39 protein-coding genes (2 of these 39 running past the window's edge) are annotated in these 57,671 nt (G+C 68.5%); 23 read left to right on the top strand and 16 right to left on the bottom strand.

Going from position 1 to position 57,671, the window contains the following annotated elements:
- Positions 1-1,756, top strand: partial view of a TonB-dependent receptor plug domain-containing protein gene (locus ST3T6A_RS0107710; RefSeq protein WP_019832338.1) — the 3' portion only. The gene continues 1,088 nt to the left of window position 1, outside the view; the window shows 1,756 of its 2,844 coding nt (coding positions 1,089-2,844); the start codon falls outside the window, past its left edge; its stop codon occupies positions 1,754-1,756.
- Positions 1,757-1,847: 91 nt separating this feature from the next.
- On the top strand, positions 1,848-3,530 hold the full coding sequence (locus ST3T6A_RS19640) for a tetratricopeptide repeat-containing sulfotransferase family protein (RefSeq protein WP_083937399.1): 1,683 nt from the start codon (positions 1,848-1,850) through the stop codon (positions 3,528-3,530).
- Here the strand turns inward: ST3T6A_RS19640 and ST3T6A_RS0107700 are convergent.
- The 5 genes from ST3T6A_RS0107700 to ST3T6A_RS0107680 are packed head-to-tail and all read right to left on the bottom strand — an operon-like array spanning position 3,527 to position 13,794.
- Complete coding sequence (locus ST3T6A_RS0107700) at positions 3,527-4,654, bottom strand: acyltransferase family protein (protein WP_019832336.1); 1,128 nt, start codon at positions 4,652-4,654, stop codon at positions 3,527-3,529. The two genes, ST3T6A_RS19640 and ST3T6A_RS0107700, sit on opposite strands and share 4 nt — an antisense overlap.
- Positions 4,651-6,360 (bottom strand): N-acetylglucosamine-specific PTS transporter subunit IIBC, encoded by a 1,710-nt coding sequence (gene nagE, locus ST3T6A_RS0107695; RefSeq protein WP_019832335.1) that lies wholly within the window; start codon positions 6,358-6,360, stop codon positions 4,651-4,653. Before nagE ends, ST3T6A_RS0107700 begins: the two co-directional genes overlap by 4 nt.
- On the bottom strand, positions 6,357-8,816 hold the full coding sequence (gene ptsP, locus ST3T6A_RS0107690) for a phosphoenolpyruvate--protein phosphotransferase (protein WP_019832334.1): 2,460 nt from the start codon (positions 8,814-8,816) through the stop codon (positions 6,357-6,359). The genes nagE and ptsP overlap by 4 nt, the downstream gene beginning before the upstream one ends.
- Entirely contained in the window at positions 8,813-11,068 is a 2,256-nt protein-coding gene (locus ST3T6A_RS0107685; protein WP_026359521.1) for a family 20 glycosylhydrolase, read from the bottom strand. Before ST3T6A_RS0107685 ends, ptsP begins: the two co-directional genes overlap by 4 nt.
- 35 nt (positions 11,069-11,103) lie before the next feature.
- Complete coding sequence (locus ST3T6A_RS0107680; RefSeq protein WP_162140517.1) at positions 11,104-13,794, bottom strand: TonB-dependent receptor; 2,691 nt, start codon at positions 13,792-13,794, stop codon at positions 11,104-11,106.
- Between the two features lie 296 nt (positions 13,795-14,090).
- On the opposite strand from ST3T6A_RS0107680, the gene ST3T6A_RS0107675 reads away from it, so the two are divergent.
- The 5 genes from ST3T6A_RS0107675 (at position 14,091) to ST3T6A_RS0107655 (ending at position 19,304) form a co-directional block, all read left to right on the top strand.
- Positions 14,091-14,822 (top strand): GntR family transcriptional regulator, encoded by a 732-nt coding sequence (locus ST3T6A_RS0107675; RefSeq protein WP_019832331.1) that lies wholly within the window; start codon positions 14,091-14,093, stop codon positions 14,820-14,822.
- A 30-nt stretch (positions 14,823-14,852) separates the two neighbouring features.
- On the top strand, positions 14,853-15,902 hold the full coding sequence (locus ST3T6A_RS0107670) for an SIS domain-containing protein (protein WP_019832330.1): 1,050 nt from the start codon (positions 14,853-14,855) through the stop codon (positions 15,900-15,902).
- Complete coding sequence (nagA, locus tag ST3T6A_RS0107665; protein WP_019832329.1) at positions 15,902-17,035, top strand: N-acetylglucosamine-6-phosphate deacetylase; 1,134 nt, start codon at positions 15,902-15,904, stop codon at positions 17,033-17,035. Before ST3T6A_RS0107670 ends, nagA begins: the two co-directional genes overlap by 1 nt.
- Before the next feature lie 23 nt (positions 17,036-17,058).
- On the top strand, positions 17,059-18,054 hold the full coding sequence (locus tag ST3T6A_RS0107660) for a cupin-like domain-containing protein (protein WP_019832328.1): 996 nt from the start codon (positions 17,059-17,061) through the stop codon (positions 18,052-18,054).
- A 62-nt stretch (positions 18,055-18,116) separates the two neighbouring features.
- The gene (locus ST3T6A_RS0107655; RefSeq protein ID WP_019832327.1) at positions 18,117-19,304 is read left to right on the top strand and encodes a bifunctional alpha/beta hydrolase/OsmC family protein; all 1,188 of its coding nucleotides are present in this window, start codon (positions 18,117-18,119) and stop codon (positions 19,302-19,304) included.
- 39 nt (positions 19,305-19,343) lie between these two features.
- Here the strand turns inward: ST3T6A_RS0107655 and ST3T6A_RS0107650 are convergent, their stop codons facing one another.
- On the bottom strand, positions 19,344-19,565 hold the full coding sequence (locus ST3T6A_RS0107650; RefSeq protein ID WP_019832326.1) for a response regulator transcription factor: 222 nt from the start codon (positions 19,563-19,565) through the stop codon (positions 19,344-19,346).
- Between the two features lie 504 nt (positions 19,566-20,069).
- Here ST3T6A_RS0107650 and ST3T6A_RS0107645 point away from each other — a divergent pair.
- Together ST3T6A_RS0107645 and ST3T6A_RS19635 are read left to right on the top strand one after the other, a co-directional pair.
- A complete protein-coding gene (locus ST3T6A_RS0107645) occupies positions 20,070-20,318 on the top strand; it encodes a response regulator transcription factor (protein WP_019832325.1) in 249 nt (82 codons plus the stop codon).
- Between the two features lie 12 nt (positions 20,319-20,330).
- Positions 20,331-21,881 carry an undecaprenyl-phosphate glucose phosphotransferase gene (locus tag ST3T6A_RS19635; protein ID WP_019832324.1) on the top strand — a complete coding sequence of 517 codons (1,551 nt, stop codon included), beginning with the start codon at positions 20,331-20,333 and terminating at the stop codon, positions 21,879-21,881.
- Positions 21,882-21,885: 4 nt separating this feature from the next.
- Here the strand turns inward: ST3T6A_RS19635 and ST3T6A_RS0107635 are convergent, their stop codons facing one another.
- From ST3T6A_RS0107635 to ST3T6A_RS0107605, 7 genes are read right to left on the bottom strand one after another with little or no spacing between them, the layout of a single operon-like run.
- Entirely contained in the window at positions 21,886-22,863 is a 978-nt protein-coding gene (locus ST3T6A_RS0107635) for a glycosyltransferase family 2 protein (RefSeq protein WP_019832323.1), read from the bottom strand.
- Positions 22,860-28,061 (bottom strand): type I polyketide synthase, encoded by a 5,202-nt coding sequence (locus ST3T6A_RS19630; RefSeq protein ID WP_019832322.1) that lies wholly within the window; start codon positions 28,059-28,061, stop codon positions 22,860-22,862. Before ST3T6A_RS19630 ends, ST3T6A_RS0107635 begins: the two co-directional genes overlap by 4 nt.
- A gap of 4 nt (positions 28,062-28,065) precedes the next feature.
- Positions 28,066-31,617: an amino acid adenylation domain-containing protein gene (locus ST3T6A_RS0107625; RefSeq protein ID WP_019832321.1), complete on the bottom strand. Its 3,552-nt coding sequence runs from the start codon at positions 31,615-31,617 to the stop codon at positions 28,066-28,068.
- Positions 31,617-31,925, bottom strand: coding sequence for a hypothetical protein (locus ST3T6A_RS0107620; protein WP_157602575.1), 309 nt, complete (start codon positions 31,923-31,925; stop codon positions 31,617-31,619). Before ST3T6A_RS0107620 ends, ST3T6A_RS0107625 begins: the two co-directional genes overlap by 1 nt.
- Positions 31,926-31,970: 45 nt before the next feature.
- Positions 31,971-32,912 (bottom strand): glycosyltransferase family 2 protein, encoded by a 942-nt coding sequence (locus ST3T6A_RS0107615; protein ID WP_019832319.1) that lies wholly within the window; start codon positions 32,910-32,912, stop codon positions 31,971-31,973.
- Positions 32,912-34,078 (bottom strand): glycosyltransferase family 2 protein, encoded by a 1,167-nt coding sequence (locus tag ST3T6A_RS0107610; protein WP_019832318.1) that lies wholly within the window; start codon positions 34,076-34,078, stop codon positions 32,912-32,914. Before ST3T6A_RS0107610 ends, ST3T6A_RS0107615 begins: the two co-directional genes overlap by 1 nt.
- The gene (locus ST3T6A_RS0107605; RefSeq protein WP_026359519.1) at positions 34,075-35,379 is read right to left on the bottom strand and encodes a glycosyltransferase; all 1,305 of its coding nucleotides are present in this window, start codon (positions 35,377-35,379) and stop codon (positions 34,075-34,077) included. Before ST3T6A_RS0107605 ends, ST3T6A_RS0107610 begins: the two co-directional genes overlap by 4 nt.
- Positions 35,380-35,560: 181 nt before the next feature.
- Here ST3T6A_RS0107605 and ST3T6A_RS19625 point away from each other — a divergent pair, with 181 nt between their 5' ends.
- From ST3T6A_RS19625 to ST3T6A_RS0107590, 3 genes are all read left to right on the top strand, one after another.
- Positions 35,561-36,904 carry a glycosyltransferase family 4 protein gene (locus tag ST3T6A_RS19625; RefSeq protein WP_019832316.1) on the top strand — a complete coding sequence of 448 codons (1,344 nt, stop codon included), beginning with the start codon at positions 35,561-35,563 and terminating at the stop codon, positions 36,902-36,904.
- Between the two features lie 13 nt (positions 36,905-36,917).
- Positions 36,918-38,042, top strand: a complete 1,125-nt coding sequence (locus ST3T6A_RS0107595; RefSeq protein ID WP_019832315.1) for a glycosyltransferase — start codon at positions 36,918-36,920, stop codon at positions 38,040-38,042.
- Positions 38,043-38,104: 62 nt separating this feature from the next.
- Positions 38,105-39,505: an oligosaccharide flippase family protein gene (locus ST3T6A_RS0107590; protein WP_019832314.1), complete on the top strand. Its 1,401-nt coding sequence runs from the start codon at positions 38,105-38,107 to the stop codon at positions 39,503-39,505.
- A 3-nt stretch (positions 39,506-39,508) separates the two neighbouring features.
- Here ST3T6A_RS0107590 and ST3T6A_RS19620 read toward each other — a convergent pair whose 3' ends face one another.
- Positions 39,509-41,029, bottom strand: a complete 1,521-nt coding sequence (locus ST3T6A_RS19620) for an O-antigen ligase family protein (RefSeq protein ID WP_019832313.1) — start codon at positions 41,027-41,029, stop codon at positions 39,509-39,511.
- Between the two features lie 223 nt (positions 41,030-41,252).
- Here ST3T6A_RS19620 and ST3T6A_RS19615 point away from each other — a divergent pair, with 223 nt between their 5' ends.
- On the top strand, positions 41,253-43,016 hold the full coding sequence (locus ST3T6A_RS19615; RefSeq protein ID WP_019832312.1) for a hypothetical protein: 1,764 nt from the start codon (positions 41,253-41,255) through the stop codon (positions 43,014-43,016).
- Here ST3T6A_RS19615 and ST3T6A_RS0107575 read toward each other — a convergent pair.
- Positions 42,982-43,755 carry a WecB/TagA/CpsF family glycosyltransferase gene (locus ST3T6A_RS0107575; protein ID WP_051103420.1) on the bottom strand — a complete coding sequence of 258 codons (774 nt, stop codon included), beginning with the start codon at positions 43,753-43,755 and terminating at the stop codon, positions 42,982-42,984. The genes ST3T6A_RS19615 and ST3T6A_RS0107575 overlap by 35 nt on opposite strands.
- Before the next feature lie 220 nt (positions 43,756-43,975).
- On the opposite strand from ST3T6A_RS0107575, the gene ST3T6A_RS19610 reads away from it, so the two are divergent.
- The 7 genes from ST3T6A_RS19610 (at position 43,976) to ST3T6A_RS0107540 (ending at position 51,157) form a co-directional block, all read left to right on the top strand.
- Positions 43,976-44,674, top strand: a complete 699-nt coding sequence (locus ST3T6A_RS19610; RefSeq protein WP_019832310.1) for a polysaccharide biosynthesis/export family protein — start codon at positions 43,976-43,978, stop codon at positions 44,672-44,674.
- Positions 44,675-44,761: 87 nt separating this feature from the next.
- Positions 44,762-45,862 (top strand): hypothetical protein, encoded by a 1,101-nt coding sequence (locus ST3T6A_RS0107565; protein WP_157602572.1) that lies wholly within the window; start codon positions 44,762-44,764, stop codon positions 45,860-45,862.
- Positions 45,855-47,318: a GumC family protein gene (locus ST3T6A_RS19605; RefSeq protein WP_162140516.1), complete on the top strand. Its 1,464-nt coding sequence runs from the start codon at positions 45,855-45,857 to the stop codon at positions 47,316-47,318. The genes ST3T6A_RS0107565 and ST3T6A_RS19605 overlap by 8 nt, the downstream gene beginning before the upstream one ends.
- Position 47,319: 1 nt before the next feature.
- Positions 47,320-48,126: a CpsD/CapB family tyrosine-protein kinase gene (locus tag ST3T6A_RS19600; RefSeq protein WP_051103413.1), complete on the top strand. Its 807-nt coding sequence runs from the start codon at positions 47,320-47,322 to the stop codon at positions 48,124-48,126.
- Positions 48,127-48,139: 13 nt separating this feature from the next.
- The gene (gene rfbA / locus ST3T6A_RS0107550; protein WP_019832306.1) at positions 48,140-49,036 is read left to right on the top strand and encodes a glucose-1-phosphate thymidylyltransferase RfbA; all 897 of its coding nucleotides are present in this window, start codon (positions 48,140-48,142) and stop codon (positions 49,034-49,036) included.
- 13 nt (positions 49,037-49,049) lie between these two features.
- Positions 49,050-50,144 carry a dTDP-glucose 4,6-dehydratase gene (gene rfbB, locus ST3T6A_RS0107545; protein WP_019832305.1) on the top strand — a complete coding sequence of 365 codons (1,095 nt, stop codon included), beginning with the start codon at positions 49,050-49,052 and terminating at the stop codon, positions 50,142-50,144.
- A 122-nt stretch (positions 50,145-50,266) separates the two neighbouring features.
- Positions 50,267-51,157 (top strand): hypothetical protein, encoded by an 891-nt coding sequence (locus tag ST3T6A_RS0107540; RefSeq protein WP_019832304.1) that lies wholly within the window; start codon positions 50,267-50,269, stop codon positions 51,155-51,157.
- Here ST3T6A_RS0107540 and ST3T6A_RS19595 read toward each other — a convergent pair.
- Positions 51,154-53,175, bottom strand: a complete 2,022-nt coding sequence (locus tag ST3T6A_RS19595; protein ID WP_019832303.1) for a hypothetical protein — start codon at positions 53,173-53,175, stop codon at positions 51,154-51,156. The genes ST3T6A_RS0107540 and ST3T6A_RS19595 overlap by 4 nt on opposite strands.
- A 201-nt stretch (positions 53,176-53,376) precedes the next feature.
- Here ST3T6A_RS19595 and ST3T6A_RS0107530 point away from each other — a divergent pair, with 201 nt between their 5' ends.
- The 3 genes in view from ST3T6A_RS0107530 to ST3T6A_RS0107520 are tightly spaced (at most 39 nt apart) and all read left to right on the top strand, a layout consistent with a single transcriptional unit that may run on beyond the window.
- The gene (locus ST3T6A_RS0107530; RefSeq protein WP_019832302.1) at positions 53,377-54,492 is read left to right on the top strand and encodes an acyltransferase family protein; all 1,116 of its coding nucleotides are present in this window, start codon (positions 53,377-53,379) and stop codon (positions 54,490-54,492) included.
- A 39-nt stretch (positions 54,493-54,531) separates the two neighbouring features.
- The gene (locus ST3T6A_RS20790) at positions 54,532-57,165 is read left to right on the top strand and encodes a class I SAM-dependent methyltransferase (RefSeq protein WP_019832301.1); all 2,634 of its coding nucleotides are present in this window, start codon (positions 54,532-54,534) and stop codon (positions 57,163-57,165) included.
- A 9-nt stretch (positions 57,166-57,174) separates the two neighbouring features.
- Positions 57,175-57,671, top strand: partial view of a glycosyltransferase family 4 protein gene (locus tag ST3T6A_RS0107520; RefSeq protein ID WP_019832300.1) — the 5' portion only. The gene runs 1,561 nt beyond the window's last position; the window shows 497 of its 2,058 coding nt (coding positions 1-497); its start codon is at positions 57,175-57,177; the stop codon falls past the right edge of the window.

Genomic DNA, 57,671 nt, shown 5'->3' with positions numbered 1-57,671 from the left:
GGATTCGGGCAACGGCAACCTGCTCGACAACATCACGATCGACGGCAGCAACCCGTACAACCCGTTCGGCACGCTGAGCGCCGCGCCGGGGGCGAGCAACTACAGCTTCGTCGCCCGCCGCCTCGTCGAGGGCGGCCCGCGCCATTACGACCAGCGCGTCGACAGCTATTACGGCACCGCGACGCTGAGCGGGAAATTCCAGTTCCTGTCGCATGACTGGTTCTGGGATGTGAACGGCATCTACGGCACCAGCCGCGCGCAGCAGTCGGTCAGCGGCAACGTCAACGCCGCGAAGGTGCAGCAGGCCCTCGGCCCGATCGCGGACTGCACCGATCCTTGCGTACCGCTCAACGTCTTCGGCGGCGCCGGCACGATCACGCCGGAGATGTACAACTTCATCGCCTTCACCCAGCATGACCGCTCGATGCAGCGCCTGTGGGACGGCACGGTCAACCTCACCGGCTCGCTGTTCGATCTTCCGGCGGGCCCGGTCGGCATCGCGCTCGGCTATGAGCATCGCGACCAGAAGGGCTCCTTCACGCCCGACCCGATCATCCAGGCGGGCCTCGGCGCCGACATCCCCGCCGCCGCCAGCGCCGGCCATATCAAGGCCGACGAAGTCTATGGCGAGCTGTCGGTCCCCGTCCTCAAGGACAAGCCCTTCTTCGAGATGCTGAACGCCTCGTTCGCGGCGCGCTATTCGCACTATTCGAGCAGCGGCTCGAAGGCGACGGTGAAGGCGGGCGCGGACTGGAAGCCGGTGCAGGATCTGCTGCTGCGCGGCACCTATGCGCAGGGCTTCCGGGCTCCGTCGATCGCGGAATCCTTCGGCTCGCCCTCGCGCTTCGACGATCCGGCGACCGATCCCTGCAACGGCGTGCAGACCGGCGTGTCGCCGGCCAATCTGGTGGCCAACTGCACCGCCAACGGCGTCACGCCGAACGGCAATTACGGCCAGAACAACGAGCAGTTGCCGGTCTACACCAGCGGCAACCCCGCTCTGAAGCCGGAAACCTCGCGGAGCTGGGTGGGCGGCGCCGTCTATTCGGCATCGTGGGCGAGCGCCTGGGCGCGAACGCTCACGCTGGAAGCGAGCTACTACCATATCAAGGTGAAGAACGCGATCGGCGCGGTCGATACCACCTCGCTGCTGGAGGCCTGCGAGGTCAACGGCGATCCGCTGAGCTGCTCGAAGATCCACCGCAGCGCCACCGGGCAGATCATCCGCATCGACGGCATCCTTCAGAACCTCTCCAGCCTGAAGACCGACGGGCTCGACATCAACTTCAACTATCGCTCGCCCGAAACGCCTTATGGCAGCTTCGGCTTCAACTGGCAGAACACCTTCACCTTCAGCTTCGATCAGATCCAGCCGACCACGGACGGCAACGTCGTCATCAAGCGCGTCGGCACGGAATCGGGCAGCCAGGCCTATCCGCGCTACAAGTCGACCGCGACGACCGACTGGACGCTGGGCCGCTTCACCGCGGCGCTGACGGGCCGCTATCTGAGCGGCGTGACCGAGAGCGGCGGCTCCAATCCCGGCCATACGCTCGGCCGCCGTCTCTACGGCGACCTGCTGCTGAGCTGGGATACGAAACTGGCGCATGACTCCGTCACCTTCTCGGTGGGCGTCAACAACATCGCCGGCACCGCGCCGCCGGCCTGCTACAGCTGCCAGCTCAGCAACTATGATCCGGCGGTGTATGATCTGCCGGGCCAGTTCTTCTATGCCCGCGTCGGCCTGAAGCTCTGACCCTGAGGGCCAGCCGCCGGCTTCGACCGGCGGCTGGCCGCTTTTCCCGACAGCCCTCGCGGCGGCGCCGATTTTCGCTATCGTGCGAGCCATGGCTGCGATGAAGATACAACAGGCCCGTGAGGCCATGCGGGCAGGCCGCCTCGATACCGCCGTCGCGACGGCGCGCGACGTGCTCTCCGCCGAGCCGGCATCCGTCGATGCCCTCGAAATCCTCTCCCTCGCCGCCCGGCAGAGGGGCGACACCGCAACCGCCGAACGCGAGCTGCGCCGGATCATCGCGATCGCGCCGGACGCCGGCTGGGCACGCGACGATCTCGCCCGCCTGCTGCTCGAAGCGGGCCGCTCGGCCGAAGCCGAAGCCGAAGCCCGCGCAACGGTGGCAGTGGCTCCCGCGAACGCCGACGCTCATGCGATGCTCGGCGCCTTCCTGTCCGGGCGGGAGGCGCTGGTCGAGGGCGCATGGCATCTCCGCACTGCCATCGCGCTCGCCGGGCGGCATCCGCAATTGCTGCTCAACCTCGCGCGCAACCTGATGCGGCAGGGCGCGCTGGAGGAAGCCTCGGCCCTGGCCGCCGAAGTGTCCCACGCCCAGCCCAACCTGCTCGCGGCCGCCGTGCTGACGGTCGAGATCGCAGAGCAGGCCGGTGACCTCGATGCCGCCCACCGCGCCATCGAACAGGCGAGCCGCCTCGCCACGCGAGAGGGGCGCGACGTGCTGCTGCTACGCGCTACGCTCCTGTCTCGCGACGCGCGCTGGACGGAAGCGTTGGCCCTGCTCGACCGGCAGCCGGCGATGAGCGGCGCCGCGCTGTTGCTCCGAGGCCGGTTGCGCGACCGGGCCGGACGCTACGAAGAAGCCTGGCGCGACTTCACCGCCGGCAAGGCGACACTCTCCGCCGCGTCGGGCCGGCGTTACGATGCGCAAGGCGTGGAGGCGCACTTCGCCCGGCTGGCCGCGATGCACCTCCCCGAAACGCCGCGCGTCGGGCGGCGCGATGGGCCGCAACCGCTCTTCATCCTCGGAATGCCGCGCTCAGGCACGACCATGACCGAGCAACTCCTCGCCAGCCATTCCCGTATCACGGCCGGAGGCGAACTGCCCTTCACCGCCGAGTTGCGCGACTTCGCCGGCCGGATGCTGGGCGACGGCCAGCCCTTCCCCCACGGCATGGGCAAGATCGCCGCGGCGGACCATCACCACGTCCCCGCCCTGCTCCGCGACTTCTATCTCGCCCGCGCGGATGTTTACAGCCTGAGGCAGGCCGGCCCGGCCTTCTTCACCGACAAGATGCCGCTCAACGAGATCTATTTGCCGCTGCTCCAACTCGCCTTCCAGGAGGCGCCGATGGTGGCGGTGCGGCGGCACCCGCTCGACATCCTCGTCTCGGTGATGGCGCACGACCTGACGCACGGCTTCGATTGCGGCTACCGGCTGGAGGATGCCGCGCACCAACTCGCCGCCGTATCCGCGTTGACGGGGGGCTATCGCGAGCGGCTGGGCCTCCCGCCCCACATCTTCGCCTATGAGCGTTTCATCGCCGATCAGGCGGGCGAGACGGAGCGGTTGATGGCCCATGTCGATCTGCCCGTGGAGCCCGCGCAGGCGAGTTTCCACGAGAGTCGCCGCCATGCGCCCACGCCCAGCTATGCGCAGGTCCGCGAGCCGCTGCACGATCGCTCGATCGGGCGATGGAAGAATTATCGGGCGCAGCTCACGCCGATCCTCCCCATCGTCGAGGCGGCGATGGAGGTCGGCGGCTACGAGACCTAGATCTTCAGATACCAGCCGCGCCGGTCCATCGCCGCGATCGGCCACCAGACCAGCGCCGTGAAGATCAGCACCGGCGCCAGCGCGGCGATCTGCGTGCCCGTCACGGGCGCAAGCTGGCGGAAGGGCCATTGCAGCGCATCCGACAGCAGGATGATCGACGCCACCTCGTGCAGCGCATAGGCGGCGATGGCGTTGCGCCCGAAGCTGCCGAGCAGACCGCCCCTGATCTCCGGCGCATCCCGCCGATCGCGGAAGCGATGGAGGCCTGCCAGCAGCAGCAGGGCGATGCCGGAAGTGAGCAGCACGAAGCTGCTCGTCCACAGATTCTTGGCGATCGGGAAGACCAGCCCCCAGACAAGCCCGCCCGCGATCATCGCCAAGGCCGCCAGCGCCATCCGCTTCGATGCCTCGCCCGTCGGCAGGGCGCGCCGCAGATAATCGCCCACCAGCGTGCCGATCAGCGCCTCCGCGATGGTCGGGATCGTGCTGAGCAGCCCTTCCGGGTCATAGCCGTCCGGCCCCTTCACGAAGCGCAGCGTGCCGAGCGCGGCGCGATCCGCCCAGGATGCGAAATTATGCCCCTGCACCCAGATGTCGGTCGGCAGCCCGTCGGGCGAAGGGATCAGGCAGAGCGGCCAGTAGAGCAACAACAGCACGCCCGCGATCCACGCCCGCATCCGTGGCGTCGTGATCGGATAGAGCAAAGCCGTCACGGCATAGACGATGCCGATCCGCTGCAACACGCCCGGCAGGCGCGGGTGATATTTGGCGCTCGTGTAGAGCCAGAACATGTTGGAGAGGAACAGCCCGAGCAGGATCAGCCGCCCGGCGCGCAGCAGGACGCGCTTCGTCTCCGGCGCCGTCCCGCGCGACGAGATCGCCACCGACACGCCCACCATCAGGATGAAGGCGGGGAAGATGCTGTCCGCGATGGTGAAGCCCGCCCAGTCGGCATGGAGCAGCAGCGGGAAGACCGGCCCGTCGCGCTTCTGCACGCCCGCGGTCGAGTTGACGATGATCATGCCGAGCACGGTCAGCCCGCGCAGCAGGTCGAGCGAGATCAGCCGCCTTCCGGCACGGTCGTGCGGGTGGCGCGGGCCGGTGGCTGTGGGCGCGTCGCTCATGCCGCGAGCGCCCGGCCGATCGGCTCCGCCCCGTCGAGCAGCAGATGGAGCGCGCCGTCCGCTGTCCGCGCCACGCCGCGCAGGCCGAGCCGGCGGAGCGCCGCCTCGTCTATCCGCGCGGGTTCGGCGAGGCGCAGCATCAGGCGGCTGGGATTGGCCGCGACGTCGAGGATATTCCCCCGCCCGCCGAGCGCCTCCAGCCACGGGGCGGCATCGGCTATCGGACCCTCCGCCAAGGAAACCATCCCGGCCGGAGCCGTCTTCGCCAGCCCGCCCGCCGCACCACGCATCTCATCGGCCACCATGTCGGCGATCGGGCCAAGCACCACCTGCAACGCCTCCGCCGAGGGGCGGACGAAGCCCTTGGCGCCCAGCGCCCTCAGCCGCGCCTCATCCGCCTTCGCCTGATCACGGACCACCAGCCTCAACCGCGTGGTGCAGGCGTCGATCGAGACGAGATTGCCCGCCCCGCCCAACGCCTCCACGAAGGCCGCGCCGCGCTCGACGGGCTGCCCAGCGCCCACCGTCGATACCGCCTCTTCCTCGCGACCCGGCGTGCGGATGTCGAAACGTGCGATGGCCCAGCGGAACACGCCATAATAGAGCGCGAAATAGGCCAACCCGATCGGCACCAGCAGCAGCGGCCGCGTCGCCTTGGGGAAGTTCAGCGCATAATCCAGCAGCCCGGCCGAGAAGGTGAAGCCCAGCTTCACGCCCAGCAGGTCCATCACCACCATCGCGAGGCCCGTCAGCAGCATGTGCAGGCCGTAGAGCACGGGCGCCAGGAACATGAAGCTGAACTCGATCGGCTCGGTCACGCCGGTCAGGAAGGCGGTCAGCGCCATGGAGAGCAGCAGGCCGCCCACGGCCTTGCGCCGCTCGGGCAGCGCCGCGCGGTACATGGCGAGGCAGGCAGCGGGCAGGCCGAACATCATCACCGGGAAGAAGCCCGACATGAAGGCCCCCGCCGTCGGATCGCCCGCGAAGAAGCGGTTGAGATCGCCGGTCGCGCCGTGGAAATCCCCGACGATGAACCAGGCGACATTGTTGAGGATGTGATGCAGCCCGGTGACGATCAGCAGCCGGTTGAGCACGCCATAGAGGAACAGCCCGAACACGCCCGAATGGATCACGCCGTAGCTCAATGCATCCATGCCGCCCGCGATGGCCGCATAGGCGAAGCCGACGACGGCGGCGAGCACCAGCCCCGCCAGCCCGCACACAATCGGCACGAAGCGTCGTCCGCCGAAGAAGGACAGATAATCCGGCAGCTTGATGCCCGACCAGCGATTATACGCGCTCCCCGCGATGACGCCGGAGAGGATGCCGATCGGCACCGACAGCTTGGCGACGGCCTTGGTGCGGAAGGCCTCCGTGGCGAGCGCCAGCGCATCGGCGGGGAGCCCCGCGCCCGTCTGCGGCGGCACAGTCAGCAGCGTCGCGGCGCCCCGGCTGGCGACGAGGAAGCACACGATCCCGGCGAGCCCCGCCGCGCCGTTGCCGTCCCGCGCAAAACCCACCGCGATGCCGACCGCGAAGAGCAGGCCGAGATTGTCGAACACCGCCCCGCCCGCTGCCGCGACGAAAGGGATGTTGAACAGATCGGGCTGGCCAAGGCGGAGCAGCAGGCCCGCGATCGGCAGCACGGCGATCGGCAGCATCAGCGCACGGCCGAGCACCTGGAGCGACTGGACTGAAACCTTCATGCCCCCATCTCCTCCACGAACCGGCGGGCGAGCGCCCGCACCGCGTCGGCTCCGTCCGCCGCCATCGCCTGATGGGCGAGGTCGCGGGCGGTCACACGGCTGATCCGCCGCACATGTTCCTTTGTCTCGGCAATGGCCGAGGGCGGCACGGAGAGTTCGGTGACGCCAAGCCCGATCAGGATCGGCACGGCCGGCGGATCGGCCGCCATGCCGCCGCACACGCCCGTCCAGCGGTCCTGCCTGCGGCCTCCCTCCACGGTGGCGGCGATCAGGCGGAGGACGGCGGGATGCAGCGCATCGAGCTGCGCCGCCACCGCCGGGTTGCCGCGATCCATCGCCAGCGCATATTGGCTGAGATCGTTGCTGCCGATCGAGAAGAAATCCGCCTCCACGGCCAGCGCATCGGCCAGCATCGCGGCGGCGGGCGTCTCGACCATGATGCCGAGCGACGGTGGCCGCTCCGCGATCCCCGCCAGCATCGTCTTCACGCGGCGGACTTCGGCGGGCTCCACCACCATCGGCAGCATGATCCGCACATCGCCCTTCACGCGCGCAAGCGCGCGGAGCTGCGTCTCCATCAGCGCCGGTTTCGCGAACCCGAGACGCAGGCCGCGCAGGCCGAGCGCCGGGTTCTCCTCCGCCGGCATGGGCAGATAGGGCGCCGGCTTGTCCGCGCCGATATCCAGCGTGCGGACGATCAAAGGCTTGCCCCCAAGGGCGTCGGCGATCGCCTGATAGGTGGCGTACTGTTCTTCCTCATCGGGCGGCGAGGGCCGGTCGAGGAAGAGAAATTCGGTCCGCAACAGGCCGCAACCCTCGGCTCCTGCTCTGGCCGCGGCGTGCGCCTCGTCAAGCGAACCGAGATTGGCGACGACCTCGATACGGACATCATCACGGGTGATGGCGAGATCGTGCGCCCGCGTCTCCGCTTCGGCGCGGAAGGTCGCTCGGCGGGCGGCATCGTCGCGCATCCGGGCGAGGTGCTCGGCCGGAGGATCGATGAAGAGCGTCACCGTGCCGGTGTCGAGCAGCAAGGTCGTGCCATCCGCGATCCGCGTGACGTCGTGCCCCAGCGCGGCCAGCATCGGAAGGCCGAGGCCGGCGGCGATGATCGCGACATGCGAGGTCGGCCCGCCGCCGGCGGTGGCGATGCCGGCGAGCTTGCGGCCTGCGAGCGCCATGAGCTGCGAGGGCAGCAATTCCTCCGCGACGAGGATCGCACCGGCCGGCGCCTCGACCGTCGCGGGCGCGCCATGGAGGGCGGCGAGCACGCGGCCCTCCAGATCGCGCAGATCATCGATCCGCTCGGCGAAGCGCCGGTCGCCCGTGCCTTCCAGCAACGCGATGAAGCCGCCGACGGCCTCACGCCAGGCGAAGCCCGCGCTCTGCCCGGCCGCAATGCAGCGCTCCGCCGCCGCGAGCAGCTCGGGATCGGCGAGGAAGGCCCGATGCGCCGCCGCGATCGACGCCGCCACGCTCTCCCCGGCCTCCGGCTCCGCGCGCAGGGTTGCAAGCGCTTCAGCCAGTGCGGTGCGCTCCTGCTCGACACCCTGCCCGCGCTCGACGAGCTCGAAGCGTTGGCGCGCCAATGTCCACGCCGGGCCGCTCGCCAGCCCCGGCGCCGCCGCGACACCGCGCAACTGATCGGGGAGCGGCGCCTCGGCCACCTGCTCCTCGACCGGTGCGGCAATGGCGAGGCCCTCGCCCATACCGCTCTCGATAAGCTCCGCAACGACCTGCGCAGCCCGCTCCGCCTCCGCACCGGTGGTACGCACCTGCAACCGCGCTCCGTGCGGCAGGGCCAGCGCCAGCATCGCAACCGGGCTCAGCGCAGAGGCCGTCCGTCCCTTGTCGGCTACGATCTCCACCACCGCATCGAAGCCGCGCGCGCAATCAGCGATCCGCGCGGCGGGGCGAGCGTGCAGTCCATGACGCAGCGGCAAGATCAACGTGCGCTCCACGGTCGGCCCGACTGCCCCTGTGGTCCGGCCTTCGCCCTCGCGCGGCACGAGATCGAACAGCGGTTCGCCGGCCGCAATCATCCGGCCGACAGCGGGCGCGGCCAAGGCGAACGCCTCGCCATTGGTGACGATGATCGGCGTGACGAGGCTCTTCGCCCGCCGCCCGACCGCATCCAGATCGAAACCGATCAGCGGATCGCCCACCGCGACCCGATCCCCCTCGGCCACATGCGCCGTGAAGCCCTCGCCGCCGAGCGCCACCGTCTCCAGCCCGATATGGATGAGCAACACCGCGCCCTCATCGCTCTCCAGCGTCACGGCGTGGCGCGCGGGGTGAAGCGTCGCGATCCGCCCCGATACCGGCGCGCGGACCAGCCCCTCCACCGGATCGATCGCGACCCCGTCGCCCAGCATCCGTTCGGCGAACACCGGGTCCGGCACGACGTCGAGGCCGGTCAGCCAGCCGGCCAGCGGGCTCGCCACCGCGAGGGTCATCGGTTCAGCGTCAATCGGTCGAGCAGCCACAGCGGGTCCGGTGCTTTCTGGGTGAAGGTCATGCAGAGATCGTGCGTGCCCTGAACGGCCGCGGCAAGCGGGCCGGAGAGTGTCGTCACGCCGTCCGAGCGGGCGGCGGGGGCAAGCGGGATGCTGGCGATGCGCGGGCCGTCGCAGCGATCCTGCCGCACTTCGAGCTCGCCGTCCGGCGTCTCGGGCGCGCGGAATTTCACCGAGGCGATGTCGGCGCCGAGCTGATAGTTGAACGGCACGCTCCCCACCTCGGCGCTGATCGAGCGCACGCCGTCGAGCGGGGCTTGCCGCCAGATCCAGCACGTCTGCATCGCATCGCCCCACAGGATGCGGCGCACGCCGTCAGTCGCGCCGTCATCCTCGATGCGATCCGGCAGCTTGTTGGAGCAGAGGTCCATGGCGGTCGCGGCCCGTGTGAAGGGGCTGGCGGCGTCGAAGCTAAAGCGCCGCGCGGTGCCCAGCGGTGCTCCGTCGAGGAAGGCCTGCGCCGCGATCCGGTTCGCGCCGGTGAAGGCGATCGGCCCGGCATAAAGCGGCGACTTCGCAGTCGGCGCGTTGCCGTCGGTCGTGTAGCGGACCTCCCCCATCGTGGCCGGCTGGACGAGCGTGATCGCGCCACCGTCGAGCTTCGCCTCCACATCGAGCGGCGTCCGGTCATAGGCCCAGCCGAGCTTCTGCCAGCGCGCCAGCTCCGGCTGGAGCCGCCTTATGAAGCCCGCCCAGTCGCGCGTGCCCGCAGGCGACCAGCCCAGCTCCGCCAGCACGGCGGCGCGGGGCCAGATCATGCGGTCGGCATAATCGGTGGTGCGGACCCGCTCGGTCCACAGATTGACCTGCACGCCGAGGATATGCCGCCGCTCATCGGCACTCAGCGAGGACGGCGCGGTGTCGAAATCGTAAAGCCGCTTCCAGCTCACGATCTCGCCGCGTCCGGGCGGCTCGTCGGGGGAATCGCTCTGCCGGTTGTCGAGATAGAAGACCGGCGCGGGCGCAAGCACCGTATCATGCCCGAGATGCGCCGCCTTGAGCGCTCCATCCATGCCGCGCCACGACATCACCATGGCATCCGCGGGCACGCTGCCGTCGAGGATCTCGTCCCAGCCGATCAGGCGGCGGCCATGCTTCTCCAGATAATCGCCCAGCCGGCCGGTGAACCAGCCTTGCAGCGCCTCCTCGTCCTTGAGGCCGAGCGCCTTGATGCGGGCCTGCGCGCGGGGATCGCCCTTCCACTGGCCCTTGGGCGCCTCATCGCCGCCGACATGGATGTAGGTGCCGGGGAACAGCGCCATCACCTCGTCGAGCACATTGTCGATGAAGGTGAAGGTGGAATCCTCCGTGTTGAGCAGATTGGGCAGGATGCCCCAGTCCGAACTCGGCGTCGTGGGCGGATTGGGGGTGGAGCCCAGCTCCGGATAGGCCGCGACCATCGCCGTCGCATGGCCCGGCATGTCGATCTCGGGGACGATCGTGATGTGCCGCGCCGCCGCATAGGCGACGATCCGGCGAATCTCGTCCTTGGTGTAGAAACCGCCATAGCGCACCGGTTGACCCGTCTTCGGATCGCGCCCCGCCGCGCCCGCGGGAGTACGCCATGCGCCCACCTCAGTCAGGCGGGGATAGCGGTCGATCGGGATGCGCCAGCCCTCGTCGTCGGTCAGGTGCCAGTGGAAGACGTTGAGCTTCGCCGCCGCCATCCGGTCGAGCAGTTGCTCGACATAGGCGGCCGGCTGGAAATGCCGCGCGCTGTCCAGCATCACGCCGCGCCAGGCGAAGGCCGGCTTGTCGTCGATACGGACGGCGGAGATGCGGCCGCCCTTCGCCGAAGCGACAAGCTGCCACAGCGTCTCCGCGCCGTAGAAGAGGCCGGCATCGCCGCTCGCCCGGATGGTGATCGCCTTGGGCGTCACTTCCAGCCGATAGGTCTCATCGCCGGCCACGGACGGATCGCGGAGGAAGCGCACCCCGCCCGACGTGCCGGCGCGGAACTTCGCCCCATGCCCCTTCGCGACGAGATCGAGGAAACGCCCCCGCGCCGCCACCGCGCCCTTGTCGGCGGGATCGGCGGAAAGGATGAGCCCCTCGCCTGCAAGCGCGTAGCTCCCCTCCCCCGCCACCACCGAGGCCGGCAGCGGCAGAAGCGGCGGCGTGGAGGCCGCCGCTGCGGCCCCCGTTGCAACCAGTGGAGCCAAGGCAGCGGCGAGACGCCAAGCCACTCGCATTCAAACCTCCCAGCCGTTCGTCGGCCGATCCTGCCTCAGAAGTTCAGCCGGGCGCCAGCATAGAAGGTGCGGCCATTATCGTAATAGGCGCGCGGCACCGCCTTGTTGCCGACGAAATAATAGAGCTTCGAGTTGGTGATGTTCTGCGCATCGAAGCTCAGGTCGACCTGCTTGGTGACGTGGATCAGCACCGATCCGTCGAGCTGGCCGAAATCGTCCTGCCACATCGGCGTCGAGCGATCGATGCCCGAGCGGAACTTGGAGCGGAAGCTGTAGGCCAGCCGCGCCGACACCCACTTGTCCTCGAAATAGCCGGTGACGTTGTAGGTGTGCTTGGAGTTGCCGTCGATCACGCGGCTGAAGCCGTCGGAGGCGACGACCGCGCTCTTCTTCTTCTTCGCGTCCGAATAGGTGTAGTTGGCGATGATGCCGAAGCCCCAGGCGATCGGCTGCTGCCAGTTCACCTCGACGCCCTTGTTGGTGCCGCCGCCGCCGTTCACCGGCGCGGTGACGAGGAAGTTCGCGCCGTCCGGATGCTGCTGCGTCTTGTAGAACTGCGTGGTGGTCTGGCTGGTGATGTAGCTCTTGATGTCGAGATCGAAGAGACCGATCGAGAACAGCGCCTGCGGGGCGTAATACCATTCCGCCGCGAGGTTGAACTGCCAGGCGCGATAGGGCTTCAGATGCGGGTTGCCGCCCGCCGTGCCGGTCAGCCCGAGGTCGTCGAGCGAGAAGGCGCCGGCAAGCTGCGCATAACCCGGCCGCGACATCACCTTGGCGGCGGCGCCGCGCACCAGCAGCTTCTCGTTGATGTTGTAGGTGAGGTTGGCGCTCGGCAGCACGTCCCAATATTTGCTGCCGTCGCGCACGGTGCCGTAGTCACCGAAGATCGAATGGACGTCGAGCGTCTCGGCGTTCGGCGAATATTGCGTCGTGGCGAGATCGGTGTGGACCGCGCGCACGCCGATATTGCCGCGCCAGTCCCGATCGTTGCCGACCTTGGCCATCGCGTAGACGGCGGCGTCCTTCTCCTTCACCGAGAAGCTCTGCGGCGGGTAGAAGCCGAACACCCGGCCGCCATTCTGCGACAGCAGCTCCAGCACCTTGTCGCGGTTGGCGAGCGCATAGGGTGGCGCGCCGGCGATGCCGTCCGAATAGTCTCCGGGCGTCATGTCGCCATCGTAGACCGAACCGAGGCCGATGGTGTTCGTGCCCGAGAAAAGCCCGTTGCCGGCCCACTGATAGGCATCATAGATGAGCGAGCGCTTGTGATCGGTGTAGCGCCCGCCGACCTTGATCGATTTCAGCCAGCCATTGTCGATGGCATATTCGGCATCGGCCTTGGCGTAGAACTCCCTGTCGGGGGAGACGATCTTGCCGCCCCAGCTCCAGTTGTAGAAATTGTCGAGATAGGCGGCCGAGCTGTTGTCGCTCGGCAGATCCGGGAAGCTCAGATTGGCGTGCTTGCCATCGAACGCATAGCTCATGCCCGTTCGCCAGTAGGTTTCCCACGCCTCGGTGTCGGAGGTGGCGCCCTTGCCCTTGGTGTAGCCGATCTCGCCGTCGAGCGTCAGCGCGTCGGTCGGCCGCCACTTGGCGTCGAAATTGGCGACCCAGGTGGAGCTGTAGGCCGTGCGGAAGATGTCGTCCTGCACCTTACCATAGACGGGCGCGCCGTTGGTGGCCGTATTCGCCCAGGTGGCGCCGGTCAGCACATTCTGGCCGCCGATATTCTTGATCGTATAATCGGTGAGCGCGTTGCCCTCGTCCTTGCTGATGTCGTCGAGGCCGGCGCTGGAATTCTGGCCAAGCAGGCGTGATGTCCACGCCATCGAGTTCACATTGGTATTGTTCGCATCCATCCGGGTGTAGAGGCCGGTGGCGGTCAGCTCCAGATTGTCGGTCGGCTTCCACTGCACGGCGATGTCGCCGCCCTTGCGGACGCGCTGCTGCGTGAAATAGGCGTTGCCGATCAGCGTGGGCGCCAGCACCGTCTGGCCGGTGTCGGCGAAATTATCGACCGTCTGGTAACCAAGGAACTCCTGACCGTCGCGGCGGAAGGCGCGCTTCTCGTAGAAGCCGGAGACGAGGACGCCGAACGTCTCGTCCTTGTTCTTCCAGCTCGCGACACCGGAGAATTGCGGCTCCCACTTGGCCGCGAGGTCGTTATAGGCGCCCTGCCCGGAGAGATGGATCGAACCCGCCGGCAGATCGAGCGGCATCCGGCTGTGGACGTTGATCGTGCCGCCGATGGCGCCTTCGGGAAGGTCCGCCTCGGCGCTCTTGTAGACCTCGAGCTGGCCGACGATTTCCGAGGGGAACATCGAGAAGTTGAAGCTGCGCCCGCCGTTCTGCTGGTCGAGCACGAACCAGTCGCCGGTGGCGACGCTATGCCCATCGAGCAGCGTGAGGTTGAGGTTGGGATCGGTGCCGCGGATCGAGACCGACTGGTTCTCGCCGAAGCCGCCGGCATTGGCCGAGCCCGTCACCACGTTCACGCCGGTCAGGCGGCCGAGCGAGTCGGCGACGTTCTTGTCCGGGAACTTGCCGATATCCTGCGCGGTGATGACTTCGGACACCATGTCCGACTTCTTTTTCTGGATAAGCGAAGCCTCGATCGATGCGCGCAGGCCGGTGACGACGATCTCTTCGCTGCCGGGCGTCGCGCTATCCGCGGCAGGAGCCGCCGCGGCGGAATCCGCATTGTCCGCGGCAGCAGACGGCATGGCCGTTGCGAGCGCGAGCAAGCTCGCCGATACCGTCCAAAGAGCTTTGGTTCCCCTGACCATGTTCGTCTCCCCTTCTTGCCGATGGAGACAAGGCCAATTCACGACCACGCCCCCACGATGCCGCCCTGGCCCACGTCAGAATTTGCTTCGATCGCGAGCGTTCGACGTAATAAGGAGACCATCGTCACGAGATTGCAATACCAAAAATGATTCCAATTCGAACTTTTTAGAAATTCGGTATTGTATTGGTATCTAACGTAATGCATGAAAACGAAACTAGGCGGGAGCAAGGCATGTTCGTGGAGCGGGTGGGAATGCTGAAGGGGGGCGACAGCGCGCCGCTCTATCTCCAGCTTCAGCGCGTGCTGCGCGATGCGATCGAGCGGCAGGTGCTCCAGCCCGACGAGGCGCTGCCCCCCGAGCGCGATCTGGCCGATGCCTATGGCGTGTCGCGCGTCACGGTGCGCAAGGCGCTGGACGGGCTGGTCGATGCCAGGCTCCTCACCCGCCGGCAAGGCGCTGGCACCTTCGTCGCCACCCGGGTCGAGAAGAATTTCGCGACCATCTCCTCCTTCACCGAGGACATGGAGAGCCGCGGCCGCCGCCCGTCGAGCGAATGGCTCAGCCGCTCCGAAGGCGTGGTGAGCCCCGAAGAGGCGATGGCGCTGGGGCTCAGTCCCGGCAGCGCGGTCTATCGCTTCTCGCGCATCCGCTTCGCCGATGATGTGTCGATGGCGCTCGAATATACGACGGTGCCGGCCACCTCGCTGCCCTCGCCCGATGCGGTGGGCACCTCGCTTTATGCCGCATTGGGAACGGCGCGGCCGGTGCGCGTGCTGCAACGCCTGCGCGCCGTGCTGTTCACCGCCGAACAGGCCGCCCTCCTGCATATCCCGGAGGGCTCGGCCGGGCTGCTGATCGAACGGCGGGGCTTCGCCGCCGACGGCCGTACCGTGGAATTCACGCGATCCTACTATCGGGGCGATTCCTATGACTTCGTGGCCGAACTCCAGGCCGCGCCCTAAGTGAACGCCTCAGACCACCGGAGTATCGAGTTGTCCGACCCCCTCGCGGCGCGCGCCGAAGCGACATTGATGCATCAGGAAGCTGGCGAGGCCGGAGCCGTCGTCCGCCGCCAGATCGAGCGCAACCGGCCTGCGATGAAGGCGCTGGGCGAGCGGTTGCGCGCGGACAGGCCCACCGTGGTGGCGACGCTGGCGCGCGGCAGTTCGGACAATGCCGCCACCTTCGGCCGCTACCTGATCGAGACCCATGCCGGCGTGCTGACCGGCTCGTCCTCGCCTTCGGTGGCGTCGGTCTATGATGCGGCCCCGGCGATGCAAGGGGCGGTGATGATCGCGCTCTCGCAGTCCGGCCGCAGCCCCGATCTGGTCGCTGCCGCCGAGGCCGCCAAGGCGCAGGGCGCGCTTGTGATCGCGCTGGTGAATGACGAGGCCTCTCCGCTCGCCGCTACAGCCGATGTTTTCCTGCCGCTCTGTGCAGGGCAAGAGAAGAGCGTCGCGGCCACCAAGTCCTTCGTGGCCTCCCTGTCGGCGCTGTTGCACCTCGTCGCGGAATGGACGGGTGATCCTTCGCTGACGGCTGCGCTGGAGGCGCTTCCCGACGCGCTCGACGAAGCATGGACGCTCGACTGGTCGGCGGCGCTGCCGGTGCTGAAGGAGGCCGCGAGCTTCTATGTCGTGGGTCGCGGCCATGGCTTCGGCATCGCGCAGGAGGCGGCGCTCAAGATCAAGGAAACCTGCGGCCTCCATGCCGAGGCGTTCAGCGCCGCCGAGGTCCGCCACGGGCCAATGGCGCTGGTGGAGCATGGCTTCCCGGTGCTGCTGCTCGGCCAGAAGGACGAGTCGCTGGAGAGTGTCACCGCGCTGGCGACCGAGTTCAGCGCACGCGACGCCGCACTGCTGACGGCGGGCCTGCCCGAGGGGACGCCGGGCCTTGCCCTCCCCGCGCTCGATGCCGATCCGCTGATCCAGCCGATCCTGCTGGTCGAGAGCTTCTATCGCTTCGCCAATCTCCTCGCGGTCGCGCGGGGGCGCGATCCGGATCGCCCGCCGCATCTCGCCAAGGTGACCGAGACGCTGTGATGGAGATCGCTCTCGTCAACGCCCGCGTGCTGCTGCCTCAGGGCCTGCGCGACGACCTCGCCGTCACGATCGCGGACGGGCGCATCCGCTCCGTCTCGTCCGAGCCGCCGGAGGGCGCCACGATCGTCGATTGCGGCGGCGACATGCTGCTGCCGGGCTTCATCGACACGCAGGTGAACGGCGGCGGCGGCGTGCTGTTCAACGACGCGCCCACCGTCGAGACCATCGCCACCATGGCGGCCGCGCACCGCCGCTACGGCACGACGGGGATGCTGCCGACGCTCATCAGCGACGACCTCTCGGTGGTGGAAGCCGGCATCGCTGCCGTGGACGCCGCGATCGAGCAGGGCGTGCCGGGCGTGCTCGGCATCCATATCGAGGGGCCGTTCCTGAGCTTCGCGCGGCGCGGCATCCACGACGCCGCGCGCCTGCGCAAGATCGACCGCGAGGCGATCCGCCTGCTCTCGTCCGCGAGGCATGGCCGCACGCTGGTGACGCTCGCGCCCGAATGCGTCGAGCCGGGCGATGTCGCCGCTTTGGCCGAGGCGGGCGTGGTCGTCGCGGCCGGGCATAGCGAGGCGGATTACGACACCGTCCGCCGCGCCATCGGCGAGGGGCTGACCGGCTTCACCCATCTCTTCAACGCGATGTCGCCGCTGGTGAACCGAGCGCCGGGGATGACCGGGGCGGCGCTGGAAGATGACGGCGTCACCGCCGGGCTGATCGTCGATGGGCACCATGTCCACCCGGCCGTCATCCGCATCGCCTTGAAGGCCAAGGGGCATGAGCGGCTGATGCTCGTCACCGACGCGATGGCGTTGACCGGCACCCAGGAGGATCATTTCATCCTGCAAGGCCGCCACATCCGGCGCGACGGCGACCGGCTGGTCGATGCGGCGGGCACGCTTGCCGGCTCGACCCTCACCATGAACGCGGCGGTGCGCAACATGATCGCCGAGACCGGCGTGGACCTGCGCCGCGCGGTGGCGATGGCGTCGTCCACGCCGGCCGCGTTCCTCGGCCTCTCGGAGCGGACCGGCACGATCGCGCCGGGCTTGTCGGCGGACCTCGTGCTGGTCGACAAGGACTGGCAGGTGAAGCGGAGCTGGATCGCGGGCCGGGAGGCGGCCTGACGGCGGCCGCCACAGGAGACGCCATGCGCCCGATACGCGAGATCGACGGCATCGACCGGGAGCGCTTTCGCGAGAAGATCCTGCCCTCCGCAAGGCCTGCGGTGCTGCGCGGGATCGCAGCGGATTGGCCGGCGGTGCGCGCCGCCAACGAGGCGGGCGGCGTCCCGGCCTATGTCGATCGGCTCGGCGGCAGCGCGGCTTGCGAGATGGTCGTCGGCGCGCCGGAGTTCGGCGGTCGCATCTTCTACAACGCCGACATGAGCGGCCTCAACTTCACGCGCGAGCGGGGCACGCTGCGGACACTCCTCGCCCGGCTCGCAGCCGTCGCAAACGAAGAGGCGCCGCCCGCGCTCGCCGTGCAGTCTCTGGCCAGCCGCGAGGCGGTGCCGGCCTTCGCCGCCGAGAACCGACTCGATCTGGTCGATCCGGCGATGGCGCCCCGCCTCTGGATCGGCAACCGAATCGTCGTCGCCACCCATCATGACCTGATGGAGAATATTGCCGTCGTGGTGGCAGGCCGGCGGCGCTTCACCCTCTTCCCGCCGGAGCAGGCGCCCAATCTCTATATCGGCCCGTTCGAGTTCACCCCCAACGGCGCGCCCGTCAGCCTCGCCGATCCCGAGGCGCCGGACCTGACGCGCTTCCCCCGTTTCGCCGCCGCGCTGGAGCAGGCGGAGACCGCCGAACTCGGCCCCGGCGACGCGATCTTCATCCCGTACATGTGGTGGCATCACGTCCGCTCGCTCGATGCCTTCAGCATGCTCGCGAACTATTGGTGGGAGGCGACGCCCAAGGCCCAGCCCGGCCTCGCGCCCATCGACGCGCTCGTTCATGCGAGCCTCGCGATCGGAGATCTGCCCGAGAGCCAGCGCGAGGCATGGCGCGCGCTGTTCGACCATGTCGTGTTCGACCGCGCGCAGGCGCATATCCCAGCCGAGCGGCGTGGCATCCGGGGCGAGCTTTCCGAGGCCGCCAAGGCGCGGCTCCGCAAGCAGATCGGCGCGCTGATGCTGCAATGAATTGCGCCCGCCCCTCGTTCCGGCGATAGGAGCCGCGAGGTCCAGAGCCGGGAGACGCATCGGTGAGCACGCGCAGCTTCGATTTCGACAGCGCATCGGGCTATCGCCTGTCAGGCCGGCTGGAAGCACCGGAGACGACGCCGGTCGGATGGGCGATCTTCGCCCACTGCTTCACCTGCGGGAAGGACAATATCGCGGCCACGCGGATCACCCGCGCGCTCGCCCAGAGGGGCATCGGCGTGCTGCGGTTCGACTTCGCCGGTCTCGGCGCCAGCGGCGGGCAGTTCGCGGACTTCGCTGCCGACGTTCGCGACCTCATCACGGCGGCGGACGCAATGGCCGCCGAGGGCAAGGCTCCGGCGCTCCTGATCGGCCACAGCATGGGGGGCGCCGCGGTGCTGGCCGCCGCGAATGAGCTTCCCACCGTGAAGGCCGTCGCCACCATCGGCGCGCCGGGGCATCTCCGGCATGTACTGCACCAGTTCGGCCCCGAGCAGATCGACAAGATCGAGCGGGAGCAGCAGGCCGACGTCCGGCTTGCCGGGCGCCCCTTCTCCGTGGGGCTCGGTTTTCTGGAGCAGTTGCGCCAGTTCGACCTGCCCGGCTGCATCGCCGAGCTGGGCCGCCCTCTGCTTGTCCTCCATGCCCCGCTCGACGAGACGGTGGGCATCGAGAATGCGCAGCAGATCTTCGGCGCTGCGAAGCACCCCAAGAGCTTCATCTCGCTCGACGATGCCGACCATCTGCTCACCCGGCGCAGCGACGCGGACTTCGCCGCCGGCGTGATCGCCGCCTGGGCGGCGCGTTACCTCCCGCCAATCCAGGCCGATGCGCCGGCCGAGGCGGTCGTCTCGGGCGCGGACGCGCGGACCACGGGCGCCGGCAAGTTCCAGCTCTCGGTGCGCGTCGGCCCGCTCACCATCATCGCCGACGAGCCGGAGAGTCTCGGCGGCATGGGCAGCGGCCCCAACCCCTATGATCTGCTGAGCGCCGGCCTCGCCGCCTGCACGTCGATGACCGTGAAGCTGGTCGCCGACCACAAGGGCTTCCCGCTGGAGCATGTCCGCACGCGCGTCGAGCACGAGAAGATCGAGGGCGCGACCCCGGCGGACCTGTTCACGCGCACTATCTCGTTCGAAGGCCATCTCGACGCCGAGCAGGAAGCGAAGCTGCTCGACATCGCCAACCGCTGCCCCGTCCACAAGACGCTCTCGGGCGGATCACGGGTGGAGACGAAGTACGAGCCCTGAGGGGAATCCCCCTCCTGCCGATCGCCCGGCTTCGCCTCGCTAAGGCAGAATGCCGTTGGAAAGGGCGAAGGCGATCATGTGGGATCGGTTCTTGGTGCGCGTCTTCAGGCGGATATGATCGATGTGCCGATCGACCGTTCTCGGGGCGATCTCGAGCATTCTTCCGATTTCCTTCGCCGAAAGCCCGCTCGACACGAGTCGAAGCACCTCGGTTTCCCGCGGCGTGAGCCAGTCGTTCGTAAAATCATGCTCGTCGGGCATCGGCCCCTCCGTCCAGACAGGACCCTCGGCCTAAAGCTACACTACACGCATGACGCGACAGGATACCCATTCAGTCGATCGCACTCGATCGCGCTGACAATTTCTCCCTATCATGCCGGTTATCATCGGCCAATCGACCATATCCTTCTCCCTGTCGCCTTTTCGGGACAGTTTTCACCGGATGTCGGAGAGTTTTACACTTCCCATCCGGATCGCGACTCTACCCTCCCATCCCCTCGAAATGCCCGTTGGGACTACCCCCTCCAAGCCTGGCCAAAATGGCACAGGTGCCGGAACGAAGGACTTTCCTTTCGCATCTGCGTCGTGCTTAGTTTGGCTTGTCAGTAGGGCACCTTTCTCTGTTGAGGCGCTGAAATTTCGCGCTGCGAGAAGGATTTACCTGTGCTCCAGGGTAGCGGTCGTGCGTAGCGCCGGGGCGAATCCCTTGTCGGGATGATGTTTTGCAACAGTTTCGGGAACGAATCGTTCCCATGGGGGCAAACGATGCACAGCACTGATTTTCATCTCACCAGTCGTGAACTGGCGGTCGTCCATCTTGTCGCGCGGGGGCTGTCCGCGGTGGAGGTCGCCAAGGAATTGCAGATCGCGCGCTGCACGGTCGAGCGGCATGTCGAGAATGTCCGCCTGAAGACGCGCACCCGCAATCGGGTCCACATGATCGCTTATGTGATCAAGCAGGGGATGCTCTGGCACGACGAGACGGAGCGGACGCCCGAACTCGTGGCCCATTGAGAGTGTCCCGCGATGGACTCCCCGTCTGCCGCGCCCGATGTGCTGGACCGATCGGAAGCGGACGAAATCCCGCCTTCTGATCGGGCCGGGCACAGGCTCGCCATCGAGGCGGCGCCGCAGATCCACGCCGGTTTCCTCTCGCGCCACCGGACACGATTGCCGCTCATGCTGGCATCGTTCGTCACGCGGGTGCTGGACGGGCTGGCGATCATCCTGGCCGGCTGGGTGCTGATCCACTGGCAGATGGATGCGCAGATCGCGGGCCATGCACGCGAAGCGTTCCGCATGGCCGTGTTCGGCGCGGCATTCTTCATCGTGCTGGGCGAGATCAGCGGCGCCTATCAGCATGACGCCATCCTGTCGCGACGGCGCTGCTGGTCGCCTCTGATGAGCGCCGCGACCGCCACGACGCTCTTCCTGCTCGCCTTCGACCTCGCGACCGGACCCGCCGCCGGGGATCATCGCCGCGCGATCCTGGTCGGCTGCGGACTGGGGGCCGGGGCGGTCGTCTGCGCGCGCCTCGCCCTGCTGTCGGTGCTGGCGCACCTGCGCCGGGCGGGCATCTTCAACAAGCGCACCGCGATTTTCGGCACGGGCAAGCAGGCGGTCGATCTCGCCCGCTATGTCATGAGCCACGACATGCTGGCCGTCTCGCTCGTCGGCTTCTTCGACGACCGGGCGCAGCTACGCGCCGCGCAGGAGGCGCTGCCCCTCGCCCATCTCGGCGGAATGCCCGAGCTGATGCGCTCGATCCGCGCCGGCCTGATCGACAAGGTGATCATCGCCATGCCGTGGGCGGCCGAATCCCGCCTCCAGTCGATCATGGAAGCGCTGGGGACGACGCCGGTCGAAATCCGCCTCGCGCCTGAATGGGCCGCCTATGCCTGGGGCGGGCGGCCGATGATCCTGCTCGGCGGGCTGCCCGTCCTGACGCTTCTGGAAACGCCGCTGTCCGGCTGGAAGCTGTTCGTGAAGGCGGTGGAGGACCGGGTGCTGTCGCTGATCGCGGTGATCCTGCTCTCCCCCGTGCTGCTGGCGGCGGCGATCGCGATCAAGCTCGATTCGCCCGGCCCCGTCCTCTTCCGGCAGATGCGGGAGGGCTATAACTGCCAGCCTTTCCCGATCCTCAAATTCCGCACCATGTATGCCGATCGATGCCACAAGGGCGGCGACATGGTGCAGACGACACGCTGCGATCCGCGCGTGACGCGGGTGGGCGCTTTCCTGCGCCGGACGAGCATCGACGAGCTGCCGCAGCTCTTCAACGTGCTGTCGGGCGCGATGTCGCTGGTCGGCCCGCGTCCGCACGCTGCCTCCACCCGCGCCGGCGGCAAGCTCTTCGCGGAGATCCGCGCCTCCTACGCCACGCGCCACAATGTGAAGCCGGGGCTGACCGGCTGGGCGCAGGTCTGCGGCTGGCGCGGCGAGACGACGTCGGAGGAGATGCTGATCCAGCGCCTCCAGCACGATCTCTATTATGTCGAGCACTGTTCGCTGCTGTTCGATCTCTATATATTGGCGCGGACGGTGGTGATCGTCCTCTTCCAGCGCTCGGCCTATTGAAGGCTCAGGCGCGGAACAGCGCCGAATTGCGCAGGAAATCCCCCAGCATTTGGGGCGGATCGGGGTTCCGGCGGAGCATCGCCAGCCGCCGCATTTGCCACAGCATATGCATCCCCGCCCAACCGAGATCGGCCGCGATGGCATAGGCGCGCCCGTGGTTCTTCAGGAAATAGCGGCGGCGCGACTCGAACCAGTAGCGCGGAATGCGCCTCGGCTCCGTGGTTTCGGCGGTCACGCCCGTGCTCTGGCCGGAGATGTGCAACACCACCGCCTGGGGAACGTACCAGCATTCCCAGCCGGCCCGCCGCGCCTGAAGGCAGAAGTCGGTCTCCTCGTAATAGAGGAAATAGCCTTCATCCATCAGCCCGGCATCGTCGAACACCGCGCGGCGGATGACCATGCTGGCGCCGGATACCCAGTCCACCTGCGCCGCCTCCCGCCCCATGGTGCGGCCGATCGCGTGCGACGACAGAAGCCGCGAGACGAGGCCGAATCGCGCTCCGCGCTCTGTCTCACCGAGAATGGTCGGGAAACGGAAGGCATAGGGCCATGGCGTGCCGTCCGCGGACTGGAGCGCGCTGCCGGCGATCCCGGCCTCCGGATGATCGCGCATGAAGGTGGCAAGCACCCGTGCCGCACCATGGCGGACGACCGTATCCGGGTTCACGAGCCAGACGAGATCGGGCGGATTGCGACCCGCCAGCGCACGCCGGATCGCGTGGTTATTGCCGCTGGCGAAGCCGCCATTGACCGGCGAGGCGACCAGTTCCGCCCAATCGCCCCAGCCCTCCATCCGGATCGCCGAGTCGATCAGCGGGACCGAATCGTCACCCGAGGCATTGTCGACCACCACCACCCGCAGGCCCGACATCTCGCGGACCTCGTTTTCCAGACTGGCGAGGCATTCGACCACGAGCGGCCCCGTCCGATAGTTCACGATGATGGCGAGCATCGTCGGGAGCGGCGGATCGGTCTGGATCATCGCAACATCTCCGCTGGGACGAGCGAGGGCCGGATGATCGCCGAGGCCGGGCGTCCCCTGCCCGGCCCCGCGCCGTCGCCCGGTGCCCAGCGCGCCAGACTGTCATCGAGTCGCTGCTGGAGAAGGCGGGCCAGCGTCTCCACATGGGGCTCCTGAAGCAGGCTCACATGGCCGCCGGGAACCGGGACCAGCTCCACCTCATCCGCCACGCGCTTGCCCCAGCCGAGGATGCAGTCGGTGTAGATTTCGGCGAAGGGGATGTCTTCCGGCGTGCCATCACCGCTGGTCGCCCGGAACAGCGCCACATCGCCACCCGCGAACAGGCCCTGCGGCCGATGCGCCTCATGCGCCAGCTCGTAGAGTTGCATGAAGGACAGGCCGGCTGCCCCCGTCTCCGCGCCGCGCATATCGTCGACGAGCTGGAGGCGTTGCCGCCGTTCCAGCCGCGAACGCACCTGCCAGACGCAATAGTTGCAGACCTTGCGAAGCAGCGCCGGGATCACGCCCAGCCCACCCGCATTCGAGAGCAGCTCCCTCACCCGCTCCAGCCGTGATCGCGTGGCATAGAGGCGACGCTTGCCAGCATCGACGTCCGCCGCATCCATGATGCCGACGAACGCCACCGTCTCGCCCTTGTCCTGAAGCCGGCGCGCCATCTCCAGCGCGAGAACGCCGCCGGCGCACAGCCCCGCCAGCAGATAAGGCCCGTGCGGACGCAGCTTCTGGATGCGTCCGACATAATCGGCGGCCATCTCGTCAACGCGGGTGTGTGCGAAGCCTCCGTCCGGCCGCCGCTTCGGCTCGATGCCATAGACGGCGTGGCCGGCGTGCAGCCGCAGCGCGAGGCCGCGATAGAGCAGCGTCTCGCCGAGGCCGTCATGCACGAGGAACAGCGGCGGGCGGTCGCCACCAGCCCGGATGGTGACAAGTCCGGCGGCCGCAGGAGCGGTGATGGCCTCGTGCGCCAAGGGCGCGCTGTTCGGATCGAGGATCGCCGCGAGTCGCTGGACGGTGGGATTCTCGAACAGGGCGGACAGCGGCAGCGTCCGGCCGGTCAACTCGCGCAGGCGGCTGGCCAACTGCACGGCCTGCGACGAGCGCCCGCCCAGATCGAAGAAGCTGTCCGTCCGCAACACAGGCTCGATGCCGAGCATCTCGGTCCACAGACCGGCGATCAGGCGCTCCGCCTCTGTCGCCGGCAGGGCGGCGGCGCTGCCTTCCGGCAGGCTTCGTCCGGACGGGACAGACGGCTGATGCGTCGCCCTCATCCGCTCGATTTCCGCCTCCAGCGGCCGGGGCGAGACGATCACATGCGCGGCATCCGGTCCGCTCAGGATTCTCTCCAGCGCGCGGAAGCCTTGCTCCGGCAGCATTCCGCTCGAGCCCTCCGCGACCGTCTCCCACGGGCTCCAGCCGATCGAGACGACACGCGTCCGCTCATCGGCGCGGCGCGCCTGCGCATAGGCATCGAGAAAGGCGCCGGCGGCGGCCTGATCGGCCTGCCCCACCGCCCCCGCAATCGCGCTGACCGAGGAGAAGAGGGCAAGGAAATCCGGCTGTGCGGCGCCGAGCGCCTCTTCCAGCACCGATGGCATCCGGACGGTTCGCGCGACCTCCGCATGTCCGAACGAGACCGGATCGTCATCGACCAGACCCGCAGCGTGGAAGACGCCATCGATGGCCCCGAAGCACGCCCGCACCTGCCGGATCGCGCGGCGCATGGCGCCCACATCGGCCATGTCAGCGGCGATGGCCAGCACTTCGCCGCCAGCCTCCTCGATCGCGAGCAGGTCGCGGAGGCGACGGCCCGGCGGATCATCCGCGGACAGGCGGGCAAGCTCCGCCTCCCAGCTTTCACGCGGCGGAACGGCGGTGCGCCCGATCAGCGCCAGCCGTGCGCGCTGCGTCTCGGCGAGATGGCGAGCGAGCGCGAGTCCGGGTCCTCCCATACCGCCGGTGATCAGATAGACGCCGCGGGGCCGAAGCCGGCTTGTCCCGCCGGTTCCGCGCGGTGCGGGCTGGAAGCCCTGCGTCCAGCGCTCCCCTACGCGATAGGCGATCGCCTCCGCCACATCGGGGGATGCCAGCTCCGCGATCAGTGCATCCGCGATCCGCGACCGGCCCGCATCGCTCCATTGCTGGACGGCCAGATCGATGCTGCGCACATGAAGATGAGGATATTCCTGCCGGATGACGCGGCATGGCCCCAGCACGGTCGCCTTGGCCGGCGACAGCACGGCTTCGTCGCAGACACGCTGGACGCCGTCCGACACCAGAGCGATCTGCACGGGCGCCGCGAACTCATGGGCGGCAAGCGCCTGTGTCAGGAAACGCAGGCTGTCGAAGCCCCGCCTCTGGATCTGCTCGCCGTCGGATGCCCGCCAACCTCGCCAGAAGCCGGTCGTCAGCCAGAGATGATAGATCTGGCCGGGCAGCCGCCCCCTCGCCGCCAGCGCCTTCAGCAATGCGGCATAGTCACCCGGCTTGCGCGGATCGATGGTGAAGCGATCGGCGGCCTCGTGACGATAGTGACGGCCGGGGCGCACCAGAATCGCCGCCCGCCCCGCCGCGCGCAGATGCCGGGCGATGGCGGCGCCGATGCCCAAGGCATCCTCGAAGATCAGGGCGGCCGCCGTGCTGGCCTGCGCCGCAGGGAGCGCCGTGCGCCGCCAGTGCGGCTCATAGAACCAGTCGGCCATGTCGGCGCGCTTGTCCGCCGATCCATCCTCGGCCCGTACCGGTTGCACAGCGGGCTCGATCCAATGGCGCTGCCGCTCGAACCGATAGGTCGGCAACGGCAGGCGGAGACGCTTTTCGTCGATCCAGTAGCGACCCCAGTTGACCTCCACCCCCAGCGCCCAGAGCCGCCCCAGCGTGCCGAGCAGGAAGGCCGTGTCGGCGGCCTCTTCCTCGGGCTGGCGGAGCGTGCGCAGGGGGGCGATGGCATCCGCGGCGGCACGCCCCGGCCCTACCTCCAGCAGCACCTGATCGGGCGCCTCCCGCAAGCGTGCCAGGCCCTCGTCGAACCGCCCCGCTTCCTCCAGATGGCGAGCCCAGTAACCGGCGCTCACCGCCTCGGCGGGTGTGATCCAGTTGCCGGTGAGGCTCGAAACGAAGGGCAAGGCCGGCGCCTGCATCGGCACGGTGCGCAGCATCGCATGGAACTCGTCCGGGGCGGCGCTTCCTCTTTCGGACAATTCTCCGCGCAGATGGACGATGCGCAAGGCATCCTCGAGACCGAACACCCCGGCCAGATGCGCCGCCGCATATTCGCCCACGTCCCGGCCGATCATGCCGGCCGGCCGTGCGCCCCAGGACATCAGCAGCCGCCCAAGCGCCACCTGCACCGCGAACAGTGCCGGCAACGCGACACTCGGCCGTTCCAGCATGTCGCGGGCAAAATCCCGCCCGTCAGTCGGCGGCAGCAATACCGGACGCAGATCGATGCCGGCGATGCGCTTCATTCGATCGATGCAATCGTTGATCGTCGACCGGAACAGCGGCTCGCTGCGATAGAGGCCCGCCCCCATCGCGACGTAATGGCTCCCCGCCCCATGGAACAGGAAGGCCACCCCGCGGTCCGCCAGCGCGTCCGCGGAGAACAGCTTGGGCGACGCCGGATCGGCCAGCGCGGCGGCTGCCTCCGTCGCGTTTTCGGCCACCACCACCCGCCGCCGGCCCAGCGCCTGCCGCCCGACGCTCATCGTGTAGGCGACATCCGCGAGGTTGAGGCCGGGGTGCGCCGCGAGATGCTCGGCGAGCGCCGCCATGTTGGCATCGAGCACGTCTGCCGAGAGCGCCGAGAGGATGAGCAGTTGATGCGACCGGCTCGGGTCGCCCGGCGCGCGGCGGGGGGCCTCCTCCAGCACGGCGTGCGCGTTGGTGCCCCCCACTCCCAGCGAGTTGACGCCCGCGCGGAGCGGCTGCGCCCCAAGACGCGCCCACGGCCGGAGCGTATGGCCGATCACGAACGGGCTCTCCGCCAGCCCCGACGCGGGATCGGCCTTGGTGAAGTTCCGCGAAGGCGACAACTGCGCATGGTGGAGCGACAGCGCCACCTTGATGAGGCTGGCGACACCGGCCGCCGTATCGGCATGGCCGATGTTCGCCTTCACCGATCCGAGGCCGCAATAGCCGATCTCCGCACTGTCCTTGCGGAAGGCCTGAGTCAGCGCGGCGATCTCGATGGAGTCGCCCACCGGCGTGCCCGTGCCGTGCGCCTCGACATAGCCGACCGTACCGGCGTCCACGTCGGCGATGCTGAGCGCTTCCGTGATGGCATGGGCCTGCCCATCAACGCTGGGGGCGTGATAGCTGACCTTGCCGGAGCCGTCGTTGTTGATCGCGGTGCCCCGGATCACGGCATAGATATGATCGCCGCTCTCCATAGCGTCGCGCAGCCGGCGCAGGACGATGATCCCGGCGCCGCTGCCGATCACAGTGCCCTTCGACGCCGCGTCGAACGGCCGGCAATCGCCATCGGGGGAAAGGATGCCGCCCTCCTCGACCATATAGCCCTGCCGGTGCGGAACGCCGATCGAGACGCCGCCCGCCAGCGCCATGTCGCATTCGTTGCTGAGCAGGCTCTGGATCGCCATGTGCGTCGCCACCAGCGAGGTGGAGCAGGCGGTCTGGATGTTGATGCTCGGCCCCCGAAGGTTCAGCAGATAGGAGACCCGCGTCGTCAGGAAATCCTTGTCGTTGCCCGCATGCTGGAGCTGGAAGGGGCCGACTTCGCGTCGCAGCGCGGGATCGCCGAGCAGATTGGCCGCCATATAGCCATTGTGGCCCGAGCCCGCGAAGACGCCGATGGCGCCGGCGAAGCGTTCGGGCGAGTGGCCGGCATTCTCCAGCGCTTCCCACGCGCATTCGAGGAAATGCCGATGCTGCGGGTCCATCAGCGCCGCGTCGCGCGGGCTGAGGCCGAACAGCGTGGCGTCGAAGCATTCCATGTCGGCCAGCGGGGCGCCCGCCTTCACATAGCGCGGGTCGGCCAGCAGCGCGGGATCGACGCCGGCGGCGATCAGTTCCTCGTCCGAATAGCGGATGATGGAGGTGACCCCGCCGCACAGGTTCGCCCAATAATCGTCGATCGAGCGCGCGCCGGCGAAGCGGCACGCCATGCCGACGATCGCCACCGCCGTATCGCCCCACGGCTCCGAAGGGTCCTGGCCGAAGCCGCTGCCGAAATGCTGCATACTCTCAACTCCCCTCGCCGGCCCCGATCTGGAGGTTCATCCCCCTTCTGCGCTGGAGCGCCGCGCGCCGGCTGGCGGCACGCGCCTCTCCCTGTCGGACGGCCTCATCGTCATGATCCGCTCCGCCCAGATGCGCGCTCAACGCCTCGATGGTGGGGAAGCGGAAGACATCGGTGATCGAAAGCGGCTGGGCGAAGCTGGCCCGAAGCCGCCGATGGACCTGCACGGCGAGCAGCGAGTGCCCGCCGAGATCGAAGAAATTGTCGCGCTTGCCGACACGCGGCAGCTTCAGAACCTCGCGCCAGATGGCGGCGACCTGCGCTTCCACGCCCTCGGCGGGTTCGGCGAAGGCCTCGCCGGGCGTGGCGATGAGTTCCGCCATCGGCTGCGGCAGGGCGTTGCGCGCGATCTTGCCGTTGGGCGTCCTGGGCAGCGTCGCCAGCGGCACCAGATGGGCCGGCACCATGAAGTCCGGCAACCGGGCCTGAAGATACGCCCGCAGCTCCGTCGGGAGGGAGACCGCGCCCGTGTAATAGCCAACCAGCCGCACGTCGCCCGGCCGATCCTCGCGCGCGACGACCACCGCCTGCTCCACGCCGGGGAAATCCGCCAGCGCCACCTCGATCTCGCCCAGTTCGATGCGGTAGCCCCGGATCTTCACCTGATGATCGAGCCGCCCGAGAAATTCGAGCGTTCCATCGGCCAGCCGCCGCGCGAGATCGCCGGTGCGATAGGCCCGCTCGCCCGCGCGGAAGGGATGCGCGATGAAGCGCTCGGCCGTCAGCTCCGGCCGATGAAGATAGCCGCGCACCACGCCCCGGCCGCCGATCACCAGCTCGCCGGGAATGCCCGGCGGCAGCGGTTGCTGGCGGCTGTCGAGGATATAGACCTGCTGGTTGGCGAGCGGCTGGCCGAGCGGCACGCTGGCGTCGGCGCCATCCAGCTCGTGCACGGTGGACCAGATCGTCGTCTCGGTCGGCCCGTACATGTTCATCACCGTGCCGCCGACCAGCCTGCGCAGCTCGCGCGCCAGCGCCGGGGGGAAGGCCTCGCCGCCCACCATCATCCGCCGGAGCCCCGCCAGCCCCGGACGGGCAGCTTCGTCCGCCACCAGCATCTGCGCCATGGAGGGTGTGCATTGCAGATGGGTCACGCGGTGACGCACCATCAGCCCGGCGAGCGTTTCACCGGAGCCCTCGACCTCTCCGTCCCGCCGGCGCGTGCGATCGAACGCCACTTTCTCCTCGGTCGCGATGACGATGTGAAAGCCGTGCGCCAGCGTCCAGCACAGTTCGAGCACGGAGATGTCGAAGCTCAGGCTGGTGACCGAGAGCCAGACGCCCTCCGGCTCGATCTTCGCGTCCATGCCCGCGAAGAAATTGGCGACGTTGCGATGCTCGACCATCACCCCCTTGGGCCGGCCCGTCGAACCCGAGGTGTAGATGACATAGGCCAGATGATGAGGCTGCGCGCCGCCATCCACCGGCTCGGCCGATTGCCGCGCGATGAGCAGCGCGTCCCGATCGATGCAGACGATATGGGCGGGAGTGGCCGGCAGCTCCTGCACGATATCCGATTGGCTCAGGATCACCGGCGCGCCGGCATCCTCGACCATCAGGGCGATCCGGTCGGCCGGATAATCCGGGTCGAGCGAAACATAGGCACCACCCGCCTTGTGGATCGCGACCAGCGCCACCAGCATCTCGACCGAGCGTTCCAGATGGAGGCCGACCAGCACGTCCGGCCCGACGCCCAGCGTCGCGAGATGCCGCGCCAGCTGGTTCGAGCGCGCATCCAGCTCGGCATAGCTGAGCGTCCTGTCCCGGCATGTGACGGCGGGGCGATCCGGCGTCCGCGCCGCCTGCTCGGTGAAGAGCCGATGGATGCAGGCATCCTCGCGCCACGCGGCGGCGGTGCCGTTCCAGCTTTCGACCATCATCTCGAGCAGGGCGTCACCCATCACCGGAAGCTCGGCGAGCGGCCGGTCCGGCGCCGCCAGCGCGGCGGCGAGCAAGGCCTCGAAGCCCTGCTGCATCGCGCGGATGGAAGCGCGGTCGAGCAGCGCCTCGTCGTGAATCCAGCGGGTCGCGCCGCCGTCGCCGCGCACCGCGATGGTGAGTTCCGAGCCGGGCAGCGCCTCGGCCTCTTCCAGGCGATCGACCAGCACGATCGCAACCGGCAGCACCTCTCCCTGCCCCGCCAGCTCCGGGCAACGCGCGGCCAGATCGGCGGCGTGGCCGATATGGCGGTGGAGCTGGCAAATCTGCTCCGCCAGCATCTCGCCCAGCGCAGCCAGCCCCTTGTCGAAGTCCAGCCGGACGGCGAGCGGCACCTGACGCGCGAACCAGTCCTCGGCGCCCTCGAACCGCGCGGCGAACACCGGATCGATGAAGCCCAGATCGAACTCGCCCTTGTCCGCAAGGCGGGCGAGATAGGCCGTGAGCGCCGCCATCACCGGCTCCGCGTCGTCCACCACCGGCAGCGCGAGATCGACAGATCGGAAGGCCCCGCCGGCAGCACGGGCCGCGCGATCGATCTGCGGGAGGAGATAGGGACTGCGCGTGGCCAGACGGCGGCGCCACCAGCGCTCGTGCCGCGCCACCGCGGCATCCAGCTCATCGATCAGACGCGCCTGCTCGTCCGTCATCGCATCCATGCGCCTTCCGGCCATGGCGGCGAGGTCCGCCGGCTGGCTGTCGAGCGTGGTGATCCGCTCGATCACCACGCCGGCCGTCCCGCTCGCCACAGTGAGGCGGCCTTCTCCGGCATCGATGACCGTGCCCGGCTCGGCGCCCGAAACCACGCCGTCGATACGCGCCCTGCGCACCAGATGGAGAACGCCGCCCATGCCGAACTTGGCCATGCCCAGCGGATTGGCATGGCCGCCATGATCGAGCGCGCGAACGAGCCGGACGATCTCTTCCGCGGGCGCACGCCAGTCGATCGTCGCGGCGCGGGACGGGCGATCCGCACGCCCGCGATACCGCCCCAAAATCTCCACCTGGGGCCGGGGACGGAGCGTGCCGTCCGCCAGCCCGTCCAGCAGCACAGCGAAGCTCTCGACCGCGGCGGCGAAGCATTTGGTGTTGGCGGAGAAGGCCGTATCCGTCTCGTCCAGCTCGATGGTCCCCGTGGTGAGGATATCGCCCTGATCGACCTCGCTCGACATCAGGTGCCAGGTCACCCCATGCTGCCGCTCGCCGTCGAGCAACGCCCAGACGGGGGTGTTGACGCCTCCCCACTCCGGCAGCGGGCCGTCATGGAAGTTGATCGCCGCCAGACGCGGCAGCGCCAGCATCTCGGGCGGGAGGATCGCGAGATTGGCGATGCTGAACAGATAGTCGAACGATGGCAGCTCCGCCTGCATCAGCGCGCCGGAAGATTCCAGCACCGGCACGGAGCGCCCGGCCGCCCAGCCGCGGATATCCGCGTTACGGCTGACGATCGCGACGATCTCGTGGCCGCGCTCTTCCAATATCGTCGCGCATTCGATCAGCAGCGTCTCCCCGCCGATCAGCACGCAGCGCCAGCGCGGCGCCTCGTCCGGCCGATCCATCACGACAGCACCACCTTGGTCGAGCGGCGGCGGGCGACATGGCTTCCGAATGCGATGGCGCAACCGAGCAGCGCGATGCCGAGCGCCTTGTCCGCATCGGTGATGGCGGAGCGCGTCTCGGTGCAGCCGGGCTGGCGCGCCCGATCGGGGGACGCTCCATCAGCGGTCGTGCCCGGCTCGTGGTGTCCCACCGCGACGTTGGACGCAGGCGCGCAGCGCGTGGGCGTCGGCTCTTGCGCGCCGGCCGAGCCCAGGAAACAGAAGCAAGTCATGAAACAAGCCCCCGCCCAGAACTTGATGCCCATCATCGATCTCCAGTCAAATTTGGCAAAATCAGGATCAAGACGCGCACGTCACTTGTATTCGATGATCTGACGCCTTCTCATCCAGTAATCGAACTGCCCCTGAAGATGCGGCATCTTCCCCAACGTCACGAACGTCGCATATAAAGACCCCCGGCGACGCCGCATCTTCCACCAGAGCAGCGGCCATAACGGCCACCCCAGCGGCGACGCCCAGAAGATGTTGCTGAGGACTTCACGCAGCGTCCGCGGCTCGCTCCGCCCGCGCAGAGCCAGCGCCTCGGCGGTGGCGTAGCCGCTGCGACGGTTACGCTGCCACCATTGGGCGATGCGGGTCATGCCCGCATCATGGATAGTCATTTCGTAGGGCAGGCGATGGATCGTCCAGCCCCTGACGCGCATCCGGTGGCAGAGATCGGGCTCCTCGCCCGCGATCAGCCGCGCGGTGAAGCCCCCTACCTCACGGAACGCCTCCGCCCGCATCAGCGCGTCTCCGCCGCATGTCGGCGCGATGCCGACCGGCGTATCCCATTCGAGGTCGCAGAGCCGGTTATAGGGGCTGTTGTCGGGATGGCGCTCCCGCCGGCGCCCGCACACCGCCGCCGCCTTCGGCAGGCGTTGCAGTTCGCCCAGCCCCAGCGCCAGCCAGTTGCGCCGCAGCTCGCAATCGCCGTCGACGAACTGGACGAAAGCGAGATCCGGGCAGATCTCGGCCAGTCGCGCGAAGCCGGCGTTGCGGGCGCGGGCGGCGGTGAAGCCCCCGCATGGCTCCAGCTCGACCACCTCGATCCCACGCTCCCGCGCCATCGCGACGCTGTCGTCGCTGGAGCCGGAATCCACGTAGACGATCGTGGCGACGTCCCGCGCCACGCTGTCGAGGCAGCGTTCCAGCCGCACGCCTTCGTTGCGCCCGATGACCACCGCGCCGACCGTCCGGTGGTAATCGGCCTCGGCCATCAGCGGCACGATCGTCGAAGGCGAAGGCACCGGCATCACGCTCTCCCCGTGCGGACCCAGTCACGCTGACGATGCGTGACGAAACGGGCGTAGATCGGCAGTTTCCAGAGGAGATAGCGCGGCAGGTGCAGCAGGCTCGCCGCCGGAAGCAGCGCCCGCCCCCACGCGCGCCACACGGCAGCGAGCGCCACCGCCAGCGCCAGCCCCGCGCTCCCCAGCAAAGCGAGCGGGCCGGCCGCGTCCGTCAGCAGCGCCCACAGGAACAACAGCCCCCCGACGATTCCAGCGCCGGCGAGAAGCAGCATCAGCGGCGGCACGGCAATATCGGCGGCGAGCGCGAGCAGGCCCGGCCGCCCCGAAAGCCCCCGCCCGATCAGGCGCGGCGCGTAGCGGCCGAACGTGGCGAGCGCGCCATGCTCCCAACGGGTGCGCTGGCCGCGGGTCGCCGCCTGCGAGCTGGCCGGGCTGAGGAAGACGGCATGATCCTCGAACCGCACCGGCTGCCCGGCAACGGCGAGGTCCAGACCGAGCTTCAGATCCTCGACCAGCGAGGCCGTTTCCAGCGGCGCGGCATCGAACATCGCCCAGGGGAAGGCCATGCCCGTCCCCTGCAACAGCGCGGGGCCGCCGAGGCGCTCCAGCCCGCGTTGGCGGACGCTGTTCTTGATGAGGAAGGCGAAGGTCGAGATGCGGACCAGCGGCGAGGCATCCTTCGCTACGCGCAGCAGGTAGCGGCCCTGCACCGCCGCCTCCCGGCGCTCGGTCGAGGAGGCGAGCAGCGGCAGCGCGTCGGGATCGGGTATGCAATCCGCGTCCAGCACGATGACCGTCGCGGGCGGGCTCCGGCGCAGCAGCTCGCGCCCGCAGGCGAGCGCATAGGCCTTGCCGCGCCGCGCCGCATCGAAACGCTCGACCAGCTCGGCCCCTGCCCCGCGCGCGACGGCGGCGGTCGCGTCCGCGCAATTGTCCGCGACGACCAGCACCCGGTCGCAGGGGCGAAGCTGGGCGCGGACGGCATCGATCACGGGGGTGATGCCGGAGGCCTCGTCATGCGCGGGGATCAGCACGGCAAAAGGCTTAACCGGGAGATGCGTCTCCGGGGGACTCTTCCCGGCGCGCAGGCCCGCGAGACACTCGGTCGCGAGCACCAGCATCGGAAAGGACGCGCCGATCGACAGCAGCCAGGGCAGCACCGCGATCATGCCAGCGGCCTCAGCAGCGCAGCGAGGCCGGCCGCGTTCTTGTGGACATCATGGTCGCGCAGCACGCGGGCGCGGCCCTCCGCCCCCATCGCGGCGAGCGTCTGGCGGTCCGTCGCGAGTGCGGCGCGCATCGCCTCCGCCAGCGCGGTCGCCGAGCCTGCCGGGATCAGCCAGCCGGCGCGATCGTCGACCAGCTCGGGAATGCCCGCCACCGCCGTCGCGATCGCAGGGCGGCCGAGCGCCAGCGCCTCCATCAGCACGACGGGCAGCCCTTCCGCGAAGCTCGGCAGCACGAAGGCGCGGGCGGCGCGGATCTCCTCGACGATCACGTCCCGCCCCTGCCAGCCGAGCAGGTGGACATGACCCTCGAGGTCTGCCGCGCGGATCTGCGCCTCGATCTCCGGGCGCATCTCGCCATCGCCGATGATGCGGAGCGTGAATGGCCGATCGCGCGCCACCATCGCCGCCGCCTCGATCAGCAGCGGGATGCCCTTCTGAGCGCTCAGCCGGGCGACGCAGACGAGCGTGCGCGACGCCAGCCCGGCGCCGTCGTCCTCCCCCACGTCGCGCAGGAAATGGGCCGCCGTCCCGCAGCGGACGACGTTGATCCGGCCCCAATCCCGAGGCGCCGACCAGCGCAGGAGCTGCCCCCGGCCATAATGACTCACCGCCGCCACGAAGCGCGCGCCGGCGATCTTGCCGTCGAGATGCAGCGACCTGGGCGCGTCGAACTCCTCCGGCCCGTGCACCGTCATGCTGTAGCCGACGCGCCCGAGCAGGCTCGCCAGCCGCGCGACGGCGGCCGGATTGGTGCCGAAATGGACATGGACATGGCGAATCCCCTCCGCCTCCAGCCTCGCCGCCAGACGGCACGCCTCGGCGAGATAGGCGACGGCCCTGACCGGTCCGGCCGAGATCGAGAAGGCTTCCCGCGCGGCGACGGCGAAGCGGCGCGGCGAGCGGATTGCTCGCGCCGCCATCGCACCCAAAAGGCTCCAGCGGCGGCCATCGAGCAACACCTCGGTACGACGCTGCTCAGCCAGATCGAGCGGATCGACCGGCGCTTCCGGCGACGGCCGGACGCTGAACCGCAGCACCGAGACGCCCTGCTGTTCGAGCGCCAGTATCTCGTCGCGGATGAAGCTGTGGCTGATCTTCGGATAGGCGTTGGTGAGATAGGCGATGCGGACGGGCGCCGGCACGTCCTGCCCTGCCGCCCGCAGCCGGGACGGTGCACGCAAGGCGGCCGTGCCGGGGCGCTGCGCCGGGGAAATGGGGTGGGTTTCGGCCGTCGTCGCCATGGCCCGGATGCTGGCCCGATATGCGCGCGGCCGGAATACGGCCTTCCGCGTGGGGCGCACGCCATAGTCCATACGCCCTCCTGAAAAATCAGCACAGGAAGCGTCGAACAGGATGCGTCGGATGGGCGCATCCGCCCCGCCTGCTAGGTTTCCGCCGAAACGATCACGCCGGAGGGCAGCCATGCGCAACAAGGGACAGGACGGCGCGGCGCCGATGCGCATCCTGCTGGTGGCCGAGAACATCTCGCTCCGGCTGAGCGGCGAAACCGTCGTTCCCTATCATTATTTCCGGCAGTTCCTGGACGCCGGCCACGACGTGCGCGTGCTCTGCCATGCCCGTGTGCGCGACGATCTCAGGCGCGATCTGCCCGCCGGCATGTTCGCGCGCGTCCGCTTCGTGGAGGACAGCGGTCTCCAGCGCCTGCTGTTCCGGCTGGGGCAACATCTGCCCTATCGTGTGCAGGATCTCGCGATCAACCAGCTCATCACCTTCGTCACCCAATGGCGGATGCGCGGCCTCGCCCGCACGATGATCGCCGAGCATGGCATCGACGTGGTGTTCCAGCCCGCGCCGATCGCAGCCAAGGCGGTGAGCTTCATGACGGGGCTCGGCCGGCCGGTGGTGATCGGGCCGATGAACGGCGGCATGGAGCTTCCCCCCGCCTTCCGTCACATGGACAGGCCCGTCGCGCGCTGGCTCGTCTCGGCCGCACGGCAGGGATCTCGGCTGCTGCACCGGCTTGCGCCCGGCAAGCTGCGCGCCACCGCGCTCATCGTCTCCAACGAGCGCACCCGCGCCGCGCTTCCGCCCGGCATCCGCGGGCGGATCGTGCAGGAGGCGGAGAGCGGCGTCGATTTCACCCACCTTCCCTGGCGGCCCGAGCATCCCAAGAGCCGGTCGGACCTCGTCTCCTTCGTCTTTTGCAGCCGCTTCGTGGACTGGAAGGGCATCACCTATCTGGTCCGGGCCTTCGCGCCGCTCGCTCGGGAGGGCATCGCCCGGCTCGACCTGATCGGCGATGGCGAGCTGTTCGAGGACATCCGCGAGCAGATCCAACGCGAGGGGCTGGAAAGGCAGATCATCCTCCACGGCCGCGTATCGGTGGAAGGCTATGCCGCGCTGCTCGACAGGAGCGACGTGTTCGTCACGCCCTCGCTCCGCGAATGCGGCGGCCTCGCGATGATGGAGGCGATGGCGGTCGGCCTGCCGATCATCGGCGTCGATTGGGGCGGCGCCGCGCAATATACCAGCCGCACCTGCGCGATGCTCGTCGATCCCGCTTCCGAAGAGGCGCTCGTCGAGGGGCTCACCGACGCGATGCGCACCCTCGCCCATTCCGCCGAGCTGCGTGCCCGCATGGGCCTCGCGGCGCGCCGCCATCTCGAACAGAACGGCATGGGATGGGACGCCAAGGCCGCCCGCATCCTCGCCATCCTGCGCGACGCGATCGAGGCGCCCCGCGCCGGCAAGGCCCCTTCCCGCGCTGCGTCCCCGAAGCTCCAGCCCCGCCCTGCATCCTTCTGAGAGGCCGCCTCCGATGACTGACGATCACGTCGATATCGTCTTCTACACGCGCCAGCTCCACAATGGCGGCGTCGACCGTGTCGTCTTCAACCTGGCCGAAGAATTCGTCCAGCGCGGCATGACCGTCTCGATCGTCGTGGACATCGACAACATCTACTCGCCTTTCCGCGCGCTGCTGCCCAAGGGCGTGCGCTACGAGGTGCTGAACGCGCGGGGACCACTCCCCCGCCTGCTCAAGCTGCGCGCCTATCTGCGCCGTGTCCGGCCACGCGCCGTGCAGTGTGCGAGCTTCGGCTTTCCCAACCTCTACGCCGTGGTGGTGCGCTGGATCTCGGGCCTCCGCTTCCACCTGATGCTCACCGAGCATTGCTTCCCGACGGTCGACCGCGCCGCGCCCAAGCCATGGCAGTCGCGCTACTGGTTCTTCCCGCTCGCCCATCTCCTCTATCCGTTCGCCGACACGCGGGTCGCCGTCTCGCGCGGGACGGCCAACGATCTGGCGCGGGTGATCGATATCGAGCCCGGCAGCATCGACTGCATCTACAATCCCATCGTCAACGACACGCTGTTCGCGCTGGCCCGGCAGGAGGTGGATCATCCCTGGTTCGCCGATCACGACGTGCCGATCGTCATCGCTGTCGGCCGGCTGGAACCGCAGAAGAATTTTTCGCTGCTGATCCGCGCCTTCGCGAAGGTTCGCCAGACGCAGCGCTGCCGCCTCGTCATCCTCGGAGACGGATCAGAGCGGCAGATGCTGGCCGGTCTCGTGCGGTCGCTGGGGATCGACGAGGACGTCTCGATGCCGGGCTTCCTGCCCAATCCCCACGCCTATGTGGCGCGCTCGGCGCTGCTGGTGATGTCGTCGGATTTCGAGAGCCTGTCCAACGTCGTGATCGAGGCGATGGCGGTCGGCACGCCCGTGATCGCGACCGATTGTCCCTCCGGCCCATCCGAGGCGCTCAACAACGGACGCTATGGCACGCTGGTGCCGGTGGGCGATGTCGAGCGGCTGAGCGCGGCGATCCTCAAGGGGTTGCGGCAGCAGCCGCAGCCGGTGGAGCCCGATTGGCTGGATCAGTTCACCACCCGCTATTCCGCCGACCGCTATCTGGCGCTCATGATGCCGGCGACGGCATGACCGGAGCCGCCGCTCCATCCATCCGCGCCGGCCGGGCCACGCCCCGCCGAGGAGTGTAGAGCATGGCAACGGCCCTTCCGGTTCCGATCTGGCGGCGCGCGCTCGGCAGCGGGATCGGCCTCATCGCCATGACCATGTTCGCATCGAACGGGATGCGGATCGTCAGCACCATCGTGCTCACCCGCATCCTCGCGCCGTCGGACTATGGCGTGGTGGGCGTCACCTCGGCGATCCTGATGGTGATGTTCATGATCTCGGACTTCGGCTTCGGGGTCTATATCGTCCAGCATCCGCAGGGCGACGATCCCCACCGGCTGGATGCGATCTGGACGATCCGGCTGTTCCGCTCGATCCTGCTCTTCGGGGCGCTGCTGCTGCTGTCCCAGCCGATCGCGATGCTGCTCGAAAAGCCCGAGATGGGCATCATCATCGCCTCCACCTCCTTCCAATTCCTGCTGGACGGCGGCTCCTCGCTCGCCTCCTACACGGCGGTGCGCGAGCAGAAGCTGGGGCGGCTGAGCACGCTCGACGTCATCGCCTCGGTCGCGCAGACGATGTTCGGCATCATCCTCGCGATCCTGCTGCGCAATTTCTGGGCTATCCTGATCGCCAACCTGCTCGGCGGGCTGCTGCGCGCGGTGCTGAGCTACGCGATGTTCGAGGGATCGCGCCGCCGCTTCTTCTATGATCGGGTGGAGGCCGCCGCGTTGTGGCGCTTCGGCAAGACGGTCGCGAGCGCGCACACGCTCCAGATCATGCTGTCGAACGTGGACAAGTTCGTGCTCTCGCGGCTGTTCCCGCTGGGCACCTTCGGCCTCTATTCGCTCGCCTCGAACCTCGCGGGCGCGCCGTCGATGTTCACCTCGCTCTACCCCAATCGCGTGCTGCTGCCGACCTACGCCGCCACGGCGCGGGAACGGCCGGAACAGCTCGCCGACGAATATTACCGGACCCGCCGGCTGACGATGATCGGCTATCTGCTCGCCATGGGCAGCTTCGTCGGCATGGCGCCCGCCGTCGTGCACCTGCTGTACGACACGCGCTATGGCGATGCGGCGACCTTCCTGCGCATCCTGGCCCTCGCCCCCGCGGTCGCGCTCAACAACTATGCCGCGCGCGAGGTGCTGATCGTGGTGGGGCGGGTGAAGACGCTCTTCTACGCCAATATCGCCCGCATGATCTGGCTCGCCGTGGCCGGCAGCACCGGCTTTGCGATGTTCGGGCCGATGGGGCTGATCGTCACGGTCGGCCTGATCGAGGTGCCGGTGATGTTCTATTGCTGGTTCGCGCTGGCCCAGAGCCGGCTGTTCCGGCTGAACGAGGAGCTGCTGATGCTGGCCGCGCTGGGCGCGGGCATTGGGCTGGGGCTGCTCTGCAACAACCTCTATTTCGCCTTCGCGGCGCACCTCCGCCAGATCCTGCTCGCGGCGATGCCCCATATCGGCCATCACCCGCTGCATTGAGGCTCAGGCGGCGACCGGCGCTCCCCCGAAGCGCACCGCCGGCCGGCGCGGGCTGCGGGCCGGGGTGCGGCTCAGCACGCCTGCCGCGAGCGCCAGCAGCACGACATAGCTGATCTCGTTGCGGCCGTAGCTCGTCGTCGTCAGGCTCGCGACGAGGCCGAGCAGGCCCGCGAAACAGGCGCCCCCGGCCGCCCGGCTCTCGGGCAGCAGGCGAGGACTTCTGACGAACAGGCTGACGAGGATGCAGGGCAGGATCGCGTAATAGATCAGCCCGCCGAACAGCCCGCCGCGCATGAAGATCGTCAGCGGCTGATTGACGAGATCGATGATCCCTTCCCCCTGCCGCAGGAAGAAGAGCGCGCTGTAGATCTGGTCCATATCCATGCCGGTCAGCCAGTGTGCCCGGAACAGCGCCAGCCCTGCCGTCAGAAGCTGGGAACGGTAGCCGACCGTGCCGCTCGCATCCCCGCCCGCGCCGATCGACGCCGCGATCTGCGGGCTGACGTGCGACAGCGCGAAGATCACAGCCACCACCACCGGTCCGAGCACCGCGAGAGCCAGCAGGTGCGCCCAGCGCCGCTCGTAGAGGAAGCAGGCGATCAGCCCGACGCCGATCATGATGTAGCCGACGCGCGCGAAGGTGAAGACGATCCCCACCAGCAGCATGGCCACGAGCCCGAAGAAAGCGATCCGCGAGCCCACCTGCCGCCGGAGCGCCACCAGCATCGTCAGTTGCAGACCGAGAAACAGCGACAGCCCGGTCGATTCCGGCCAGGTCGCCCGCCCCCGGAGCAGTCCGTTGCGCTCCTTGGCATAGCCCGAGATCATCTCCGGATCGGCGTGGATGAAGGCGGGCATCCGGTAATAGAGCAGCCAGTGGCGCAGCGCCTCGAACGCCGCGACGGCCGAGAGGATGCACCCGGCCACGATGCAGGCGAGCATGATCCGGTTGGGCGGTTCGCTGCGATAGCAGGCGCGGCTGATCGCGAAATAGGGGATGCCAAGGTTGAGCGGCACGATCACGCAGGCGCGCAGCCCGTAGGTGAGCTGGTGCCCCCGCGCGTCCATGAAGATCTGCATCGCCAGCATCGCGACGAAGGCGATGTCCCACATCGCGAGGCCGGGGCTGCGCAGCCGCACGCCCGACAGCAGCATCGACAGGATGAAGCCGATCGACAGCAGGTTGACGAAGGTGAACTGAAGGATGGTGAGGCCCGAGATCGCGACCGTATAGGTCAGCATCGGCATCAGCGGCAGGCAGAACATGAAGAGGTTGGCGCGCAGCATGAGCGCGTGCCGGTCCGCCAGCACCAGCCCGCGCATCGTCAGCGCCGGCGCGCAGAGGATCAGGCCGGCCGTGAACAGCGCGAAGATCGCGTAGAAATGCCCGAAGAAGCCGACCGCCGGCAGCATCACCGCCGCGAGGAACTGGTGCGGGCCGATCACCCGCCGGATATCGCCCGGCAGCATCCGCACCCCGCACAGCACGGCGAGGCTGATCAGAAGAAGATAGGCATATTCCATCCGCCATCCCCCCGGCCGGCCGGAACCGCCCCTTCCCGCGCCGATGACGCCCGGAACCTAGCCGTCCCTCGCGGATGAGACAAATAATCACCGCAATAAAATGCCGCGTCTCATCCTGTCATCGACCGGGGGACGGGCCTATAGTCCTTATCGGGGTCAGTGTCGCATTTCGGGCGGGATCGGGCTCTTCTGCCCGCTTTCGGATATTCCGTGGGGACCGGACATGGGGAAGCGTCCATCCATCGCCCTCGGCCTGTCGCTGGTCGCGCTGGCGGGCGGCGTCGCCGCGCTGAGCTTCGCCGGCAAGGCCCCGGCCTGGGATCGGCTGCCCATCCGCCACAGCGAAACTCCGCAGCCCCCCGTCGTCCGGCCGCTCGCCATGCCGATCGGCACCAATCTGGACGCGCTCTCCTATTGGAGCCCGGCGTTCCCCCTCCTCGATCTGATGAAGTCCGCCGGCCCATGGGTGCCGCACAACGATGCGACTTACGACACTGGCGAGCCCGTCGCCCTCGATCCGCAGGGCTGGGTCGAGCGCCTGCCCGATCCCGGCAGCGGCGCGCGCGCCACGTCGGTGCTGGTCAACATCCTCCACGACAATCCGGCGGCGCAGGGCCACACGCGCTATGCCGTGCTCTATGACGGCAAGGGCACGATCGACGCCACCTTCGGCGCGAAGGTGGTGGACCGGTCGGCGGGCAGGATCGACGTGGAGACGGGGGACGATGGCGGCCTGGCGCTCGTCATTACCGCGATCGATCCGGCGGATCATCTCCGCAACATCCGCGTCGTCCGCGCGGACCTGTTGCCGCTCTACCGTTCCGGACAGAGCTTCGATCCCACCTATCTGGAGCGGATCGGCGGCTTCCCGGCGCTGCGCTTCATGGACTGGATGAGCACCAACATCCTCTACGACAAGGCGGGTCACGCGCTCTCGGGCGATGTGGCCATCGCGAACGCGCCGCTTCTCGACTGGCGAGACCGGCCGCGCCCCGAGGATCGGAGCTGGGGCGAAGCCGGACACGGCGTGCCGGTGGAAGCACTGGTCGAGATCGCCAACCGCACCGGCGCCGAGCCGTGGTTCAACATGCCGATCAACGCCAGCGACGATTATGTCCGCGGTTTCGCCACCTATGTGCGCGATCATCTCCGGCCCGGGCTGAAGATGCATGTCGAGCTGTCCAACGAGGTGTGGAACTGGAGCTTCCCCCAGGCCCATTATGCCGAAGCCCGCGCCCACGCGCTGTTCGGGCCGGACGCCAAGTGGCTCGAATGGTACGGGATGCGCGCGGCTCAGATTGGCGTGATCTGGAAGACGGTGTTCGGCGAGCCGCCGACGCGCACCGCAAAGCCCGGCCGTGTCGCGATGGTCTTCGGCACCCAGTTCGCGTGGAAGGGACTGGAGACCTATGGCCTCGACACGCAGCGCTGGCGTGATGCCGGCGGCCGCGTGCTCCACCCGGCCGACTATTTCGACGAATATGCCGTCGCCGGCTATTACGACGGCGCCATGAACACCGACGAGACCTACGACACGGTGCGCGGCTGGTGGCGGGACGCGGACGGCGGCTATGGCCGGGCGGTGGCGGCGCTCAAGGCGCGCATCGCGCAGGTGAACGCGCCGACCTATCTCTATCATGGCGATCAGGCGCGGCGGCACGGGCTGAGGCTCGTCACCTACGAGGCCGGCTATGGCGAGTTCACGCCGCCCTCCCATCGCGACGATCAGGCCTACACCGACTTCCTCGCGAAGCTCCAGCGGCGGCCGGAATTCCATGCGCTGGAGACGCAGAACTACCGCGCCTTCCAGACGGCGGGTGGCGCACTGTTCATGAACTACGGGATCATCGGCGCGCCGTCCAAATGGGGGAACTGGTCCGCGCTGGAATCGGTGCGGCAGACATCCTCGCCGCGCTACGACGCGATGCGGGCGTGGAATGCGGCCGAGACGGTCAAGGGAGGCTCCGAACGCGCCGCCAGGCGGTGAACAGCCCGAAGATCGCCGGCCCGTCCACCAGATAGCGCCGCCACAGCCGGCGCGGGCTGGAGAGCAGGCGGAACAGCCATTCCAGCCCCACCGCCTGCATCAGGCGCGGAGCGCGGGTCTGCCGGCCGACGAGGAAGTCGAGGCTCGCCCCAATGCAAAGCCCGATGCCCACCGCCCTGCCCGATAGCTCGACCTGCCGGGCGACGATCTCCTGCTGCGGCGATCCGACGGCGAGGAAGCTGTAGCGCGCCCGCGCCCCGATCAGGAACTCCGCCGCCCGCGCCACCTCGGCGGGATCGCGGACGAAACCCATCGGCGGATCATAGTGCACGATATCGGCGAGGCCATAAGCGGCACGCAGCGCCTCCACGATCGAGGCGCCGCCTCCGAGAATGGCGATCCGGTCGCCCGGCGCGATCGCGTGGCGCACCAGTTGTCGGGTGAGGTCGCTCCCCGGCACCACTGGCAGGCAGAGCCCCGCCCATCGCGCCAGCGCCGCGAGGACGCGGCTATCGCATAGCGTCAGCGAGGCGCCACGATAGGCGGGCCACAGATCCGAACGGCGGCGATGCAGCCGGACGAGATGATCGACATTGGGTGTCACGACATAGGCGAAGGGCGCGCCCGCCGGGCGGGCGGCGATGATCGCCACCGCCTGCGCCTCGTCGAGGCGATCGAAGCGGAGATCGAGGAACTCGGCGCCGGCCGGTTCACCGTTCCCTTCGCTGGCCCTCGTCATCGTCGCGCTCTCCCGGCGGCAATAGCCCATGGTAGCGATCCCGCCGCACGGGCTCTCTCCGCCTGATTCCGTGGCGTGCATGCCCCGGTGCAAAACCACCATGACTGCCCGATGGGGATACTGCTTTTGCAGTACGCAAGAGGCGCAGCGTGAATGGCCGAGTGCCCCGCCGCCGCCGTCCGCCATAGAGTCCCTCGATCGGATTGGGGGAGTTGCGGCCATGTCCCTGAGGCAGTTTCAAGAGCAGCGTGCGGCCGGTCCGCGCATCCAGCGGCGATCGGCATGGCGGCACGGGGCGGCGCTTTCCGCCGCAGCCCTGCTCCTTTGCAGCACGGCGCCGGCGTGGAGCCAGTCGGTTGCGGCGCTCGCCGCGGCGGCCTCCATCGCGGACCCGATCACCAGCAGCCACCCCGGCTACCGGATCAACGCCGGCGACGATCTCGACATCAGCGTGTGGGGCGAGGAGAAGATGACGCGCACCGTCCGCGTCCTCCCTGACGGCACGATCAGCTTCCCGCTCGCCGGCACCGTCACGGCTGCCGCGAAGACGGTGGAAGAGGTTTCCGAGGAAATTCGCCAACGCATCGCGCCGAACTACCGAACCTCTCCTCCTGAGGTGACGGTAGCTGTGCGCGATGCGACCGGGATGCGCTTCTACGTCGTCGGCAAGGTCCGCACGCCGGGGAGCTTCTCCACCGGTCGCGCCGTCGACACGCTTCAGGCGCTCAGCATGGCCGGCGGCCTCGCCGACTTCGCGGACGTGAAGAATGCGGTCATCCTGCGCCACACGGCCAACGGCCAGGTGGTCGAACCGGTGCAGCTCGCCACGGTCCTCAAGGGCCATCGCCGCCTGAAGCGGGGCGAACTGGCCGAGCCCCTCCCGATGCTCCGCAGCGGCGATGTCCTGGTCATTCCCTGAGGCCAGGAGGGCGCCATGCCCCGCCCCATCTTCCGCAGGGGGATATACCTCCTTGCCGCGGCGTTCGCCGGAACGGGCTCGCCGGCCATGAGCCAGACCGAGACCTACCTGACGCTCGACGCGCAGGCGCTGGCCTCTTCCAACCCCTTCCTGATGCCGGGGCCGGATCGCGGCGCCGTGCTCATGCAGATTTCCGCGAGCCCCGAGGTCAAGCTGACGAGCGATACCGGTTCCACCCTCGACCTCAACGGCACGGTCACCCAAAAGTGGTTCAGCCAGCATTACGGCCATTTCCTGGTGGGCAAGTTCGATGCCGCCGGCAAATATCGCCGCAACGAATATCTGACGGTGGAGGCCGATGGCGGCTTCTCCCGCGATCTCGCGGTGGACGTGCTGACCAGCAGCATCGACGCGGTGATCGACCCGCAGAGCATCCGCACCGATTATGACGGCGCGCTCCGCCTGCGCTGGACGCCCGACGCGCATACCGAGATCGTGCCCGAGGTCCGCTACGAAGCCTCCGACTACAGCCACAGCACGCTGCTGCGCGACACGCGGACCTTCAAGGCGGATATCGCCGCCAGCCGCCGCATCAGCCCCAGCACGCAGATCGGCGTGCGGGTGGAGGCGCTGTTCAACAAGGCGGCGGGCTCGCTCGCCGAGAACTCGCAGGCGATCTACGCGACGATCCGGCAGGACATCAGCCCGCACTGGCAGCTCGACGCCGAGATCGGCGCGGAGCGGACCGAGAACCGCATCGGCCCGGTTCAGGACCCGACGCTGAACGCCTCCTCCACACCCACCCGGCTGAGCGGCCGGGCCCAGCTCTGCCGCAAGGTGCCCAACGGGCTCGCATGCCTCGCAGGCGTGATCGACAGCGAGATCAGCGGGCTGGGCGGCCTCCAGCGCACCATGACCGGCTCCGCCACCGTGACGCAGAAGCTGAGCGAGCGCACGTCGGTGAACGGCGTGGTCGAATATCGCCATTCCGAGACGCAGCGCGGCGCCTTTCCGGGGCTCGACTCGCTGCGCGCCACGCTCAGGCTCGATCGCCGGATCGGCCGCCACTTCACGCTTTCCGGAACCGGACAATATCTCCGCCGCCAGCTCGTTGGCGGGGGATGGATCGGCGCCGCCTATGGCGGCCTCCAACTCCGCTTTCAGCCGAGGCAGCCTGACCATGACTGAGGACGCCACCAACACCAGCCTGATCAGTCCGCGCGAGATCGCCGCGATCCTCTACCGGCGACGCTATTGGCTGGTCGCTCCGCTGCTTCTCTGCATGGCGCTCGCGCTGGTCGCCTCGCTGGTGATCCGGCCGGTCTATCAATCGGCGGCGACGCTGCTGGTGGACTCGCAGCAGATTCCCACCACCATCGTCCCCGCCCCGCTCGCCAACTATTCGGACGAGCAGATCGCCAAGATCCGCCAGCGCATCCTCAGCCGGCAGAATCTGGCGGCGTTGGTGAAGGAGCAGAATCTCTATCCGCAGGAGCGGCGGCACATGCCGCTCGACGACGTGTTGCAGATCATGCGCGATAACACCGGGATGGACCTCGTCGGCTCGGACAGCGTCAACGATTCCAAGCCACGCTCCACGATCGCGCTCAACCTCTCCTTCACCTATCCGAACGCGGAGGTGGCGCAGGCGGTGACCACCGAGCTGGTCACGATGTTCCGCGACGAGGACAAAAGGCTTCGCACCGAGCAGGCGCTCAACACCTCCGCCTTCCTCACGCGCCGCGTGGACGAGATCCGCAGCCAGCTCATCACGCTCGAAGGCAAGCGCCGCGAGATCGAGGCGCGCTATGCCGGCGCACTGCCGGACCAGGTGAACCTCAGCGCCCAGTCCAACTCCGCGCTTCAGGCCGAGGTCTCGCGCATCGATTCCGAGACGCAGGGCATCATGCAGCAGAACAGCATGCTCGCCGCCCGCTCGGCGGATACGCCCACCGCCGCCGATCCGGGCCGCGAGGCGCTGAGGCTGGCGGAGAGCAACCTGCGCCAGCTCCAGGCGAAATATTCGGATCAGTATCCCGACGTGGTGGCCGCCCGCGCCGCTGTGGAGGAGGCCCGCGCCGCCGCCTCGGCGCGCTCGGCCAGCGGCCCGAACAGCATCATCCAGTCGGAAATCGCCGCCAGCAACGCGCGCATCCAGATGCTGTCCAGCCGTCGCGGCGAGCTGATGGGCCAGATCGCGGAGTTGCAGCATACCGCGTCGGAGGCGCCGCAGGCCTCCTACGAGCTGAACAACGTCCAGCGCGAATACGACAATCTCAAGCTGCAATATCAGGACATCCGCGAGAAGCAGCTCGAGGCCCAGACCGCCGCCAACCTCCAGACCGAGGATCGCGGCGAGCGCTTCTCGCTGGTCAACGCGCCGAGCCGGCCGGTCGAGCCGATCCGCCCCAAGCGCAAGATGATGCTGGCGATGGGCCTGGCGGGCGGGCTCGCGCTGGGGCTGGTGGTGGTGCTCGGCAAGGAGTTCCTGTCCGGCCCGATCAACGGCGAGAGCGGCGTCACGCGCTGGATGGGCGAGCCCCCGCTCGGCGTCATTCCCCTCGTCATCGCCGATCGCACGCCCGGCCCGCTCGGCCGCCTGCACCGGCTCTGGACATCCCGCTTGCGTCAGGAGGCAGCGTGACATGCTGAAGGATATCTCTCCCGACTGGTCCCGCCCTCTTCCCCGCGCGATCACGCGCGGCCGGCCCCGGCAGGCTCCGCCAGCACCTCCGCAAATCGAGGTGGAGCTGGATCGCGACACGCTGATCCGCAACGGCATCTGGGCGTTCGAGAGCTTCGACGTCCGCTCGCGCAGCTTCGTCCTGCTCCGCTCGCAGGTGATGAACCGCTTCCATGCGTCCGGCGGGCGCGTGCTTGCGGTCACCTCGACGCGCCCCGGCGAGGGCAAGACCTATGTCACCGCCAACCTCGCCGCCGCGCTCAGCCGCATCCATCCGACGGTGCTGATCGATCTCGACCTGCGCCGCCCGTCCATCGCGACGCGCTTCGGGCTGACGGTCGATTGCGGCGTGGAGGACTTCCTCGCCGGCGAGGCGGACTGGAGCAGCACCGGGCAGAAGATCGCATCCGCCCAGCTCACCATCCACGGCGCCCGCGAGCCCCGGCTGGATACCGCCGAGATGCTCGCCTCCGATACGCTGCGTGACGTGTTCGCAACCTTCAAGGCGCTTCCCGGTGCGCCGATCTGCATCGTCGACACGCCGCCGATCCTGATGCTGGACGACGCCAACCTGATCGCACGCCATGTCGACGGCGTGCTAATGGTGATCGAGGAAGGCCGCACCCGCGGCAGCGACGTCGAGGAGGCGCTCCGCCTGCTCGGCACCACGCCGATCGTCGGATCGGTGCTGAACAAGTCGCTCTCCCTCAAGAAATCGCATGTCGATTATGCGTACTACGACGACCTGAAGGCCCGCCGCTCACACTGAAGGGGGACTAGTCATGCGACGTGGGATCATCCTTGCGGGCGGCTCCGGCACCCGGCTCCATCCGCTGACGCTCACGGTGAGCAAGCAGCTCATGCCCGTCTTCGACAAGCCGATGATCTATTATCCGCTGTCGACGCTGATGCTGGCGGGCATTCGCGAGATTCTCATCATCACCACGCCGGAGGATCAGCCCTCCTTCCGCAAGCTGCTCGGCGACGGGCGACAATGGGGGCTGGAGCTGAGCTACGCCGCCCAGCCGCGCCCGGAGGGCCTCGCGCAGGCCTATCATATCGGCGCGGACTTCGTGCGCGGCGAGCCTTCCGCGCTGATCCTCGGCGACAACATCTTCCATGGCCCCGGTTTCGGCAGCCTGATGGCGCAGGCCGACGCGAAGACCGAGGGGGCGACCGTGTTCGGCTATCCGGTCAGCAATCCGTCGGCCTATGGTGTCGTGACCTTCGACGACAACGGCCACGCCGTCGCCATCGACGAGAAGCCCGCCCACCCGCGCTCGCAATATGCGGTGACGGGCCTCTATTTCTACGACGGCCGCGCCGCCGATCTCGCCGCCTCGATCAAGCCTTCCGCGCGGGGGGAGTTCGAGATCACGGACCTCAACCGTCTCTATCTGGAGGCCGGAGCGCTCGACGTGCAGTTGCTCGGGCGCGGCTTCGCGTGGCTCGACACGGGCACCCATGCCTCGCTGCACGAGGCCTCCTCCTATGTGCAGGTGATCGAGCAGCGGCAGGGCCTGCGCATCTGCTGCCCGGAGGAGATCGCCTGGCGGCAGGGCTTCATCTCGGATGCCGAACTCGAACGCATCGCGCTGCCGCTGCGCAAGAGCGGCTATGGCGACTATTTGCTCCGCCTGCTCCAGACGGGCGCCGCGCCCCTGAGCCAGGTCGCCTGACGGAGACCGCATCATGAAGAGCCTCCTCGTCACCGGTGGCGCCGGGTTCATAGGATCGAACTTCGTCCGCCACTGGCGCCGCAGCTTCCCCGGCGACCGCATCCTCGTGCTCGACCTGCTGACCTATGCGGGCAACCTCGCCAATCTGGCCGGCGTGCCGGATGTGGGCTTCGTGCGCGGCGACATCGCCGACGCGGCTCTGGTCAGCAGCCTGATCGACGAGCACGCCATCGGCACCATCGTGAACTTCGCGGCGGAAACGCATGTCGATCGTTCGATCTCGTCGCCGCAGAGCTTCCTGCACAGCAATATCCTCGGCACGCACACGCTGCTCGAATGCGCGCGGGCGGCGTGGGCGGATGCGCTGGAGGGCACGCGCCGCTTCCATCAGGTCTCCACCGACGAGGTGTTCGGCAGCCTCGGCATCGACGATCCCGCCTTCCACGAAGGCACGCCCTTCGCGCCCAACTCGCCCTATTCGGCGAGCAAGGCGTCGGCGGATCATCTCGTCCGCGCCTATCATCAGACCTACGGGCTGCCGGCGACCATCTCGCATTGCTCGAACAATTACGGGCCCTATCAATTCCCCGAGAAGCTCATCCCCCTCTTCGTCATCAACGCGCTGAAGGGACGGCCCCTGCCGATCTACGGCGACGGGCTGAACGTCCGCGACTGGCTGTTCGTCGACGATCATTGCCGCGGCATCGAGCTGATCCTCACCGGCGGCCGCGCGGGCGAGAGCTATTGCATCGGCGGCGGCTGCGCGCTGCCCAACATGCAGATCGTCGACACGCTCTGCGCCACCATCGACGCGCTGTTCGCCCGCGATCCGGGCCTCGCCGCGCGCTACCCCGACGCCCCCGCCGCGCAGGGCCGCCCCACCGCCTCGCTCAGGCGCTTCGTGCCCGACCGGCTCGGCCATGACCGGCGCTACGAGATAGACGACGCCAAGATCCGCCGCGAGCTGAGCTATGCGCCCGTCCACGATTTCCGCTGGGATTTCGCGACCACCGTGCGCTGGTTCGTCGACCATCCCGAATGGTGGCAGGGAATCGCCGTTGCCGCGGACGCTCGCCCGGAAACGCCCGCCCACGCCACGATGGGGTGATACATGGCCGGAAACGCGCTCGCACAGGAAGCACCGCCGGCCCCCGCCCCCGCGCGCCATGGCGCGCCCGACGAGCATGGACCAACTGGCTGCGGGATTTTCCCGCCCGCACCGCCTTCAAGGTGACGCGCCTGGGCCCGGTGAGCCGGATGCTCGCCTCAGGCTACCGTCGCGCCGTCGCCAGCCATCGCCGCATGTTGCCGGCGCTGTCCCCCGCCGACCGAGCCATCGTCGAGGCGCTTGAGCGCGACGGGATCTACATCTCCTCGCTCGATTGCCTGGGGCTGCCGGATTCGCGCGAGGCGGTGCGGATCGGGCAGACGCTCGCGGCCGAGTTCGGCGCGGATGCCCATCGGCAGGCGGCGGGCGGCATCGAGTTCAACATGGTCCCGCCCGAGCGGATCGTCATCAATCCGCGCATCTTCGCCTGGGGGCTGAGCGACCGGCTGCTGGACATCGCCGAGGCCTATCTGGGCGTGCCGGCGGCCTATGACGGGATGCAGATCATCTACACCGTCGCCGACGGCCGCGAAATCTCGACACGCCGCTGGCACCGCGACTGGGAAGATCGCAAGATGCTCAAGGTCGCGATCTATCTGAACGACGTCGATGCGGAGGGCGGCCCGTTCGAGGCTGTCAAAGGCCCGCGCCGGCTGGAGGGCGACGAATTCTCCTATGATCTCATGACCGACGATGACCTCCGCCGCATGTTCGGGGAGGAGTTCGCCGATCGCGTGACGAGCTGCACCGGGCGAACCGGCACCGTGATCTTCGTCGACACCGCCCGCCAATATCATCGCGGCCGCCCCGCCACCGGCACGGATCGGGCAGCGATCTTCTACAGCTATTTCGCCAAGCGGCCCCGCCATCCCTTCTTCTGCGAGCGCTCGGGCCTGTCCCGTCAGCAGATCGAGCGGCTGTCCCGCCATCTGAACCCGCGCCAGCGCGCCGCCGCCCTGTGGCGCCGGAGCCTGCCGGTGTGGCTGCGGCTGATCCCCTCGGCTCGGGTCTAGGCCTCGAAGGGCCTCACGCGCCGGTCGATCGTCAGCCAGGGCGCGACCTCGATCGCTTTCGCCGTGGCCGATTCCAGCCGCCACCCGCCCTCGACCTCCACGAACCCCGCCTTCGGATAGACCGGGTGGCAAGGCTGGTTATGCTCGGTAGGGCGAAAGGCGCCGGTGAGCGCCTGCCCCGGTCCCGCCAGCCGCCGCGCCTCTTCGAGCAGCGCGCGCTCCATGCCGAAGCCGAACGCCCGGCAGCTCAGCACGAAGACGGGGAGGCAGAGCCCGCCCTCCGTCCGCTCGACCAGCAGAACGCCGATCGTCCCCATCGGCCCGAAGCGATCCGCCGCCTCCCCGATCAGGACGCGGACATTCCCGCGCCCGATCCGCTCCTCGATCCAGCGCCGGGTGACGCGGCTGCCGGCCATGTTGAACTGATTGGTGCGGTTGATGAGCGTGGCCGCGCGCTCCGCATCCTCCGGTCCCGCCTCGCGGATGGTGAGGAGGAGACGGAGCTGCGCATAGAGCCGGTCGCGCTGGGTGGCGTCCATCTCGGCCTCGGCCGTGATGAAGCGCTGCCTCTCGTCGCGCTGGCGGTAGAAATCGGTGCGATCCGCGCCCGGCCGGGCCGGAAGCAGATCGGCCCACAGATCGAGCAGACGCCAGTTCCTCGGGTCGGCTGGATCGAGCGTCAGCGCCGTGGGGAATCGCTCCCCCGCCTCGCGACCGTCGAGGATGACGAAGCTCTTGAGCTTGAGGTTGAGGTGCCCGGCGATGCGCTCGACATCGGGCTGATGCGAGGCGAAGTCCTCCGGCGCCAGCCCTCGTTCCGCCATGGGCCATGGCGAGCCATCCTCCGCCCTCGCCGCCAGGATGATGCCGCGCTGCTTGAGCCGCAGCAGGGTCGCCTGCCGGCCGGGATGATCGCGAAGCGTGTCGCCGGGATCGCACGCCACCAGCTTGCGGCCGAGAAGCCGTCCCGCCACGGTCAGCACATCGCGATAATAGGGCGCGAGCAGCGCGCCGAACACCGCCGGATGCTGAAGGTCCGAGCGATAGAGATAGCGCCCTGCCGCCCAAAGCCCATGCTCGCCGACGATCGCCTGTTCGTCGAGCAGGTGGAAGACCTGCCCCCGAGCCGTCCGCTCGGCCACGCGCTGCGTGAGCGCCGCGTTGAACTGCCGCGTTACCCGCCGCAACATCGGCAGCAGCAGTCGCCCGCGCACCCGCTCCTTCATGCTTTCCTGATGGCGGATCAGCGGCACCGGCTGGTGGACGAGGATCGGACGGTCGAACAGGTCGGCCAGCGCGTCGAACGTCCTGAGCGCCTGCTCCACGGCGGCGTCCGCATGATCGAGCCGGGTGGGCAGATGCAGCAGGCCGGGCGTGCGCTGGAGCACGCTATAATCACTCGGCAGGGCGTAATTCAGCGGGCTGTAGCAGACGATGTCGAACGGTTCGTCCGCCAGCCGGCCAAGCGCCGTGCGGACATCCACCGCATCATGCGAGGTCACGAACGTCGGCCGCAACCGCACCCCGTCGGCCAGCGCGGGGGCTGTCAGGAAGCTGATGACGTCGAGATAGAGGCAGTCGCCGACGAACAGCACCCGCACCTCGGCGGAGGCCCTGGCCGTCAGCGCATGCGCGACCACGTCGAACAGATCGTCGATCCGGCCCTGCGCGGCGGCGTCCCCGTCGAGCGCCTCGCGGAAGGCCCGCCGTTCGCCGGAGAGCAGATGCGCGACGCGGCGCTCATGCTCCTGCACGTCGACGGTGGGGTCATGAAGCTGCTTGGCCTTCTCCCCGATGTAGAGATGACGGTAATTCTCATCGCCCGTTGCGATGTAGCCGGCGATGTAATCGACGAAAGCGTGCGTCTCCAGCTCGACGAAGCGCCTGGGATCGTCCGCGAAGCTCCCGGCATATTTGGGCCAGTCCACGACCAGCGCGGCGAGCTTCCGCCCGATCGCGTTCCGGGCATGTCGCAGTCTTTCGGCCGGGGAATATTGTTCGATCGCCGCCGACGCCATTCAGCCCCTCGCCTCCGATCCATGACATTTCGACTACAAGTCGGACCGCTTATGAAACCACCGTTATATCCGGTCCCCGCATCGGTTGAATTCCACATTCCGACCGGGCGTTTGCAGTGGGTATTTCTCAGCATTGTTCCGATCCGCCCCGCCGGTACTATTCGATGGAATGGATCAAACGGCGTTGCGGCGCATGAAACCATGACCACCATGCCCCGGCCCCAGGCCCTGCTCGACGCCCAGCCGAGCAGGCTCGACGATCTTCAGATCCTGCGGGGCATCGCAGCGATGCTGGTGGTGCTGGATCATGCGATCCTCGCGGTCATCCCCTACGATCCCCGCTTTGCGCCGCTGCTCAATCTGGCCGGGACGACGGGCAAGATGGGCGTGAACATCTTCTTCATCATCAGCGGCTTCATCATGATGCACACGACGGAGCCGGTCAAAGGCCTGCCGCCGCGAAGCCGCCTGCGCCACTTCGCCTGGAAGCGCGCGAGCCGGCTCGTGCCCCTCTACTGGCTGGCGACGATCTTCATGATCCTGCTCGGCCTCGGGACAAGCGTGCACTACACGCCCCAGCATGTGCTCACCTCCTTCGCCTTCCTCCCCCATTTCGAGGACAGCACCGATCCGCGCATGATCCCGATCGTCGGCGTGGGCTGGACCATCACCTACGAGATGCTGTTCTACGCGATCTTCGGACTGTCGTTGCTGCTGCCGCGCGTGTTCGGGCCGCTGGTCTGCATCGCCGCGATCGCCCTGATGGTGGCGGCGGGCACGATCGGGCTGCACCATGTGCAGGGTGCCGAACTCCGCCGGCTGATCGCCTTCTATTCCTACAAGAACATGCTGTTCTTCGCGGTCGGCATCCTTCTCGCGATGGGACTGCGCCTCATCCCGCGCGTGGGTGGCCCTCTCAACCTGCCTGCCCAGCTCCTGCTCATCGCCTGCGCGCTGTCCGCCTACCGCCTGCTCGGCTTCCAGGATGGCGGCAAGGCGTGGGAGACGATCTCCTTCCTGACGTGCTGCGTCGTCGTGACGCTCGCTATCGCGGGCCCGCGGACGGATGCGCTGCCGGGCCGGCGGCTGCTTCTCCACGTCGGCGATGCGTCATTCAGCACCTATCTCTTCCACGCGCCGCTGATGCACGGGCTGGCGCAGCTTTCCGCGGCGCTGCTGGTGCGGGGCTGGGGCGGTCCGTTCATCGTCGTGGCGGGCCTCATCTGCCTCGCGATGGGATCGCTCGTCCATCTCGGCATCGAACTGCCGCTGACCCGGCTGGTCCGCGAGGGCGGCGCGCGCTGGAAGGCAGCCTAGCCGGCTTCTCTCCGCCCGCGGCTTCGCTATAGGGATGGCATGGCCGCCCAACGCCCCTTCCCTGCCTTCGACCCCGGCTATTATCGCGCGCGCCACGCCGGCCTCGCGCTCGAAACCGACGCGGCAGCCTCCCTCCATTATGCGGAGACTGGACGTGCCGAGGGGCTGGTCGCCTCCCCGCTGGCGGAGCGGGAAGCCATCATCGACATCGCCCGCACGCACGGCTCGGTGCTTGAGATAGGCCCCTTCTGCAATCCGCTGCTCACCGGCGAGAGCGTCGAATATCTCGACGTGCTGGATGCCGACGGCCTGCGCCGCCGCGCCGCCCAGCACAAGCTGGATGCGTCCGGCTGCCCGCCCGTCATCCATTATGTCGGCAGCCTCGAACAGGTCGACCGCCGTTTCGACGCGGTCATCAGCAGCCATTCGGTCGAGCATCAGCCGGATCTCGTGCGCCATCTGGAGCAGGTGGCCCGCGTGCTCGACGAGGGCGGGCGCTATTATCTCATCATCCCGGACAAGCGCTTCTGCTTCGACCATTATCTGCCCGAAAGCTCGATCGCGGACGTCCTCGCCGCCTATCGCGAGGCCCGGCAGGTCCACAGCCTGAAGAGCGTGATCGAACACGCCGCGCTCGTCACCCACAACGACGCCGCCCGCCACTGGCGCGGGGACCATGGGCCTCAGCGAGACGCGGACTTCGCCGATCGCATCGGCCGCGCGCTCAAGGATCATGACGACGCCGACGGCGGCTATATCGACGTCCACGCCTGGCAGTTCACGCCCGCGAGCTTCCGCGTCGTCATCGAGACGCTGCGCGATCTGCACCTCACCGCCTTCGACATCGAAGAAATCTACGATACACCGCGAGACCGGCAGGAGTTTTGCGCCATTCTTACCAAGCATCGGGCCGAGCGCCTCACCCCCTTGCCGCATCACGATGCCGAGGTGCTGTTCCTCCAGACGGCAGACGCCTTCCGCTATGCGCCGATGCTGGCGGTCACCTCGATCACCGTCACCGAATATTGCCGCCGCCACGGCTTCGCCTATGAGAGCTTCGTCGGCCTGAAGCGCGGCGCGTGGAACTGGCAGGCGACCTACAACCGCATCGCGCAGTACAAGGAATTGCTGGATCGCGGCTTCACCGGCTGGGCCATCTATCTGGACGCCGACGCCTATATCCAGGATCTCGACTTCGACCTGCCGCGCTATCTGGCGGACAAGGGCGATCGTGGCGCGATCTTCGCGACCTCGGGCGTCACCGGCGAGCATTGGGACGTGAATGCCGGCGTCGCCTTCATCAACCTCGGTCATGAGCAGGGGCGGCAGCTCGTCGAGAGCTGGTGGCAGTCCTTCGCCCAGTTGAGCGACGAGCGGCTCGAAGAGGCCCGCGAGTGGCTGGATGCCGGCAACGATCAGGATCTGCTGCACCAGATCCTCCGCCATGATCGGGAGGTCGCCGGCGCCACGCTCGTCGAATCGATGGATTTCATCAATTCGATGCACGCCCGCTTCATCCGGCAGCATCTGCGGGCACAGGCGGACAATTTCGAAACCCGGCTGCGCAATATCGTCGATCATATCCGCGCGGTCCTGCTCTATGACGGCAGCCCGTCGTCGATGGCGGCCAGCGAGATGCTTCCGGGTGACCCGCGCGGGCAGGCCCAGCTCCTGCATCCGCTGATGCGGCCCTGCCGCCTGATCGAGCGCCCCGTCCCCGCTCCCCGAGCGGACCTTGCCCACAAGGCGATCGAGGCGTGGCGCTCGGCCGGCGTTCACCCCGTCCCGCCCTCCTTCCAGACCGCCTTCGCCGCCGCCCTTGCAGCCGGCGATGAGGAGAGCGTCGCGGTGGAACTGGCGCAGCTCGGCCGCGCGGAGCTGGCGCAGGGCTTCTTCGGCGGCAAGCGCCAGCATCTCCGCATCGCGCGCGATGCGGTCTTCGGCCGCCAGCGCGCGCAGAAGACCTATGACGCGCTCGTCTCGCTCGCCGAGATGGTGGGCGCACTGCCCCTCGAAGACCCGGATGTCGGCGGCTGGGGGCAGAACGCGCTGCTCAAGCCGGCCGATCTCTTCGCAATGATCGAGGAGCATCTGGGCGTCGATCTCACGCCTGCCCCCCATGTCGGCGGCTATCTGGGCATCGAGGTGGGGCGCGGCATCGTGCTCCATCTCCGCATGGTGGAGGCGATCTACACCGCATGGCGGCTGCGGGAATGGACGACGCTGGTCGGCGGCGATCGCGTGCTGGAACTGGGCGGTGGCGCGGGCTGGACGGCCTTCTATGCCCGGCGGCTGGGCCTCAACGCCTGGCGCCTGCTCGACCGTCCCGAGATGAACGCGGTGCAGGCCTATCTGCTCGGGGAGACGCCCGGCGCGCTCCCGCCGCTGTCGCTCGACCGGATCGGGGAGATCGCCCCCGGCTCGATCGACATCGTGGTGAACGAGGACACGCTCGCCGGGACGGATGCCGAGACGGCCCACCGCTTCCTCACGCAGGCGGCCGGTCTGGGCGCGCGGGCGATGCTGAACCTCAATCGCGAGGCTTCGGGGGACGAGCCTCGCCCGGCCGCCGGCAAGCTGATCGCCGACGCGGGTTTCCGGCTGGCCCATCGCCAGCGCCACGGGCTGCGCGCGGGGTTTGCGGAGGAACTCTTCCTCGCGCCGCGTCGCTGAGGACCGGCCATGTCACGCGTCGCGGACATCCCCTGGTACATGCTGTCCGACATCGAGGAGCAGGAGGCCGCTCTGGCGCGCGATCCCGGCGATCCGCTCGGCTGGGTGGAACTCGGCCGCCTCTGGATGCGGGAGGGGAATTTCCTGCGGGCCGAAGCGGCCTTCACGACGGCGATCGGGCTCCATCCCGATCTGGTGGCCGCCTATCGGGGCCGGGCGGAGGCGCTTCGCCACATCGCGCCGGCTCGCAGCGCCGAGGATTTCGCGCATTGCCGGGCGCTCGGCTGGCAGCCCGAAATCGATCCGGCGGAGAGGATCGCACGCGCCGGCGTTCCTCCCGTCGAGGGCACGGTCTACGCCGATCTCACCGACATGATGCAGTATCTGGCCGGCAACACTGTCCCGAGCGGCATCCAGCGCGTGGTCGGCAACATGCTGCGGCAGGCCGTGCAGGGCAGCGTCGCGGAGGCAGGGCGGATCGTCCCCGTCCTGCCCGATTTCGAGCG

Source organism: Sphingomonas sp. PR090111-T3T-6A, assembly GCF_000383095.1.
GTDB lineage: Bacteria > Pseudomonadota > Alphaproteobacteria > Sphingomonadales > Sphingomonadaceae > Solisphingomonas.
Note: the sequence above shows the minus strand (reverse complement) of the source record. Positions and strands in the feature narration are given on the sequence as shown.

Excerpts from the sequence above, each read along its gene's own strand:
- ST3T6A_RS19640 (WP_083937399.1), top strand. The coding sequence starts at position 1,848 with ATGGCTGCGATGAAGATACAACAGGCCCGTGAGGCCATGCGGGCAGGC.
- ST3T6A_RS0107700 (WP_019832336.1), bottom strand. The coding sequence starts at position 4,654 with ATGAGCGACGCGCCCACAGCCACCGGCCCGCGCCACCCGCACGACCGT.
- nagE (WP_019832335.1), bottom strand. The coding sequence starts at position 6,360 with ATGAAGGTTTCAGTCCAGTCGCTCCAGGTGCTCGGCCGTGCGCTGATG.
- ptsP (WP_019832334.1), bottom strand. The coding sequence starts at position 8,816 with ATGACCCTCGCGGTGGCGAGCCCGCTGGCCGGCTGGCTGACCGGCCTC.
- ST3T6A_RS0107685 (WP_026359521.1), bottom strand. The coding sequence starts at position 11,068 with ATGCGAGTGGCTTGGCGTCTCGCCGCTGCCTTGGCTCCACTGGTTGCA.
- ST3T6A_RS0107680 (WP_162140517.1), bottom strand. The coding sequence starts at position 13,794 with ATGCCGTCTGCTGCCGCGGACAATGCGGATTCCGCCGCGGCGGCTCCT.
- ST3T6A_RS0107675 (WP_019832331.1), top strand. The coding sequence starts at position 14,091 with ATGTTCGTGGAGCGGGTGGGAATGCTGAAGGGGGGCGACAGCGCGCCG.
- nagA (WP_019832329.1), top strand. The coding sequence starts at position 15,902 with ATGGAGATCGCTCTCGTCAACGCCCGCGTGCTGCTGCCTCAGGGCCTG.
- ST3T6A_RS0107660 (WP_019832328.1), top strand. The coding sequence starts at position 17,059 with ATGCGCCCGATACGCGAGATCGACGGCATCGACCGGGAGCGCTTTCGC.
- ST3T6A_RS0107650 (WP_019832326.1), bottom strand. The coding sequence starts at position 19,565 with ATGCCCGACGAGCATGATTTTACGAACGACTGGCTCACGCCGCGGGAA.
- ST3T6A_RS0107645 (WP_019832325.1), top strand. The coding sequence starts at position 20,070 with ATGCACAGCACTGATTTTCATCTCACCAGTCGTGAACTGGCGGTCGTC.
- ST3T6A_RS19635 (WP_019832324.1), top strand. The coding sequence starts at position 20,331 with ATGGACTCCCCGTCTGCCGCGCCCGATGTGCTGGACCGATCGGAAGCG.
- ST3T6A_RS0107635 (WP_019832323.1), bottom strand. The coding sequence starts at position 22,863 with ATGATCCAGACCGATCCGCCGCTCCCGACGATGCTCGCCATCATCGTG.
- ST3T6A_RS19630 (WP_019832322.1), bottom strand. The coding sequence starts at position 28,061 with ATGCAGCATTTCGGCAGCGGCTTCGGCCAGGACCCTTCGGAGCCGTGG.
- ST3T6A_RS0107625 (WP_019832321.1), bottom strand. The coding sequence starts at position 31,617 with ATGGATCGGCCGGACGAGGCGCCGCGCTGGCGCTGCGTGCTGATCGGC.
- ST3T6A_RS0107620 (WP_157602575.1), bottom strand. The coding sequence starts at position 31,925 with ATGATGGGCATCAAGTTCTGGGCGGGGGCTTGTTTCATGACTTGCTTC.
- ST3T6A_RS0107615 (WP_019832319.1), bottom strand. The coding sequence starts at position 32,912 with ATGCCGGTGCCTTCGCCTTCGACGATCGTGCCGCTGATGGCCGAGGCC.
- ST3T6A_RS0107610 (WP_019832318.1), bottom strand. The coding sequence starts at position 34,078 with ATGATCGCGGTGCTGCCCTGGCTGCTGTCGATCGGCGCGTCCTTTCCG.
- ST3T6A_RS0107605 (WP_026359519.1), bottom strand. The coding sequence starts at position 35,379 with ATGGCGACGACGGCCGAAACCCACCCCATTTCCCCGGCGCAGCGCCCC.
- ST3T6A_RS19625 (WP_019832316.1), top strand. The coding sequence starts at position 35,561 with ATGCGCAACAAGGGACAGGACGGCGCGGCGCCGATGCGCATCCTGCTG.
- ST3T6A_RS0107595 (WP_019832315.1), top strand. The coding sequence starts at position 36,918 with ATGACTGACGATCACGTCGATATCGTCTTCTACACGCGCCAGCTCCAC.
- ST3T6A_RS0107590 (WP_019832314.1), top strand. The coding sequence starts at position 38,105 with ATGGCAACGGCCCTTCCGGTTCCGATCTGGCGGCGCGCGCTCGGCAGC.
- ST3T6A_RS19620 (WP_019832313.1), bottom strand. The coding sequence starts at position 41,029 with ATGGAATATGCCTATCTTCTTCTGATCAGCCTCGCCGTGCTGTGCGGG.
- ST3T6A_RS19615 (WP_019832312.1), top strand. The coding sequence starts at position 41,253 with ATGGGGAAGCGTCCATCCATCGCCCTCGGCCTGTCGCTGGTCGCGCTG.
- ST3T6A_RS0107575 (WP_051103420.1), bottom strand. The coding sequence starts at position 43,755 with ATGACGAGGGCCAGCGAAGGGAACGGTGAACCGGCCGGCGCCGAGTTC.
- ST3T6A_RS19610 (WP_019832310.1), top strand. The coding sequence starts at position 43,976 with ATGTCCCTGAGGCAGTTTCAAGAGCAGCGTGCGGCCGGTCCGCGCATC.
- ST3T6A_RS0107565 (WP_157602572.1), top strand. The coding sequence starts at position 44,762 with ATGAGCCAGACCGAGACCTACCTGACGCTCGACGCGCAGGCGCTGGCC.
- ST3T6A_RS19605 (WP_162140516.1), top strand. The coding sequence starts at position 45,855 with ATGACTGAGGACGCCACCAACACCAGCCTGATCAGTCCGCGCGAGATC.
- ST3T6A_RS19600 (WP_051103413.1), top strand. The coding sequence starts at position 47,320 with ATGCTGAAGGATATCTCTCCCGACTGGTCCCGCCCTCTTCCCCGCGCG.
- rfbA (WP_019832306.1), top strand. The coding sequence starts at position 48,140 with ATGCGACGTGGGATCATCCTTGCGGGCGGCTCCGGCACCCGGCTCCAT.
- rfbB (WP_019832305.1), top strand. The coding sequence starts at position 49,050 with ATGAAGAGCCTCCTCGTCACCGGTGGCGCCGGGTTCATAGGATCGAAC.
- ST3T6A_RS19595 (WP_019832303.1), bottom strand. The coding sequence starts at position 53,175 with ATGGCGTCGGCGGCGATCGAACAATATTCCCCGGCCGAAAGACTGCGA.
- ST3T6A_RS0107530 (WP_019832302.1), top strand. The coding sequence starts at position 53,377 with ATGACCACCATGCCCCGGCCCCAGGCCCTGCTCGACGCCCAGCCGAGC.
- ST3T6A_RS20790 (WP_019832301.1), top strand. The coding sequence starts at position 54,532 with ATGGCCGCCCAACGCCCCTTCCCTGCCTTCGACCCCGGCTATTATCGC.